The organism is Micromonospora sp. NPDC048868, assembly GCF_043198195.1.
Classification (GTDB): domain Bacteria; phylum Actinomycetota; class Actinomycetes; order Mycobacteriales; family Micromonosporaceae; genus Micromonospora; species Micromonospora reichwaldensis.
Map to the genome: position 1 here is coordinate 173,015 of NZ_JBICUN010000003.1, position 46,464 is coordinate 219,478.

43 protein-coding genes (1 of these 43 running past the window's edge) are annotated in these 46,464 nt (G+C 74.3%); 13 read left to right on the forward strand and 30 right to left on the reverse strand.

Annotated elements, in window-relative coordinates; translation table 11 throughout:
* Positions 1 to 194, forward strand: partial view of a spore photoproduct lyase family protein gene (locus ACGFNF_RS05795; protein ID WP_393166042.1) — the 3' portion only. It extends 997 nt beyond the left edge of the window; the window shows 194 of its 1,191 coding nt (coding positions 998–1,191); its start codon lies off the left edge, out of view; it ends in the stop codon at positions 192 to 194.
* Between the two features lie 22 nt (positions 195 to 216).
* Entirely contained in the window at positions 217 to 999 is a 783-nt protein-coding gene (locus ACGFNF_RS05800; protein WP_357579026.1) for an alpha/beta hydrolase family protein, read from the forward strand.
* 46 nt (positions 1,000 to 1,045) lie between these two features.
* Here the strand turns inward: ACGFNF_RS05800 and ACGFNF_RS05805 are convergent, their stop codons facing one another.
* Positions 1,046 to 1,552: a DinB family protein gene (locus ACGFNF_RS05805; protein WP_393166044.1), complete on the reverse strand. Its 507-nt coding sequence runs from the start codon at positions 1,550 to 1,552 to the stop codon at positions 1,046 to 1,048.
* 191 nt (positions 1,553 to 1,743) lie between these two features.
* On the opposite strand from ACGFNF_RS05805, the gene ACGFNF_RS05810 reads away from it, so the two are divergent.
* The gene (locus tag ACGFNF_RS05810) at positions 1,744 to 2,871 is read left to right on the forward strand and encodes an acyl-CoA dehydrogenase family protein (RefSeq protein ID WP_393166379.1); all 1,128 of its coding nucleotides are present in this window, start codon (positions 1,744 to 1,746) and stop codon (positions 2,869 to 2,871) included.
* A gap of 227 nt (positions 2,872 to 3,098) precedes the next feature.
* Here ACGFNF_RS05810 and ACGFNF_RS05815 read toward each other — a convergent pair whose 3' ends face one another.
* The 7 genes from ACGFNF_RS05815 to ACGFNF_RS05845 all read right to left on the reverse strand — a co-directional run bounded on the left by ACGFNF_RS05815 (position 3,099) and on the right by ACGFNF_RS05845 (position 11,230).
* Positions 3,099 to 3,713, reverse strand: a complete 615-nt coding sequence (locus ACGFNF_RS05815; RefSeq protein WP_393166046.1) for a hypothetical protein — start codon at positions 3,711 to 3,713, stop codon at positions 3,099 to 3,101.
* Between the two features lie 160 nt (positions 3,714 to 3,873).
* On the reverse strand, positions 3,874 to 4,704 hold the full coding sequence (locus tag ACGFNF_RS05820) for a M15 family metallopeptidase (protein ID WP_393166048.1): 831 nt from the start codon (positions 4,702 to 4,704) through the stop codon (positions 3,874 to 3,876).
* Between the two features lie 91 nt (positions 4,705 to 4,795).
* Positions 4,796 to 5,785: an acetylxylan esterase gene (locus ACGFNF_RS05825; protein WP_393166050.1), complete on the reverse strand. Its 990-nt coding sequence runs from the start codon at positions 5,783 to 5,785 to the stop codon at positions 4,796 to 4,798.
* Positions 5,786 to 5,788: 3 nt separating this feature from the next.
* Positions 5,789 to 8,167, reverse strand: a complete 2,379-nt coding sequence (locus tag ACGFNF_RS05830) for a beta-glucosidase (protein WP_393166052.1) — start codon at positions 8,165 to 8,167, stop codon at positions 5,789 to 5,791.
* On the reverse strand, positions 8,164 to 8,985 hold the full coding sequence (locus tag ACGFNF_RS05835) for a carbohydrate ABC transporter permease (protein ID WP_393166054.1): 822 nt from the start codon (positions 8,983 to 8,985) through the stop codon (positions 8,164 to 8,166). Before ACGFNF_RS05835 ends, ACGFNF_RS05830 begins: the two co-directional genes overlap by 4 nt.
* On the reverse strand, positions 8,982 to 9,923 hold the full coding sequence (locus ACGFNF_RS05840) for a carbohydrate ABC transporter permease (RefSeq protein ID WP_393166056.1): 942 nt from the start codon (positions 9,921 to 9,923) through the stop codon (positions 8,982 to 8,984). The genes ACGFNF_RS05835 and ACGFNF_RS05840 overlap by 4 nt, the downstream gene beginning before the upstream one ends.
* A gap of 8 nt (positions 9,924 to 9,931) precedes the next feature.
* Positions 9,932 to 11,230 (reverse strand): extracellular solute-binding protein, encoded by a 1,299-nt coding sequence (locus tag ACGFNF_RS05845; RefSeq protein ID WP_357579908.1) that lies wholly within the window; start codon positions 11,228 to 11,230, stop codon positions 9,932 to 9,934.
* Positions 11,231 to 11,466: 236 nt separating this feature from the next.
* Here ACGFNF_RS05845 and ACGFNF_RS05850 point away from each other — a divergent pair, with 236 nt between their 5' ends.
* Complete coding sequence (locus tag ACGFNF_RS05850; RefSeq protein ID WP_357579909.1) at positions 11,467 to 12,489, forward strand: LacI family DNA-binding transcriptional regulator; 1,023 nt, start codon at positions 11,467 to 11,469, stop codon at positions 12,487 to 12,489.
* A 300-nt stretch (positions 12,490 to 12,789) separates the two neighbouring features.
* Here the strand turns inward: ACGFNF_RS05850 and ACGFNF_RS05855 are convergent, their stop codons facing one another.
* Together ACGFNF_RS05855 and ACGFNF_RS05860 are read right to left on the reverse strand one after the other, a co-directional pair.
* Positions 12,790 to 13,608 carry a peptidylprolyl isomerase gene (locus ACGFNF_RS05855; RefSeq protein WP_393166058.1) on the reverse strand — a complete coding sequence of 273 codons (819 nt, stop codon included), beginning with the start codon at positions 13,606 to 13,608 and terminating at the stop codon, positions 12,790 to 12,792.
* A gap of 86 nt (positions 13,609 to 13,694) precedes the next feature.
* On the reverse strand, positions 13,695 to 15,026 hold the full coding sequence (locus ACGFNF_RS05860) for a D-alanyl-D-alanine carboxypeptidase family protein (RefSeq protein WP_393166060.1): 1,332 nt from the start codon (positions 15,024 to 15,026) through the stop codon (positions 13,695 to 13,697).
* 276 nt (positions 15,027 to 15,302) lie between these two features.
* On the opposite strand from ACGFNF_RS05860, the gene ACGFNF_RS05865 reads away from it, so the two are divergent.
* The 3 genes from ACGFNF_RS05865 to ACGFNF_RS05875 all read left to right on the forward strand — a co-directional run bounded on the left by ACGFNF_RS05865 (position 15,303) and on the right by ACGFNF_RS05875 (position 17,349).
* Positions 15,303 to 15,635, forward strand: a complete 333-nt coding sequence (locus tag ACGFNF_RS05865) for a cupin domain-containing protein (protein ID WP_311411144.1) — start codon at positions 15,303 to 15,305, stop codon at positions 15,633 to 15,635.
* Between the two features lie 92 nt (positions 15,636 to 15,727).
* Positions 15,728 to 16,420, forward strand: a complete 693-nt coding sequence (locus ACGFNF_RS05870; protein ID WP_393166062.1) for a YwiC-like family protein — start codon at positions 15,728 to 15,730, stop codon at positions 16,418 to 16,420.
* A gap of 200 nt (positions 16,421 to 16,620) precedes the next feature.
* Positions 16,621 to 17,349: a class I SAM-dependent methyltransferase gene (locus tag ACGFNF_RS05875; RefSeq protein WP_393166064.1), complete on the forward strand. Its 729-nt coding sequence runs from the start codon at positions 16,621 to 16,623 to the stop codon at positions 17,347 to 17,349.
* Between the two features lies 1 nt (position 17,350).
* Here the strand turns inward: ACGFNF_RS05875 and ACGFNF_RS05880 are convergent, their stop codons facing one another.
* Positions 17,351 to 18,091, reverse strand: coding sequence for a MerR family transcriptional regulator (locus ACGFNF_RS05880; protein ID WP_393166066.1), 741 nt, complete (start codon positions 18,089 to 18,091; stop codon positions 17,351 to 17,353).
* Between the two features lie 177 nt (positions 18,092 to 18,268).
* On the opposite strand from ACGFNF_RS05880, the gene ACGFNF_RS05885 reads away from it, so the two are divergent.
* Positions 18,269 to 20,542: an ATP-binding cassette domain-containing protein gene (locus ACGFNF_RS05885; protein WP_393166068.1), complete on the forward strand. Its 2,274-nt coding sequence runs from the start codon at positions 18,269 to 18,271 to the stop codon at positions 20,540 to 20,542.
* A gap of 166 nt (positions 20,543 to 20,708) precedes the next feature.
* On the opposite strand, the gene ACGFNF_RS05890 is transcribed toward ACGFNF_RS05885, so the two are convergent.
* The 3 genes from ACGFNF_RS05890 to ACGFNF_RS05900 all read right to left on the reverse strand — a co-directional run bounded on the left by ACGFNF_RS05890 (position 20,709) and on the right by ACGFNF_RS05900 (position 22,276).
* Positions 20,709 to 20,957, reverse strand: coding sequence for a hypothetical protein (locus tag ACGFNF_RS05890; protein ID WP_393166070.1), 249 nt, complete (start codon positions 20,955 to 20,957; stop codon positions 20,709 to 20,711).
* A gap of 136 nt (positions 20,958 to 21,093) precedes the next feature.
* A complete protein-coding gene (locus tag ACGFNF_RS05895) occupies positions 21,094 to 21,513 on the reverse strand; it encodes a protein-tyrosine phosphatase family protein (protein WP_393166073.1) in 420 nt (139 codons plus the stop codon).
* Between the two features lie 163 nt (positions 21,514 to 21,676).
* A complete protein-coding gene (locus ACGFNF_RS05900) occupies positions 21,677 to 22,276 on the reverse strand; it encodes a helix-turn-helix domain-containing protein (protein ID WP_393166075.1) in 600 nt (199 codons plus the stop codon).
* Positions 22,277 to 22,356: 80 nt separating this feature from the next.
* Here ACGFNF_RS05900 and ACGFNF_RS05905 point away from each other — a divergent pair, with 80 nt between their 5' ends.
* The gene (locus tag ACGFNF_RS05905; protein ID WP_393166077.1) at positions 22,357 to 23,373 is read left to right on the forward strand and encodes an NAD(P)/FAD-dependent oxidoreductase; all 1,017 of its coding nucleotides are present in this window, start codon (positions 22,357 to 22,359) and stop codon (positions 23,371 to 23,373) included.
* Between the two features lie 205 nt (positions 23,374 to 23,578).
* Here ACGFNF_RS05905 and ACGFNF_RS05910 read toward each other — a convergent pair whose 3' ends face one another.
* Positions 23,579 to 23,899, reverse strand: a complete 321-nt coding sequence (locus ACGFNF_RS05910; RefSeq protein WP_393166079.1) for a MazG-like family protein — start codon at positions 23,897 to 23,899, stop codon at positions 23,579 to 23,581.
* Between the two features lie 112 nt (positions 23,900 to 24,011).
* Here ACGFNF_RS05910 and gdhA point away from each other — a divergent pair, with 112 nt between their 5' ends.
* Positions 24,012 to 25,349: an NADP-specific glutamate dehydrogenase gene (gene gdhA / locus ACGFNF_RS05915; protein WP_357579920.1), complete on the forward strand. Its 1,338-nt coding sequence runs from the start codon at positions 24,012 to 24,014 to the stop codon at positions 25,347 to 25,349.
* Between the two features lie 73 nt (positions 25,350 to 25,422).
* Here the strand turns inward: gdhA and ACGFNF_RS05920 are convergent, their stop codons facing one another.
* From ACGFNF_RS05920 to ACGFNF_RS05940, 5 genes are all read right to left on the reverse strand, one after another.
* Positions 25,423 to 27,237: an extracellular solute-binding protein gene (locus tag ACGFNF_RS05920; protein ID WP_393166081.1), complete on the reverse strand. Its 1,815-nt coding sequence runs from the start codon at positions 27,235 to 27,237 to the stop codon at positions 25,423 to 25,425.
* Positions 27,238 to 27,329: 92 nt separating this feature from the next.
* Positions 27,330 to 28,568 carry a serine/threonine-protein kinase gene (locus ACGFNF_RS05925; protein WP_393166083.1) on the reverse strand — a complete coding sequence of 413 codons (1,239 nt, stop codon included), beginning with the start codon at positions 28,566 to 28,568 and terminating at the stop codon, positions 27,330 to 27,332.
* A gap of 236 nt (positions 28,569 to 28,804) precedes the next feature.
* The gene (locus tag ACGFNF_RS05930; RefSeq protein ID WP_311411156.1) at positions 28,805 to 29,452 is read right to left on the reverse strand and encodes a hypothetical protein; all 648 of its coding nucleotides are present in this window, start codon (positions 29,450 to 29,452) and stop codon (positions 28,805 to 28,807) included.
* 13 nt (positions 29,453 to 29,465) lie between these two features.
* Positions 29,466 to 31,244, reverse strand: a complete 1,779-nt coding sequence (locus ACGFNF_RS05935; protein ID WP_393166085.1) for a DUF4012 domain-containing protein — start codon at positions 31,242 to 31,244, stop codon at positions 29,466 to 29,468.
* Positions 31,245 to 31,364: 120 nt separating this feature from the next.
* Complete coding sequence (locus ACGFNF_RS05940) at positions 31,365 to 32,588, reverse strand: glycosyltransferase family 4 protein (protein WP_393166087.1); 1,224 nt, start codon at positions 32,586 to 32,588, stop codon at positions 31,365 to 31,367.
* A 162-nt stretch (positions 32,589 to 32,750) separates the two neighbouring features.
* Here ACGFNF_RS05940 and ACGFNF_RS05945 point away from each other — a divergent pair, with 162 nt between their 5' ends.
* Positions 32,751 to 33,305, forward strand: a complete 555-nt coding sequence (locus ACGFNF_RS05945; protein ID WP_311411159.1) for a low molecular weight phosphatase family protein — start codon at positions 32,751 to 32,753, stop codon at positions 33,303 to 33,305.
* Here ACGFNF_RS05945 and ACGFNF_RS05950 read toward each other — a convergent pair.
* Positions 33,286 to 34,746, reverse strand: coding sequence for a polysaccharide biosynthesis tyrosine autokinase (locus ACGFNF_RS05950; protein ID WP_393166089.1), 1,461 nt, complete (start codon positions 34,744 to 34,746; stop codon positions 33,286 to 33,288). The genes ACGFNF_RS05945 and ACGFNF_RS05950 overlap by 20 nt on opposite strands.
* Positions 34,747 to 35,077: 331 nt before the next feature.
* On the opposite strand from ACGFNF_RS05950, the gene nhaA reads away from it, so the two are divergent.
* Positions 35,078 to 36,400 (forward strand): Na+/H+ antiporter NhaA, encoded by a 1,323-nt coding sequence (nhaA, locus tag ACGFNF_RS05955; RefSeq protein WP_393166091.1) that lies wholly within the window; start codon positions 35,078 to 35,080, stop codon positions 36,398 to 36,400.
* Between the two features lie 176 nt (positions 36,401 to 36,576).
* Here the strand turns inward: nhaA and ACGFNF_RS05960 are convergent, their stop codons facing one another.
* The 9 genes from ACGFNF_RS05960 to ACGFNF_RS06000 form a co-directional block, all read right to left on the reverse strand.
* On the reverse strand, positions 36,577 to 36,891 hold the full coding sequence (locus ACGFNF_RS05960; protein WP_393166093.1) for a hypothetical protein: 315 nt from the start codon (positions 36,889 to 36,891) through the stop codon (positions 36,577 to 36,579).
* Complete coding sequence (locus ACGFNF_RS05965; RefSeq protein WP_132234546.1) at positions 36,888 to 37,250, reverse strand: DUF1622 domain-containing protein; 363 nt, start codon at positions 37,248 to 37,250, stop codon at positions 36,888 to 36,890. Before ACGFNF_RS05965 ends, ACGFNF_RS05960 begins: the two co-directional genes overlap by 4 nt.
* Positions 37,251 to 37,327: 77 nt before the next feature.
* The gene (locus tag ACGFNF_RS05970; RefSeq protein ID WP_151455156.1) at positions 37,328 to 37,915 is read right to left on the reverse strand and encodes a TMEM165/GDT1 family protein; all 588 of its coding nucleotides are present in this window, start codon (positions 37,913 to 37,915) and stop codon (positions 37,328 to 37,330) included.
* 248 nt (positions 37,916 to 38,163) lie between these two features.
* Positions 38,164 to 39,129: an L-histidine N(alpha)-methyltransferase gene (gene egtD, locus ACGFNF_RS05975; RefSeq protein WP_393166095.1), complete on the reverse strand. Its 966-nt coding sequence runs from the start codon at positions 39,127 to 39,129 to the stop codon at positions 38,164 to 38,166.
* 44 nt (positions 39,130 to 39,173) lie between these two features.
* Complete coding sequence (gene egtC / locus ACGFNF_RS05980) at positions 39,174 to 39,920, reverse strand: ergothioneine biosynthesis protein EgtC (protein WP_357580883.1); 747 nt, start codon at positions 39,918 to 39,920, stop codon at positions 39,174 to 39,176.
* 121 nt (positions 39,921 to 40,041) lie between these two features.
* Positions 40,042 to 41,379 carry an ergothioneine biosynthesis protein EgtB gene (gene egtB / locus ACGFNF_RS05985; RefSeq protein WP_393166097.1) on the reverse strand — a complete coding sequence of 446 codons (1,338 nt, stop codon included), beginning with the start codon at positions 41,377 to 41,379 and terminating at the stop codon, positions 40,042 to 40,044.
* A complete protein-coding gene (gene egtA, locus ACGFNF_RS05990) occupies positions 41,376 to 42,608 on the reverse strand; it encodes an ergothioneine biosynthesis glutamate--cysteine ligase EgtA (protein ID WP_393166099.1) in 1,233 nt (410 codons plus the stop codon). Before egtA ends, egtB begins: the two co-directional genes overlap by 4 nt.
* 206 nt (positions 42,609 to 42,814) lie before the next feature.
* Entirely contained in the window at positions 42,815 to 43,573 is a 759-nt protein-coding gene (locus tag ACGFNF_RS05995; RefSeq protein WP_393166101.1) for a hypothetical protein, read from the reverse strand.
* 16 nt (positions 43,574 to 43,589) lie between these two features.
* Complete coding sequence (locus ACGFNF_RS06000; protein ID WP_357580887.1) at positions 43,590 to 44,222, reverse strand: RNA polymerase sigma factor; 633 nt, start codon at positions 44,220 to 44,222, stop codon at positions 43,590 to 43,592.
* Between the two features lie 548 nt (positions 44,223 to 44,770).
* Between ACGFNF_RS06000 and ACGFNF_RS06005 the strand changes: the two genes are divergently transcribed.
* Positions 44,771 to 46,132, forward strand: a complete 1,362-nt coding sequence (locus ACGFNF_RS06005) for a protein kinase (protein WP_393166103.1) — start codon at positions 44,771 to 44,773, stop codon at positions 46,130 to 46,132.
* Positions 46,133 to 46,464: the final 332 nt, after the last annotated feature.

Sequence of the window (46,464 nt, forward strand, 5' to 3'; positions counted from 1 at the left end):
GCAAGGAGGTGCTGCTCGACTGGTACCCGCGTACGAGGCTGGAGATGGACGAGTCCGCCCGCAGCCGCAGGTACGGCAGGTTCGGCGCGGTGAAGTACGTCTACCCGCGCGACACGATGGCCGAGCTGCGCACCTGGTTCGACCGCGAGCTGGCCGCCCGGCTGCCGGCCTGCCGGGTCCTCTACTGGACGTGAGGATCGGCTACGGTCGACGACCGTGGCCCTGATGCGTGTCGACTTCCACTCCGAGGTGCTCGGTCTCGGCACCTCCATGACCGTGATCCTGCCGCAGCGCACCTCCTCGCAGGTCGGCATGTCCGGTGCCGCCCCGCAGGGCGATCCGCCGGTGCTCTACCTGCTGCACGGGTTGTCCGACGACGACACGATCTGGCTGCGCCGCACCTCGATCGAGCGGTACGTGGCGCCGCTCGGCCTGGCCGTGGTGATGCCCCAGGTCGGGCGCAGCTTCTACAGCGACGAGGAGCACGGCAACCGGTACTGGACCTTCCTCACCGACGAGCTGCCCCGGCTGTGTCACGGGTTCTTCCGGCTCTCGGCGCGGCGGGAGGACACCTTCGTCGCCGGGCTCTCGATGGGCGGATACGGGGCGCTGAAGTGGGCGCTGCGCGACCCGGGCCGGTTCGCGGCGGCGGCGAGCCTCTCCGGCGCGCTCGACGTGGCCGCCCGCCGCCACGCCACCACCGCGCCCCTCGACCCCGCCGTCTGGCACACCGCCTTCGGCGAGCGCACCGTCGGAGGCAGCGACGACGATCTCCTCGCCCTGCTCGGCAGGACCACGGGCGACGACCTGCCCGCACTGCGCGTCGCCTGCGGCACCGAGGACTTCCTGTACGAGGACAACCTGACCTTCGTCACGGCGGCCCGCGAGCGCGGCGTCCCGCTCACCGTGGACTTCTCCCCCGGCGCGCACGACTGGGCGTACTGGGACGCGAAGATCCAGGACGTGCTGGCCTGGTTGCCGCTGCGCACCGGCGCCTGACCCGGCGGCCGGCTGAGCGGTGCCGGTGCTCGAGGCGGCCCGGCGCTCAGGCCCCGACGGTGCCGTCGACGCCCTCGCGCAGGAGGTCGGCGTGGCCGTTGTGCCGGGCGTACTCGTGGATCAGGTGCAGCATCACCAGGCGCAGGGACACGTCCTCGCCGGATCTGGCGTGGCGGCCGGTCACGTCGAGCGACCCGGCCTCGCGCTCGATGCGACGCGAGTGCGCGACCTCCCGCTGCCAGGCGTCGAACGCCTCGGCGCGGGTGGCGCCGCTCGCGTCGTACGCCACCTGGAAGTCGCCGGAGTCCGACCAGACCAGCGGCACGTCCTCGCCGTCGATGGTCCGGCGGAACCAGGCCCGCTCCACCTCCGCCATGTGCCGGACCAGACCGAGCAGCGACAGCGTGGACGGGGGCATCGACTGCCGGCGCAGGTCCTCGTCGGACAGCCCGTCGCACTTAATCGCGAGGGTCGCCCGGTGGTAGTCGAGGAAGGCGCGCAGCATCTCGCGCTCGTTCCCGGTGACGGGCGGCCCGATCCGTTCGGTGGCCACGACCCACTCCCCTCCTCGTGTGACGGCACACCCGCCGTCCGACGGTCGCTCGTCTCCGAGCCGGAACGTCCGATCATGCCCGACGTCGCCGGCGCGCGTAGCGTGGGCACGCAGCCGCACGCCCCGGGAGGAAACCGACCGTGACCCTGTCCACCCCCGCGACCGCGCTCGCGTACTTCGGCGTCGACGCCCTGATCGACGACGACACCCGGGACCTCCGGGCCGCCGTGCGCGGCTTCGTCGACCGACGGATCCGCCCGGAGATCGCCACCTGGTACGAGCAGGGCCGCCTGCCCGTACGGGAACTCGCCCGCGAACTCGGTGAACTCGGCGTGCTCGGCATGCACCTGCAGGGCTACGGCTGCGCCGGCACCTCCGCCGTCGCGTACGGGCTGGCCTGCTTCGAACTGGAGGCGGGCGACTCGGGGCTGCGCTCCCTGGTGTCGGTGCAGGGATCGCTCGCCATGTACGCCATCTGGCGCTTCGGCTCCGAGGAGCAGAAGCAGCAGTGGCTGCCCCGGATGGCGGCCGGCGAGGCCATCGGCTGCTTCGGCCTGACCGAACCGGACTTCGGCTCCGACCCGGCCGGCATGCGGACCCGGGCCCGCCGCGACGGGGACGACTGGGTGCTCGACGGCACCAAGATGTGGATCACCAACGGCTCCGTCGCGGATGTCGCCGTGGTGTGGGCCCGCACCGACGAGGGCGTACGCGGCTTCCTCGTCCCCGCCGGCACCCCCGGTTTCACCGCCCCGGAGATCACCCGCAAGCTCTCCCTGCGCGCCTCAGTGACCTCGGAACTCGTCCTTGACGGCGTGCGGCTGCCCGCCGACGCGATGCTGCCGGAGGCCGCTGGCCTGTCCGGGCCGCTGACGTGTCTCAACGAGGCCCGCTTCGGCATCGTCTTCGGGGCGCTGGGCGCGGCCCACGACTGCCTGGAGACGACGATCGCATACGCCCGCAGCCGGCAGATCTTCGACAAGCCGCTCGCCGCGTACCAGGCGACCCAGCTCAAGCTCGCCGACATGGGGCTGGAGCTGGGCAAGGGGATGCTGCTGGCGTTGCAGATCGGCGCGCTGAAGGACGCCGGCACCCTCGACCACCGGCAGATCAGCCTGGGCAAGCTCAACAGCGTGCGGGAGGCCATCGCCATCGCCCGCGAGTGCCGCGCCATCCTGGGCGCGGCCGGGATCACCCTCGACTACCCGGTCATCCGGCACTCGGCCAACCTCGAATCGGTGCTCACCTACGAGGGCACGTCCGAGGTGCATCAGCTGATCATCGGGCAGGTGCTGACGGGTCACGCCGCCTTCAAGTGAGCGGGGCCGCGCGGGCACGTCCTGTCGCCTCGTCGGCGGCCAGGGGGCCACGAGGTCTCCGGTAACGGGCCCTTCCAGGAACCAGCTACCGGAGACCTCGCCGTCCGTCGATCAGCGGCACGCCGAGGCCGGATCAGGGACTGCCGCCGGCCGCCGAGAACCGGCGCGGCCAGTCACGATCCGTGAACAGACGTAGGCGGCGTGGTGCGGCGCAGCCACGGCAGCCGTCACGCCGGCACGCCCGCCACGGCGTCCGCGACGTTGCCCTGGTAGCAGGTGGTGGTGGAGATGCTGGGGGCGGTGACCACCGGGCCGTAGACCACGTATCGCTGGCCCGTCTGCGCGTTGCGGCACTGGATCTGGACCCGGTAGGTGCCGGTGTCGCACTGTGCGGTGCCGCGGCCGTAGTAGTGGCTGCTCCCCTGGTGGACCCACTCCGCCCAGGAGACGCAGCCGGTGACGCCGGCCGTGGGCAGTGGGTCCTCGACGGGGTAGACGCCCTCGGCGACGTTACCGCTGTAGCAGGTGGCAGTGGCCGTACCGGGCGCGTTCACCGCACTGCCACCGTAGACGACGTACCCCACGCCAGTCTGCTGGTTGCGGCACTGGAGTTTGACCTTGTAGCGGCCGGTGGCGCACTGCACGTTGCCGCGACCGTAGTAGTAGCTGTTGCCCTCCTGCACCCACTGCACCCACGTCGTGCAGCCGGTGGGGGCGACCTGGACGCCGAAGTCCGACTGCGCCACCGCGTGGGCCGACGCCGGGGCGGCCTGTGCGGGTGCGGCCACGGCGGTAAGGCCGAGGACGGCGGCTGCGACCACCGAAAACGGATGCCTGATCACGTCTGTCTCCTGCGTGGGGGGATGGGGAGGACTTGCCGGACGGCAGGGACCATACCAGGAAAGCTTCGAAGGACGTCTATACATTCGCACCGTGGTTCGTCGTCGCCCATCGATGGCGGATCGCGACCGGGGCCCCCGCCCCGCACTTCGAGGCGGGGCCCTAACCGCCCGCCGGCCCGGCCGAGGAGCGTGCCACCGGCACGTCGAAGTAGGTGTCCGGCCAGGGTTCGTCGCGGTAGCGGTAGTGCCACCACTCGCGGTCGTAGTTGACGAAGCCCTCGTCGGTCATGAGCTGCCGCAGCAGCCGCCGGTTGTCCCGGGCCACGCCGGTGACCTGCGGCGAGTCGGTGTGCGCGAGCGGGTCGAAGCAGTCGAAACCGGTGCCCATGTCGACGCCGTCGTCCGCGAACCGCTGCCCCTCGGGGGCGGTGCAGGAGACCAGGGGCTGGCCCGGGACGTACGAGGGCTGGGTCGGGGTCGGCACGTCGACCAGGGTCAGGTCGAGGGTGCTGCCCCGGCTGTGGGCGGTGGGGGCGCCGATGTAGCCCTCGTCGAACAGCTCGGACTTGGCCACCCGGGGATAGAACTCGGCCTTCATCCGCTGCTCCCCGGGCTGCCCGGCCCACTCGACGAAGTCGTCGGCGGCCCGCTGCGGGCGGTAGCAGTCGTACACCTTGAGGCTGCGGCCCCGGGCCAACGCGGCGTCCTGCACCCTGCGCAGCGCCTCGGCGGCCGGCCGGGTGAGCAGGCAGAGCGGTTCGGGATAGCCGGCGACCGGTCGCCCGACGAAGTTGTGGGCGGTGGCGTACCGGATGTCGGTCCGGATGCGCGGGTCGACGTCGGTGAGGACGACGAGGCCCGGCCCGGGCGACATCGCGGCGGGGGCGGACGCCGGGGACGTCGGCGCCGGGGACGACGGTGGCGGCGCGGCCGGTGGTGACGGCGCGGGTCGGGTGCAGCCGGGCGCGAGCGCCACGATCACGACGGCCACGGCCACGGCCACCGCCCGCCGACGGGCGGTCGCGGCGCGCGGGGCTCGCCGTCGGATCCGGACTGGCCTGGCCACACCCCTGTCTATCAGGCTACGGGCCGTCGGGCACCCGGTCCGGCGAGAGGTGTACGCGCAGGAAGCGCACCGCCGCCTCGTCGTCGTCGATCCCGCCGGCCTCGTGACCGTTGTAGCGCCAGACCGACAGCTCCGTCGGCCCCCGGCAGGCGTTGACGGCGGCGAAGACCGTCGACGGCGGCACGATCTCGTCCATCAGCGCGACGGAGAAGCGGGCCGGCAGGTGGCACCGGCGGGCGAAGTTCACCCCGTCGACGTAGGCCAGGGTGTCCAGCACCCGCTCCTCGGCGTGCCGGTGCACGGCCAGATAGTCGCGGATCTCCCGGTACGGCTGCGCGTCCGTGAGCACGATCGCGCGCGGGATGTCGCACAGGAAGGGCACGCCGGCCACGACGGCCCGCAGGTCGGGCGTCAACGCGGCGACGGCGAGCGCCGCCCCGCCGCCCTGGCTGTGCCCGAGGACCGCGACCCGCGCCGGATCGACCGCCGGCAGGGTCCGGGCGGCGTCCACCGCCCGCACCGCGTCGGTGAGGAACCGCCGGTAGTAGTACGTGCGGGGGTCCGTCACGCCACGGGTGGCCACCCCGGGCGCCTCGGGGCCGGCGGCGGCCGGATCCGGGGTGTCCCCCCGGGTCCAGCCCGTCCCCTGCCCCCGGGTGTCCATCTGCAGGTGCGCGAACCCGGCCGAGGCCCACAGCAGGTTCTCCAGCGGGTGGCCCCGGCCGCCGCCGTAGCCGGCGTACTGCACGACGGTGGGCAGGGGCGACCCGGCGCCGCGCGGCAGCCGCAGCCAGGCCCGCACCGGCTGCCCGGCGAAGCCGGGAAAGGTCACGTCGAGCACGTCGATCGTGGCCAGCCCGGTGGGCACCGGCTCGGCGCGCACCGGCCAGCCGCACTCCCGCGACTCGGCGAGCGTGTCCGCCCAGAACCGGTCGAAGTCCGCCGGCTCCCGCACCCCGCCGCGGTACGCCCGCAGCTGCTCCTCGGGCAGGTCGGTGAGGGCCACCGCTCAGCCGGCCGACGGCGTGACGGCGAACCGGGGGTGCAGCCGCCGGGTGTGGTCGACGTGCCGGGCGGGACCACGCAGCGCGACCGCCGCCACGAGCCGGTGGTCCGTGCTGGACGCCGCCAGCCGCAGCTCCAGCTCCCCCGGCTCCACGACGCGCCGCCCGTCGCGCCCCGTGAAGGCGAACAGGTCGGCCGGCACGGCCAGGTCGACCCGGCAGGCCGCGCCCGCCTCCAGCGGCACCCGCAGGTAACCGACCAGCCGCTGCACCGGCTGGACCACCGAGGCCACCGGGTCGTGGGCGTACACCTGCACCACCTCGCTGCCCCACCGGGAGCCGGTGTTGCGCACGGTGAAGTGCAGCCGCAGCTCGCCGTCGGTCGGCGCGAGCGGCTCGTCGACGACCAGGCCCGACCAGTCGAACGTGGTGTAGCCCAGGCCGTGCCCGAAGCCGAACGCCGGCGTCGGGTCGACGTTGGAGACGTCGCTGGCCTGGCCCAGCCGGGCCGACAGGTAGGTGGTCGGCTGCGCGCCCGGCCCCCGGGGCACGCTGACCGGCAGCCGCCCCTGCGGTGCGATCCGGCCGCTGAGCACGCCGGCGATGGCCGGGGTGCCCTCCTCGCCGGGGAAGAACGACTGCACGATCGCCGCCGCGTCGGTCACCGCCCGGCCCAGCGCGTAGGGCCGCCCGGCGAGCAGCGTCGCCACCACGGGCGTACCGGTGTCCAGCAGCGCGTCGAGCAGGTGCTGCTGCGCCCCGGGCAGGGCCAGCGACTCGGCGTCGCAGCCCTCGCCGCTGGTGCCCCGGCCGAACAGTCCCGCCCGGTCGCCGAGCGCGGCGACGACCACGTCCGCGTCCCGCGCCGCCGCGACGGCCGCCGGCACCCCGGAGGTGTCGTCGCCGTCGACGGAGACGCCGGCCACGGTGACCACGACGCTGCCGGGGAACTCGGCGCGCAGCGCCGCCGCCAGGGTGGGCAGCGCGATGCCGACGGGCACCTCGGGATGCCGGGAGCCGACGTGGGCGGGGAACGAGTAGCAGCCCAGCACCGCCGTGGGGCTCTCCGCCTGCGGACCGACCAGCGCGATGCGGGCCGGCCGGTCCAGCGGCAGGGTGCCGTCGTTGGCCAGCAGCACCACGGAGCGCTCGGCCACCTCGCGGGCCAGCGCCCGGTTGGCGGGCGGGTCCAGGTCGACGGTGCCGCGCAGCGCCTCCGGGTCGGACAGGTCGGCGCCCGCCAGCGCGGCCGGCACCGGGCTCCAGTCGGCGTCGAGGAGACCGAGCTGCGCCTTCTGCGTCAGCACCCGGCGCACCGCCCGGTCGATCAGTGCCTCCGACACCGCGCCGGCCGCGAGCGCCTCGCGCAGCGGCGCGCCGAACGTCTTCACCGTCGGCAGCTCGACGTCCACGCCCGCTGCCAGGGCCTCGGCCGCCGCCTCGGCCCAGCTGCCGGCCACGCCGTGCAGGGTGTGCAGGAAGGCGATGCCGAAGTAGTCGGCCACGACGGTGCCCGGGAAACCCCAGGCGTCGCGGAGCAGGCCGGTCAGCAGCTCCTCGTCGGCCGCCGAGGGCATCCCGTCGGTGTCGGTGTAGGCGTGCATCACCGACCGCGCGCCGCCCTCGCGTACCGCCATCTCGAACGGCGGGATGATCACGTCCGCGCGCTCGCGGGGGCCCATCGCCACCGGTGCCAGGTTGCGCCCGCCCCGGGAGGCGGAGTAGCCGGCGAAGTGCTTCAGCGTCGCCACCACGCCAGCGGACTCCAGGCCCCGCACGTACGCGGTGGCGACGGTGCCCACCAGGTAGGGGTCCTCGCCGATCGTCTCCTCCACCCGCCCCCAGCGCGCGTCGCGCACCACGTCGAGCACCGGGGCCAGCCCCTGGTGCACCCCGACGCGGCGCAGGTCCGCGCCGATGGCGGCGGCCATCCGCCCGATCAGCTCCGGATCGAAGGTGGCGCCCCAGGACAGCGGCACGGGGTACGCGGTGGCACCCCAGGCGGCGAAGCCGGCCAGGCACTCCTCGTGCGCCATCGCCGGAATGCCGAACCGGTTGGCGGCGGCGACGCGCTGCTGGGTCCGCAGCAGCGACAGCGCGCCGAGCGCGGGATCGACGGGCGCGGTCCCGAACGGCCGGGTGAGCTGGCCGAGGCCGACGTCCAGCAGGTCGTCCAGGTCGACCGGTTCCTCCATGTCGTGCTGGTACGGCGCGACCTCTCCCCCGTCGGCGGCGGCGCCGACCCAGACGCCGTAGAGCTGGGCCACCTTCTCCGGCAGGGTCATCGCGGCGACCAGGGCGTCCACCCGCGTCGCGAGGTCGAGGGTCGGGTCGGTCCAGATCGCGGTGCCGGGGGCGATGTCGAGGGTCACGTTGTCGGTCACTTTCCTCCGACGCCCATCAGCCCCTGCACCAGGGCCCGCCGGGCGAACAGATAGACGAGCAGGACGGGCACCATCGACAGCACGACCGCGGCGAGCAGGCCGGGAATGTTGATCCCGTACTGCGTCTGGAAGTTGTAGAGGCCGAGGGTGATCACCTTGGTGGAGTCGGACTGGGTGAGGATCAGCGGGAACAGGAAGCCGTTCCACGCCTGGAGGGCGGAGAAGACCGCGATCGTGGCGATCCCGCCGCGCGACAGCGGCAGCACCAGCTGGGCGAAGACCCGCGCCGGGCTGGCGCCGTCGATGGCCATCGCCTCGTACAGGTCGGGGGTGATGTCCCGCATGACGCCGCTGAGGATCAGCGCGCACACCGGCAGCGAGAACGCGGCGGTGGGCAGGATGACGCCGACGAGGTTGTCGTAGAGCCCCGCCTTGCTGATCAGGTAGAAGATCGGCACGATGACCGCCTGCGCCGGGATCGCCAGGCCCAGCAGGAACAGCCGGAACACGCCGGAGGTGAGCCGGCTGCGGCTGCGCACGATGGCGTACGCCAACGGCGGCACGAGCAGCAGCACGATGGCCACCACGCTCACCGTCACCACGACGGTGTTGAACAGGTAGCGGCCGAAGCCCTCGTCGAAGGCGCCGGTGTAGTTGTCGAGGGTGAAGGTGTCGGGCGGGGCGAGCGGGCCGTTGCGGCCGTAGCCCTCCCGAGTCTGCACGGTGGTCGCCAGCATGACGTAGATCGGCAGGCCGACCACGAGGAGCCAGGCCAGCGCGCCGATCCCGGCGAGCCAGTTGGGGCGGTGCCGCTTCACAGGCCCTCCATCGTGGAGCGCATCTTGTCGTAGCCGGAGACCCGGACCACGATCAGCGAGATGACGGTGGCGACGACGACGAGGAGCAGGGCGATGGCAGCGCCGGCGCCGAAGTCGAAGCTTTGGAACGCCTGCTCGTACATGTGGTAGGCGGTGATGGTGGTGTCGGTGCCCGGCCCGCCCTGGGTGAGGATCAGGACGGTGTCGAACGTGGTCAGCCCGCCGACGACCATGAGGACCACGGAGGTGATCATGGCGTTGCGCAGCTGCGGCAGGGTCACGTGGCGGAACTGCTCCCACCGGCCGGCGCCGTCGACCTCGGCGGCCTGGTAGAGCACCGCGGGCACGGCACGGGCCGCGCCCTGGTAGATCAGCGCGTGGAACGGGATGAACTGCCAACTGCCGACGAAGACCAGCACGGCGATCGCGCCCGTCCGGCTGCCGAAGAGGTTGCCGTCGCCGAACAGCCACGGAGCCTGACCGGGTATGCCGAAGTTCGGGTCGAGCAGCGCCCGCCACAGCACCGACACGGCGGTCGCCGACAGCAGCAGCGGCAGGAAGAAGATGGCGGACAGCACGGCCCGGTTGCGCTGCGGCCCGGCCGCCCACACGCCGATCAGCAGGCTCAGCGGCGTCTGCACCAGCACGCCGAGGGCGGTGAGCAGGACGCTCAGCCACAGGCTGTTGATCATCACCGGGTCGCGGGCGAGCCGCTGCCAGTTGTCCAGCCCGACGTACTCCGGCGAGCCGAGGCCCGCCCAGCTGGTGAAGCTGAGCACGACCACGAGGACCAGCGGGGCCAGCGCGAAGAGCCCGAAGAACAGGGTGGCGGGCAGCGCCCAGGCGAAGCCCGGGCGGCTGAGAGTGGGGCCGCCCGGGCGTCGTCGGGCCCGTCGCTGCTCCGTCGCGGTGGAGGCGGCGAGGGTGGTGGTGGACATGGTCGCGCTCAGCCCGCCTGGAGGGACTGCATCGCCTTGATGAAGCCGGCGGCGTCCAGCCGGCCGTTGCAGTACTGCTGCACGGCCTGGTGGATGGTCGTGGTCGCGGCCGGCGGGTACGCCTGGTCCCAGGAGAGCTGGAAGTTCGGGGCCTCCTTGACCAGGGTGAACTGGTACTTCAGGTAGTCCGGGTTGGTGGCGCCGTCGAGGAACTTCTCGGTGTTGGTGGTGGTGGGCAGGTTGCCGATGGCGAGCTGCGCCTGGACGAACTCGTCGGAGTACTGGAGCTTGAGGAACTCCGCCACCGCCTCCGGGTGCTTGGTCTTCTTCAGCACGGAGTAGAAGTTGTTGGTGTTGCCGACCACGTTGCGCGGGTCGCCCTTGCCGCCCGGGACGCTCGGGAAGGCGCTCCAGCCGAGGCCCTCGGCGGCGAAGGTCGGGTTGGCGTCGTGGTGGGTCGAGTAGTTCCAGGAGCCCATCAGCTCGAAGCCGGCCTTGCCGCTGGACAGCAGTGCGGGAGAGCCGCCGTCGGTGAACTTGACCGAGTCGAAGTTGGTGCCGAACGCGCCCGCGTCGGTCAGCTGCCGCAGCAGCTCCAGGGCGCGGCGGCTCTCCGGGCTCTCCCAGGCGCTCTTGTCGCCGCCGAGCGCCTTGGCGAACAGCTCGGGGCCGGCCACCCGGTCGTAGAGGTACTGGTACCACATCTGGGTCGGCCACTGGTCGCCGCCGCCGAGGGCGATCGGCGTGATCCCCTTGCCCTTGAGCGTCCGCACGGCCGCCAGCAGGTCGTCCCACGTCTTCGGCGGGGTGATGCCGGCATCGGCGAGGACCTTCTTGTTGTGGAACAGCAGCACCGGCTGGGTGCCGCGCATCGGCACCCCGTACGCCTTGCCGTCGACCATTGCGGTGTTGAAGACCGACGGCAGGAAGTTCGCCTTCAGCCCCGGGTCCTTGGCGATCATGTCGTCGAGCGGCAGCAACAGGTCGGCCTTGACGAACGGGGTGATGCTGCCGCCGCCCCAGTTGAAGAAGACGTCCGGTGCCTGCTTGGTGTTGATGATCGTCTGGAGCTTGGTCTGGTAGTCGGCGCCGGGGATCGTGTCCAGCACCGCCTTGACCTTCGACGTCTTGTTGAACGTGTCGACGAGCTGCTTCTCGACCTTGTTGGTGGCGTCTCCGTAGACCAGGATGCGGATCTCGTCCTGGCCGGCGGCCGAGTCACCGTCGCCGCAGGCGGTCAGTGGCAGCGCCAGCGCCAGGGCGGCGCCGAGCGCGACGACGCGGGCGAGCCGCGTACGTACAGTCATGATCGACCTCTCGTGGTGGGGGTGTGGTGGGGGACGTCGCCGCCGGCGCGACGACCGAAAGGTGTTCGACAAGTTTCCGGAATACTTCCGTAACTCGTCCGAACGCTAGAACCGACCTGCCGTGTCGTCAACCCCCGATCGTGGGGCAAGATGGCCCCTGGAGCGGCCCCGCCGTTCCGGACGTTTTTCGGTGGTCACGGGTACGGTCGGTCTTCCGACCGGTGAAGGAGACGCGGGTGGACGGCGACGACGGGCGCAGGATCACCATCACCGCCATCGCGCGGGAGGCCGGGGTCTCGGTGCCGACCGTGTCGCGGGTGCTCAACGGGCGCTCGGACGTGGCTCCCGGCACCCGCGAGCGGGTGGAGGAGCTGCTGCGCCAGCACGGCTACCAGCGCCGCGGCAGCCGCACGGTCAGCCGCGTCGGCCTGGTCGATCTGGTCTTCAACGACCTGGACAGCCCCTGGGCTGTCGAGATCATCCGGGGGGTCGAGGACGTCGGGCACGGCGCGGGCGTCGGCACGGTGGTCTCCGCGATCCACCGCCAGTCGACCGCCGCCCGGCAGTGGTTGCAGAACCTGCGGGCCCGCGCCACCGACGGCGTCATCTTCGTGACCTCGCACCTGAGCCCGCCGCTGCACGCACAGCTGCGCCGCCTCAACGTGCCTGTGGTCGTCATCGACCCGGCCGGCGTGCCCGCCACCGACGTGCCCACCGTCGGCGCCACCAACTGGGCCGGCGGGCTCGCCGCGACCGAGCACCTGCTGTCGCTCGGGCACCGGCGGATCGGCTTCGTCGCCGGGCCGACGCACCTGCTGTGCAGCCGGGCCCGCCTGGACGGCCACCGGGCCGGGCTGGAGGCGGCCGGGGTGCCGGTGGAGGACCGCCTGGTGCATCCCGGCGACTTCTACCACGCCTCGGGCTTCGCCGCCGGCACGGCGCTGCTCGACCTCGACGACCCGCCGACGGCCATCTTCGCGGCCAGCGACCAGATGGCCTTCGGCGTCTACGAGGCCGTCCGCCGCCGCGGGCTGCGGATCCCCGACGACGTCAGCGTCGTGGGCTTCGACGACCTGCCCGAGGCCCGCTGGGCCTCACCGCCGCTGACCACCGTCCGGCAACCGCTTGTGGAGATGGGTCGCCTGGCCGCCCGGACCGTGCTGCGGCTGGCGCAGGGCGAGGGCATCGACTCCCCCCGGGTGGAACTCGCCACCAACCTGGTCGTCCGGGACAGCACGGCGCCGCCGCGCCGGCCGTGAGCGCCGCCGCGCGGCTCACCGTCCGGCCGCGGCGCTCCCGACAGCGTTCCGGAAGTTCCGGGGGATCGCCACCGGCCTGACCGCCGGAAGTCACCGCGCGCGGGCCGTGCGGACGTTCGGGTCGGCGCAGCGGTCCCCCACCGCCCGGGTCAGCCGACCGCTCAGGAACGGCGCGCCGGTCCAGCGCCGTCCCGGTCCGGCCGGACGTAGCCGGACCGGCGCGCCGGCCCCCGCCGTCGCGGACCGGCCGGACGTACCGGAACGGGGCCGCGGCCGGCGGGGAGCACCGGGCCTTCGGGTTCAGTGGTGCGGGTGGTGGTGCTTGACCGCGCGCCGGATGTCCACCGGCAGGGCGGGCGCGCCGTCGACCGGCGCGGGGTCCTCGACGGTGGGGGCGATGCCGCCGGCGGCGATCCGGTCCAGGGTGGCCAGGCCGGCGGCGTCGATCGAGCCGAACACCGTGTAGTTGGGGCGCAGCGCCGAGTCCGACTGGACCAGGAAGAACTGGCTGCCGTTGGTGTCGGGGCCGGCGTTGGCCATGGCGAGGGTGCCCCGGGCGTAGAGCCGGCGTACGCCGGTCGGGTCGGTCGGCGCGGGCGGCAGGTCGGTGGGTAGCTCGTCGGCGTAGCGGTAGCCGGGGCCGCCGGAGCCGGTGCCGGACGGGTCACCGCACTGGAGCACCTTCAGCGTCGGGTACGCGGTGAGCCGGTGGCAGGAGGTCCGGTCGTAGAAGCGGTGGCGCACCAGATGCAGGAAGCTCTGCACGGTGCAGGGGGCCGCCTCCCGGTCGAGGGTCAGCCCGATCGGCCCCTGGTTGGTGCGCAGCGTGACGCGCACGCTGCCCCGGTCGGGGGTGCGCCTCGGGTCGGGCGGCAGCGGGACCGGCCTGGCGGCGGGGTCCTCGGGCGTCTCCGTGTAGGCGCACGGGCCGGGCGTGACCCGGGAAACGGCGGCGGCGGCCGGGGCTCCGCCGGGCGCGGCGACCGCTGCGGCGCCGCCACCGGTGACCAGCGCGCCCGCGACCAGGGCCACCCCGGCGAAGCGGGACAGCGTACGGGCCGGCCGGCGGAATGCCTCGATCGACGGCGGGACGGGGTGCGGTCGGGGTTCGCTCGACACGGGGATCCTCCTGGACTCGTGGCGCTGGAAAGACCGGAGTCTATGGATCCCGTCGTCGCTTGTCGATCCGCCCCGCCCGGTCGTGGTCAGGAAGGGGCCCTGCCGTACCGGCGCCGGGCCGCCCGGCGGCGCCAGAGCAGCGCCGCCCCCAGCAGCGCGACCGCCCCCGCCGCGAGCGCGGCGACGGGCCACCGGGCGATCAGCCCGTCCTCGAGCGGGCCGCTGGCCGCGGCCGGGCGTGGATCGACGGTGGCGGCGAGCGCGGGTGGCGAGGGGGTCGCCGAGGCGGTCAACTCCCCGGGCTCGACCAGCCGGCCGACGGCGGAGCCCCGCGGCAGCGTGAAGCCCCAGTCGAGCAGGGCGGCGCCCTGCTCCCAGCCCCGTGCGGGCTGCGGCTCGGCACCGAGCAGCGTGACCACCAGCCGCCGCCCGTTGCGCTGGGCCGCCCCGACGTAGGTGTGCCGGGCCAGGTCGGTGAAGCCGGTCTTGCCGCCGAGCGCGCCCGGGTAGCGGTAGACGAGCTGGTTCTCGTTCTGGATCTCGAAACCCTTGGTGCGCTGCGCGGGCTGGGCGGGGATGCGGTGCGTCTCGGTCAGCGCGTACCGGCGGAACGTCGGGTCGGCGAAGCAGGCCCGGGCGACCAGCGCCAGGTCGTACGCGCTGGTGAACTGGCCTCGTCCGTCGAGACCGGAGGGGGTCACCGCGTGGGTCTGGAGGGCGCCGAGGCGGTGCGCCTCCTCGTTCATCGCCCGCACGCCGCCGGCCATCCCGTCCGGCCCGCCGCCGAGGCGGGCCAGCACGTTGGCCGCCTCGTTGCCGGACTGGAGCAGCAGCCCGAGCCAGACGGTCTCGATCCGGTAGCGCCCGCCAGCGACCAGCCCGACGGCCGAGGAGCCGGGTTCGATGTCCATGTCCCCGTCGGTGACGGTGACGACCTGCTGCGGGTCGAGTCGGGGCAGCATGGTGGCCGCCAGCAGCAGCTTCTGCACGCTGGCCGGGGTGCCGTACTCGTGCGGGCCGCAGCCGCCCAGCACCTGGCCGGTGTCGAGGTCGGCGACCAGCCACGAGGTCGCGGTGACCGCCGGCGGGCGCGCGGCCCCCGCCGGGACGATCAGACCGGCGGTGTCGAGCGCCTGGCCGCCCACGGCCCGATCCTCCGGCACGGCCGGCGGCGGTGACGGACGCGGCGGCCGGGACACCCTGGGCGCGGGCGCCTTCGGGCAGGGCGCGGACCCGACGACACCGGGCGCGGACCCGACGGCCCCGGGCGCGGACGGCGCCACGCCGGGCGGGGACGCGACGACGCCGGGCGAAGTCACGGGAGCGACGGGACCGGCCGGGCCGGCCGCCGCGGGGACGGGAGCGCCGGTGCCGAGGAGGACGGCGGTCGCCGTGGCCGCCAGCAGCCGAACCTTCATGCACCGCACCCTAGTCGGCGGAGTTCGGGGCGCGGGCCGGGTTCTCCAGGCCCGGGGGCCCGGGACGGGTCGAAGGCGTGGCCGGCTCACCTTCCGCCCGACCGTTTCCCCGGCGCGGACTCACCGGTTCCGGGACCATCGGCCCTGCCACGGGGCCCGGCCGGGACGGAAGCTGGAGACTGAAAGCGGTACCCGATCTTCCGGTTTACGTGCCGGGCACCGCCGCAGGCGGCGTCCCCGCCCCGCGGGCCGCCCGACACCGACGAAGGGACGACCATGGAAGCCCTCTCGCTGACCCGCCTCGCCGACGAGCAGCTCGCCGCCGCGCGGGAGGCCGACAGCGGACGCAGCGCACGTTCCCTGCACGCGGGCCGGGACCGCCGCCTGCGGCAGACCCTGCTCGCCCTGCGCGGCGGCCGGTCCCTCGACGAGCACGACAGCCCGGGCGAGGCGACGCTGCAGGTGCTCGTGGGGCGGGTGCGCCTGGTGGCCGGGGACGAGTCCTGGGAGGGCGACGCCGGCGACCTCGTGGTCATTCCGCCGCTGCGGCACGCGCTGCACGCCGTCACGGACGCCGCCGTCCTGCTCACCGTGACGCCGCGGCCGTGAGCACCGTCCCGGCCCGTCGTCACCGCCCGGCCGGGAGCCCCGCCGTGGCCGCCCCCGGCCACGCTCGAGGCCGGGGGCGGTCGCCGGGCTGGGTGCCGCCGCAGCACGGCGCGTGGGCGATGCTGCTGCTGCCCTTCCTGGCGGCGCTGACCGTCACCGGCCCGCACCCGCTGCACCTTCCCCTGCTCGGGGCCGCGCTCGCCGGATACCCGCTGTCCTACTTCGGGTTGCAGGCGGTCAAGACCGGACGGATCCGCCGGGTGCGCCCGCACCTCGTCGGGTACGGGATCGCCACCGTCGCGCTCGGCACGCCGGTGCTGGTGGCCCGGCCCGCGACGCTCGCCTACGCCCCGCTCTTCGTGGCCCTCGCCGCCGTCAACGCCGGCTACGCGCGCCGGCGGCGCGACCGGGCGTTCGTCAACGACCTCGCCTTCGTGACGCAGTGCGGGCTGCTCGGTCTCGTCGTCGCCACGGTCGCCGGGGTGCCGTGGACCGGCGTGGTCGGGGTGACGGTCGTGGCGCTGGGCTACCTGGTCGGCACCGTCGTGCACGTCAAGACGATGATCCGGGAGCGGGACAGCGTCCGGTACCGGTGGGTGTCGTGGACGTACCACGCCGTCGTCGCGGTCGCCGCCGCGCTCTGGGCGCCGGTGCCGGTCGCCGTGGTCTTCGCGGTGCTGCTGGCCCGGGCGGTGCTGCTCGCCGGGCGCCGGGTCGCGCCGATGCGGGTGGGGCTGGTCGAGACGGCGTGCGCCCTGCTGGTGCTGGCGGCGGTGGCGCTCTGACCTCGGCGGCGGTGGCGCTCTGAGCCCGGCGGGGGCGGGGCGCTGCCGGGCCCCGTCGGCCCGCGTCGACGGGAGGACTCCCACGGGGCGGGACGCACCGCGTCGGTTGGCTCACAAGCCGTTGCCTCCGGCAGCGCTCACCGACTAGAACCGGGGAACGATCGCCCGGACCGCCCGGCGACGGTGGCGAGGTGATGGCCGTGGCTCTGATCTCCTACGACGACGCCGATGCGGCGGCCTTCGCCGCCACCCGGGAGCTGCCGCGCAGCGGCCTGGACCGGTGGCGGCACGCGGTGCAGCAACACCTTCGGCCGCGTACCGGCACCACGCTGCTCGACCTCGGGGCCGGCACCGGCGCCTGGGCCAGCGCCTTCACCGAGTGGTTCGGCGCCCGGGTGGTGGGGGTGGAACCCGCCGGGGCGATGCGCGCCCGCGCCAGCCACCGGCCGCTGCTCGCCGGCGACGCGGTCGCGCTGCCGCTGCGCGACTCCGTGGCGGACGCCGCGTGGCTGTCCACGATGGTGCACCACATCCCCGACCTCGACGCGGCGGCGCGGGAGCTGCGCCGGGTGCTCCGCCCGGGCGCGCCCGTGCTGATCCGCTCGCCGTTTCCCGGCCGGCACCAGCGGATCACGCTGTTCCGCTGGTTCCCGGAGGCGGTACGCGTCCTCGAGACCTATCCGGACCTGGTGCGGGTGCGCGCGGCGTTCGCCACGGCCGGGTTCACCGTCAGCACCGTCGAGCCCGTCGCGCAGACCACGGCGGCGTCGCTGGCCGAATTCGCCGAGCGCCTCGACCGCCGGGCCCACACCCCGCTCCAGTCGATCACCGACGAGGAGTACGCCGACGGCCTGGCCCGGCTGCGGGCCGCCGCCGACAGGGCGAGCGGCCCGGTCGTCGACCACCTCGACCTGCTGGTGCTGCGCTGAGTCACCCGGGCAGGGCCGGGTCGCGGTGGCGCAGGTAGTCGTACAGCGCGGCCGAGGCGTGCAGCCGCCGCAGGCTGCGCCGGTGCAGTTCCTGCTCCCGCTTGGCCAGCTCCGCGTGGACCCGCTGGGCACTGCCGGTGGTACGCATCTCGCCGAGCACCGCCGCGACGATGTCGAACGGGTACGCGCCCCGGCGCAGCAGCGCCACGACCTGCGCGGCGCGCAACTCGGCCGCGTCGTACACCCGGTAGCCGGTGCCGCGCTCGCGGACCGGCCGGAGCAGGCCGCGCTGCTCCCACAGCCGTAGCTGCGAGGTGCGGACGCCGACCAGGTCGGCGACCTCGCCGATGCGGGCCCCGCGCCGGGGCGCCGGCAGGACGGCGGCCGGGCTGGTCACCACGGTCTCGAACGCGCCGAGCACCCGCCGGATGTCGGCCCGCTCCCGGTCCAGCTCGGCGTGGCCGGCGTCGAGCGCCGCCAGCGCCGCCGCCAGGTCGCTCCGGTGCACCGCGGCCATGACCTCCCGGGTACGCGCCCAGCCGTGCCCCTCGGCCATCCGCCGGACCACCGCCAGCGCCCGCACGTGGTCGCCGGTGAAGACGCGGTAGCCGGCGGGCGTGCGCTCGACCGGCGGCAGCACGCCGAGGTCGACGTAGTTGCGCACCTGCTGGACGGAGATGCCCGCGGTCGCCGCGACCTCCGCCCCCCGCCACCGTCCGGCCCGTCCTCCCGCATCCACCACCTCGCCACCCTACCGGTCTACACGTGGTTTGAGACTTTCCCTCCCACTCCGGGCCATCGGTGCCGCAAGAGGAGGTGAAACCCTCCACGGGCGGTTGAATGAGACGATTGAAGGCGGCCTGGCCCCCGTAGATGTACCCCGGGCGGGACTCCGCCCACGATCTCGCGAAGGGTTCGCATGCAGCAGCCAGCACGGTCCGCCGCCGACAGTCACGACATGATCGAGGTACGCGGCGCCCGGGAGAACAACCTCGCCTCCGTCTCGGTGGACATCCCCAAGCGCCGGCTGACCGTCTTCACCGGGGTCTCCGGCTCCGGGAAGTCGTCCCTGGTCTTCGGGACCATCGCCGCCGAGTCGCAGCGCCTGATCAACGAGACCTACAGCGCCTTCCTCCAGTCGTTCATGCCGAACGTGAGCCGACCCGACGTCGACTCGCTGCGCAACCTCAGCGCGGCCATCGTCGTGGACCAGGAGCGGATGGGCGCGAACTCGCGCTCCACCGTCGGCACCGCCACCGACGCGTACGCGATGCTGCGCATCGTCTTCAGCCGGCTCGGCACCCCGCACGTGGGCGGGGCCGGCGCGTTCAGCTTCAACCTGGCCGAGGGCATGTGCCCGGTCTGCGAGGGCCTCGGGCGGGTCTCCGACCTCGACGTCGACGAACTCGTCGACGTGGAACGCTCGCTCAACGACGGCGCGATCAAGGTGCCCAACTTCGCCGTCGACTCGTGGTACTGGCAGACCATCGTCCACTCCGGGCTGTTCGACCCCGACACGAAGCTCCAGGACTACACGCCGCAGCAGTGGGAGGACTTCCTCCACAAGCCGTCCACGAAGATCAAGGTGGGCAGCAACAACTGGACGTACGAGGGCCTGGCGGTCAAGGTGCGCCGGCTCTACCTGAGCAAGGACCGCGAGTCGATGCAGGCGCACATCCGGGCGTTCGTCGACCGGGCGGTCACCTTCACCACCTGCGCCGACTGCGGCGGGACCCGGCTCAACGCGGCGGCGCTCTCGTCCCGGATCGCCGGGCGCAACATCGCCGAGTGCTCGGCGATGCAGATCAGCGACCTGGCCGGGTTCGTCCGCGCCATCGACGACCCGTCGGTCGCCCCGCTGACCGGCAACCTGCGCGACCTGCTCGACTCGCTGGTCGAGATCGGCCTGGGCTACCTCAGCCTGGACCGCGAGTCCGCCACCCTCTCCGGCGGCGAGGCGCAGCGGGTGAAGATGGTCCGGCACCTCGGCTCCAGCCTCTCCGACGTCACGTACGTCTTCGACGAACCGACGGTCGGCCTGCACCCGCACGACATCGCCCGGATGAACGACCTGCTGCTGCGCCTGCGCGACAAGGGCAACACGGTGCTGGTCGTCGAGCACAAGCCCGAGACGATCGCCATCGCCGACCACGTGGTCGATCTCGGGCCCGGGGCCGGCACGGCCGGCGGTCGGATCTGCTTCACCGGTGACGTCGCCGGCCTGCGCCGCTCCGACACCCTCACCGGCCGGCACCTCGACCACCGGGTACGCCTGCGCGAGCACGTACGCCGGCCGGCCGGCCAACTGTCGATCCGCAACGCCGACCTGCACAACCTGCGCGAGGTCGACGTCGACATCCCGCTCGGGGTGCTGACCGTGGTGACCGGGGTGGCCGGCTCCGGCAAGAGCTCACTGATCCACGGCTCGCTGCACCGCCGCGACGGCGTGGTGGTCGTCGACCAGTCGCCGATCCGGGGTTCCCGGCGCAGCAACCCGGCCACCTACACCGGCCTGCTGGACCCGATCCGCACCGCCTTCGCCAAGGCCAACGGGGTCAAGGCCGCGCTGTTCAGCGCCAACTCCGAAGGCGCCTGCCCCACCTGCAAGGGCATCGGCCTGGTCTACACCGACCTGGCGATGATGGCCGGCGTCGCCTCGGTCTGCGAGCGGTGCGAGGGGCGACGCTTCACCGACGAGGTGCTCACCTACCGCCTGCGCGGGAAGAACATCAGCGAGGTGCTCGCGATGCCGGCCACGGAGGCCCGGGACTTCTTCCCCGGCGGCCCCGCCCGGGCGATCCTCGACCGGCTGGTCGACGTCGGGCTCGGCTACCTCACCCTGGGCCAGCCGCTCAACACGCTCTCCGGCGGCGAGCGGCAGCGGCTCAAGCTGGCCATCCGCATGGCCGACAGCGGGAGCACGTACGTCCTGGACGAGCCGACCACCGGCCTGCACCTGGCCGACGTGGACCAACTGCTCGCCCTGCTGGACCGGCTGGTCGACGCCGGCAACACCGTCGTCGTCATCGAGCACCACCAGGCGGTCATGGCGCACGCCGACTGGCTGATCGACCTCGGCCCGGGGGCGGGACACGACGGTGGCCGGATCGTCTTCACCGGCACGCCGGCCGACCTGGTCGCCCACGGCGACACGCTGACCGCCCGTCACCTGCGCGAGTACGTGGGCCGCTGAGCCCTTGGCCGGACGGCGGCGACCCTCCGGACGCCACACCCCGGGCCGGTCGCGTCCGGCCCCGGACCGCATCGCCCTCCGGCCCGGATCGCATCGCCCTCGGCCGCCCGGGTCCACATCCCCGGTTGCCTGGCCGGGGCGGTGCCCGGGGTCGCCCGCCGGGCGGTCAGCGTCCCGACACGGGGACCGCCCGGGCGGACGGCGCCGCCAGCCGGCGCGCCCAACGCCGTAACGGCGACACCGACGCCGCGACCGGAGTGAGCAGCCCGACGATGATCAGCAGGGCGTCGAGGAAGAGCGTGGCGAGTACGACGAGAACGGCCAGCGACGCCACGGTGCGGGCGGTCACCGACGCCGGGCGGGCCGGCGCCCGGTGGGCGCCGTGCTGGCGGACGGGGATGCGGGGTGGAGCCATGGTGCCTGGTACCTGCCTCGGAGATTGGGGTGCGGCCGCTCCTACCCCCTGTGACCTGCCCAAACACGTCCGATGACAAGCACCACAACCCGCCGCGCCCGCCTGCCCCGGCGCAGGGAGTCACCGCTGCGGTGCGTCAGGTGAGGCGGCGCAGCCAGCGACGCTGCCAGGGCGTCTCCACGGCCCGCGGGCGGTAGGTGGCGCGTACCCAGTCCACCGCCTGCTCGGGCGGCAGCCCGTCGAGGATCGCCAGCGCCGCCAGCGCGGTGCCCGTACGCCCGGTGCCGCCCCGGCAGGCCACCTCGACGCGTTCGCCGTCGTGGGCGCGACGCAGGGCCTCGGTCAGCGCGTCGATCGCGTCCGCCCGGTCGACCGGCACCCAGAAGTCGGGCCACCGGATCCGCCGGTGCGGCCAGGCGGGTGTCGGCCCGGGCGCCAGCAGCAGGGCGAAGTCGGCGGGCGACGCCTCGTCCGCGATCCGTCGTCCCCGCACCCGCGCCCCACTCGGCAGTACGACGACCCCGGCCTGCTCGCCCCACACCCGTACGTCACTCATCCCCCCATCCTCACGTCCGCCCCGCTCCCCCGCCGCCCCGCCGCGCCCTCAATCCCCATGTTGATCATGAAGTTATCGACCGATTCGATCTCCAGAAGCGGCAACAACTTCATGATCAACAGGGGATGGCGGGGAGGGAGGGGCGCGGGGTGGGGGTTGAGGGTCAGGGTTGGGATTGGGGTTCGGTTTTCGGGCGGGCGCGGAGGTGGGCGCGTTCGCCCTGTCTGCCGAAGAGGCTGAGGAACTCGACCGGCTCGGCGTCGGCCGACCCGAACCAGTGCGGTACGCGGGTGTCGAACTCCGCCGCCTCCCCCGGCGTGAGCACGAGGTCCTGGTCGCCGAGGATGACCCGCAGCCGCCCGTTGAGGACGTAGAGCCACTCGTAGCCCTCATGGGTCTGCGGATCGGGCTCCGCCCTGCGACCGCCGCCCGGGATCACCAGCTTGTACGCCTGGATGCCGCCGGGCCGGCGGGTCAGGGGCAGCATGGTCATCCCGTGGCGGGTGACCGGGCGCAGGTGGACGCGCGGGTCGCCGGTGGACGGGGCGTCGACGAGTTCGTCGAGCGTGACGCCGTGCGCCCTGGCCAGCGGGAGGAGCAGTTCGAGGGTGGGCCGGCGGGAACCGGACTCCAGCCGGGAGAGCGTGCTCACCGAGATGCCGGTCGCCGCCGACAGGTCGGCCAGGGTGGTCTCCCGCTGCCGGCGCAGCGCGCGCAGCCGGGGACCGACCGCGCCGAGCGTCTGGTCCAGGTCGTCGTCCATGCCGCCATCTTGCCACTATGGCAACAATGTTTGCCACCGTGGTAGCGGCGACCGCATCGTGGTCGCGGGAGGTGGTCACGGTGACCGATCGGTTGGACGGCAGCTACGACGTGGTGGTGATCGGGGGTGGCGCCGCGGGGTTGAGCGGGGCGCTGACGCTGGCCCGGGTGCGACGGTCGGTGGTGGTGCTCGACTCGGGCGCGCCGCGCAACGCCCCGGCCGAGGGCGTGCACGGGTTGCTGGCCCGCGAGGGGATCCGGCCGGCCGAGCTGCTGGAACGCGGCCGGACGGAGGTACGCGGCTACGGTGGCCGGGTGGTCACCGGCGAGGTCGCCGCCGCGAAACGCGACGACGACGGCTTCACGGTGACGCTGGCCGACGGTCGGACGGTCCGCGCGCGCCGGCTGCTGGTGGCCACCGGGCTGGTGGACGAGCTGCCGGACGTCCCGGGACTGCGGGAGCGCTGGGGCAGGGACGTGCTGCACTGCCCGTACTGCCACGGCTGGGAGGTCCGCGACCGGGCCATCGGCGTGCTGGCCAGCGGGCCGTTCTCGGTGCACCAGGCGCTGCTGTTCCGGCAGTTGAGCGCCGACGTCACGTACTTCCAGCACACCATGGCGCTCTCCGACGAGCAGGCGGAGCAGCTGGCTGCCCGGAAGATCCGCGTGGTCGACGGCGAGGTCACGTCCCTGAAGGTCGCCGACGACCGCCTCGTGGGCGCACGGCTGGGCGACGGCACTCTCGTACGCCGGGAGGCGCTGGCCGTCTCGTCGCGGATGGTGGCGCGCGCCGGCTTCCTCGCGGCGCTCGGGCTGCGGCCCGCAGCACACCCGGCGGGGGTCGGCGAGCACGTCCCCTCCGACGCGACGGGCCGCACCGACGTGCCCGGGGTGTGGGTCGCCGGCAACGTCACCGATCCGGCGGCCCAGGTCGGTGCCGCCGCGGCGGCCGGTGTGGTCGTCGCGGCCCAGATCAACGCCGATCTGGTCGCCGAGGAGACCCGCCGGGCCGTGGCTGCCCGTCGCGCCCCGTTCTCCGCGCGCTCGGAGGCGGCGCTCTGCGAGCAGGTGGTGGGCGACCGTCGCCACGGCCTCTGACGTCCCGACAGGCGCCGGTGGGCCGCCGCGCCGGAAACGCGGCGACCCGGCGGGTGCACAGCGCCCCAGCCGGAAGTCGACATCACGCGGGCGCGGCGGCCCAGCCCGGGATGCGGCCCCGGCGGGCGGCGACTCAGCCCGGGAGGCGGGACCGACGCGGGTACGGCGGCTCAGGCGGGAGGCGGACCGACGCGGGCGCGGCGGTTCAGGTGGGAGGCGGACCGACGCGGGCGCGGGCCTTTCTGGCGCACGCGCCGAGCACGAGACGGGAGTCCAGCCCGAGGCTCTCGATGGCGACCAGCGCGGTGAACGCCGCGTCCGCCAGTTCCGCCGCCACGTCCTCGCGGCTGTGCGTGACGCCCTTGCGCGGGTTCTGGCCGAGCAGACCGATCCAGGCGCTCGCCGCCTCCCCCGCCTCCTCGGTCAGCTTGAGCATCCGGCAGGTCATTTCGGTCTGTCCGGTGCCGTTGGCGGCGTCCAACCAGCCGCGCGAGGCCCGAACCGCGTCCCAGATCGACTCGTCCACGCGACCAGTGAACCGGACGGAGGTCACGGTCCGTATCGCGGGACGGTTGGCGGGTAACCGGGTCCGGGTGGTAGCAACAGGGTCTACCAGCGCAAGTGAAGGGACGTGTCGTATGCCGGAGACCGTGGAGACGGTGTTCACCAGCGTGGTCGCCCGCAATCCGGGCGAGCCGGAATTCCACCAAGCGGTACGCGAGGTGCTGGAGAGCATCGGCCCGGCGCTGGCCAGACACCCCGAGTACGCCGAGGCGCGGATCATCGAACGGATCTGCGAGCCGGAGCGGCAGGTCATCTTCCGGGTGCCGTGGGAGGACGACCGCGGCCGGATCCAGGTCAACCGGGGCTTCCGGGTGGAGTTCAACAGCGCGCTCGGGCCGTACAAGGGCGGGCTGCGCTTCCACCCGTCGGTCTACCTCGGGATCGTGAAGTTCCTGGGCTTCGAGCAGATCTTCAAGAACGCGTTGACCGGGCTGTCGATCGGTGGCGGCAAGGGCGGCGCGGACTTCGACCCGAAGGGTCGCTCGGACCGGGAGGTGATGCGGTTCTGCCAGAGCTTCATGACCGAGCTGTACCGGCACATCGGCGCGGAGACCGACGTGCCGGCCGGGGACATCGGCGTGGGCGGCCGGGAGATCGGTTACCTGTTCGGCCAGTACAAGCGGATCACCAACCGGTACGAGTCGGGGGTGCTGACCGGCAAGGGCCTGGCGTACGGGGGCGCGCAGGTGCGCCGCGAGGCGACCGGCTACGGGGCGGTCTTCTTCGCCGACGAGATGCTCCGGCAGACCGGGGACAGCCTGGAGGGCAAGCGGGTCGTGGTCTCCGGCTCCGGCAACGTGGCGATCTACGCGATCGAGAAGGTGCACCAGCTCGGCGGGCGGGTGGTCGCCTGCTCCGACTCGTCCGGCTACGTCCTCGACGACAAGGGCATCGACCTGGAGCTGCTGCGGGAGCTGAAGGAGCAGCGCCGGGCCCGGCTCGACGACTACGCCCGGCACGTGCCGCACGCGGTGGCGGTCTCCGGCCGTACCGTCTGGGAGGTGCCCTGCGAGCTGGCACTGCCGTGCGCGACGCAGAACGAGATCGGCGGCGCGGAGGCCGCGGCGCTCGTGGCCGGCGGCTGCGTCGCGGTGGTGGAGGGCGCGAACATGCCCACCACGCCGGAGGCGGTACGCATCCTCGGCCGGGCCGGGGTGCGCTTCGCGCCGGGCAAGGCGGCCAACGCCGGCGGCGTGGCGGTCAGCGCGCTGGAGATGCAGCAGAACGCCAGCCGGGACTCGTGGACGTTCGCCGAGTCGGAGCAGCGGCTGCGTGACATCATGCGCAACATCCACGACCGCTGCTGGAGCACGGCCGAGGAGTACGGGCTGCCCGGCGACTACGTGGCCGGGGCCAACATCGACGGGTTCCGCCGGGTGGCGGAGGCGATGCTGGCCCACGGCCTGATCTGACGGGGCGGCCGGTCCGCCGTGCCAGCGCCGCCGCGGCCGACGCGCGTCGTCACGCCCCGGCGGCGCCGGCGGCTCAGAAGCTGCTGACCAGCTTCACGAACGCCTCGTCGATCATGGCGGGGTCGGTGGCGTCGAACGCCTTGCCCGACGACGCCTTGGCGATCCGGTCCAGCGTGGCGAAGTCCGAATCCCCGTCGAAGGCGATGCAGAAGACCTTCACCGGGCGCCGCGGGTCCAAGGCCACGTCGGCGAGCAGCCGGGCCAGGTCGTTGTCCCGGGCGTACTCGTTCTTGCCGTCGGTCAGCACGACGACGGCGTTGATCCGGTCCGGGTCGTACCGCTCGAGCACCTGCTCGTGGGCGGCCCGGACCGTCGCGTAGAGCGCCGTGTCCCCCGCGACGTGCAGGCCGGCGATCCGGCTGTTGATGCGCTTCTGGTCGAAGTCGCCGAGCCGGACCTCCTCCCGGTAGGGGCCGTCGGGCCGCTTCGAGGTCTCCGAGGAGAACGACCAGAGCCCGACCCGGTCCTCGGAGTTGAGCAGCGCGAGCCCCTTGGCCGCTGCCGCCGACGCGACCTGGAAGCGGGTGCGGTCGCCGACCCGTTCCTGCATCGACCCGGAGGTGTCCAGCGCGATCAGGATGTTGGCCTTCTTGCGCAGCGTGCTCCAGCCGGTCAGCATCGCCTCGACCACTCCCGGGTTCGGCGGCGCGAAGTAGGTCAGCCCGCCGGTGGGCTCGGCGCCGACGCTGGCGAGCAGCCCCGCCGAGGCGCGGCGCTCGTGGTCGCGGAAGCCGAGGCGGACGAAGCTTTCCTGCTGGTCGTCCGCGGTCAGGAACTTCAGGAAGTCGTCCGCCGCCGCGCGCTGCCGTTCGTCGGCGGAGGGGAGCACCACGAAGGGGTGGTCCAGGTTGAAGGTGCCTTCCTTCGGGTGTACGGCGACCAGCGGCACCTTCGGCCGGGGGCCGCGCTCCTGGCCCTCCTGCCGCGGGCTCAGCCCGCCCTCGTTGTAGAGGTGGACCAGCTCCTCCTGCATGACGATGGCGCTCATGTCGCCGGCGCCGGCGCCTGTACCAGCCAGGTCGGCCTCGGCGAGGTCGCGCAGCAGCTCCACCGAGTCGTCGCTGTAGTGCGACACGTTGGCCTCGATCTGCCGGACGAACCGGGTCACCTTCGGATCCGCCAGGTCCGACGTGGTGAGGTCGCTGGAGCGCTGCGCGGCGGCGTAGTAGGTGGCGATGGTCGCCGCCAGCCCCGAGGTCGAGAGGTTCGGGTTGTCCTTGCCGAAGGTGAACCGACCCCACTCCGGTTTGCCGAAGCCCGCCCAGCCCTGCCGCCCGGAGAGGCCGAGGATCTCCCCCCAGCCCAGCGGCCCGCGCTGGCGTACCAGCTCGCCCTTGGGCTGCGGCATCGCGATGACAAGCGGGCTGTTGGCGATCGACGGGTAGCGGCCCGGGGTCTGCGGCGCCCGCCCGGCGGCCTCGTCGAGCAGCCGCAGCTGGCCCGTCCAGAGGCTCGACGTCGGCAACCAGACCTGCGGCTGCGGCAGGCCGGTGCCGCTCCAGCCGGCGGCCAGCACCTCGGTGGCCTTGCCCGAGTTCAGGGCGCTGACGTGCACCTGGGCGCAGCCGCCGCCGTCGAGCGACCGGTCGCTGTCGTTGTACCGCTTCGCCAGCTCGACCAGCAGCGCCGCCTTCTCGGTCGAGGAGTTCACGTCCAGGCGGACGGCACAGTCGGCCCGGGGCCGGTCGGTGCCCGCGTCCCGCTGCCGGACGAGCACGAACGCCCCGACGATGACCAGCAGCCCAGCGGTGACGGCCGCGGTGTACGGCAACCACTGTCGTGCGCGCGGCGGGGCTGGGGCCATGGCGACGTCCTCCTCGGCGGTCAACTGGTGGCAGTCAACCTATCGGTGCGGTGCCACCGGCAGCGCCCGACCCGGCGTCCGGGACGAACCGCCCCCCGCCCACCCGCGCCCCTCGGTCAGGGGCGGTCGCCGAGCGCCGTCGCGACCAGCAGCCGAACCGCGTAGACCACGACGAAGGTGGCCGCCCCGGTCGCCGCGGCCGCCTCCACCGCGCTCGACGCGACGTAGCCGGCCGCGGCGCCGACCGAGCCGAGGAAGATCGCGGTCGAGATGCCCCAGGCGTCGGTCGACTCACGACGGAGCCGCCGCCCCCAGCCGCCGCCCGCCCGGTCGGCGGGCGGGGAGGCCGTGGACGGACTCTGCGACGTCCGTTCGAGGCGCGTCGGCGACGTCGATTCCGGCGTCGCCGTCGACGCGTCCGGCGCGACACGGGGCAACGGCAGCGGCTCATTCGGCGTCGGCGCGCCGGCGGTCTCGTTGCCGAGTTGGAGCACGGTCTCCCGGCGCAGCGGGCCCGCGTCCCGGACGTCCTGCCCGAGCAGCCGCATCAGCACCTCTTCGGCCTCCGGCCGCTCCGCCGGGTCCTTGGCCAGGCACTGCCTGATCAGCTCGTCGAGGCCCGGTGGCAGCGCGGGCAGGTCGGGCGGCTCGTTGAGCACCCGGTGCATCACCGCGAAGAGCGAGTCGGTGCCGAACGGCGGCCGGCCCCCGGCGGCGAAGGCGATGGTGGCGGCCCAGGCGAAGACGTCGCAGGGTGGCCCGATGGAGTCGTTGCGGAACCGCTCCGGGGCCATGTACGCGGTGGTCCCCAGCACCCGGCTGGTGACCGTCTCGGTGACGCCCAGGGCGCGGGCGATGCCGAAGTCGATCACGCGAGGGCCGTCCCGGCCGAGCACCACGTTGTCGGGCTTCAGGTCGCAGTGCACGACGTCGCAGCGGTGGATCGCGGCGAGCGCGGTGGCCGTACCGACGGCGAGGCGGTGCAGCGCGTTGCCGGCGACCGGGCCCTGCTCGCGGACGTGCCGGTAGAGGGTCGGGCCCTCGATGAACTCGCTGACCACGTAGGGGCGTTCGCCGTCGACCTCGGCGAAGAGCACCTGCGCGGTGCAGAACGGCACGACGCGGCGCGCCGCGGCGATCTCCTTCATGAACTGCGACCGCGCCCGCAGGTCACTCAGGTCGATGTTGATCATCTTTACGGCCACCTGGTGGCCCTGGTCGTCCTCGCCCAGGTAGACCACACCCTGGCCACCCGCGCCCAGCCGACCGACCAGCCGGTACGGGCCGGCGGTCACCGGGTCGTGCGTCCACAGTGGCGCCAGTCCCGGCACCGGCGCGCCGGCCACTCCTGTCATCCCGACTCCATCGCTGTCGTGTCCCCGGCCACGGAGGACACGGCCATGGTGCCATGCCGCCGCCTGCTGGCCGAGGGTGCCCGGCCGGCCTCCCCCAGGCGGGCCGCGGCGGATCGGGTGGGCCGGCGCGGCGGGGCGACCGAGGCGGTACGGGACGGGCTGGCGCCCGTCGGAGATCTCCGACGGGCGCCAGTCGTTCGCGATGTCCGGGCACTGCCCGAAGGGGAGCTTCACCGTCAGCGCGCGGCTCCCATGCCGAAGCGGTGGCGCTTGCGCCAGACCAGCGACAGCAGCAGGAGCACCGCGCCGGCGCCGACGAGGCCGCCGCCGAACTTCATCGGGGTGCTCAGGCTGTCGCCCGTGACGGGCAGCGGCGGCGTGTGCTTCTTGAGCACGGTCAGCGTCGCGGTCGCCACCCGGTGGTACGTCTGGCCTTCGGCCCGGAAGGTGTACGTGCCGTGGTGACGCGGCGTGTAGGTGGTGCGGAAGTAGCCGTCGTCGTCAGCCGTGACCTCCAGGGTCCTGGGGTTCGGCTGGGGTGCCTGCTGGAACGAGACCGGCGCCATGGCGACGATCTCGCCGTCGCTGCGGCGCGCCTGGTCGGCGCCCGGCACGGCGGCGGCGAGCGGCGACGTGCTGACGGTGATGATCACCGTCTCGCCCGGCCCCCAGCCCCGGCCGATCAGGGTGGCGGTCTGGCCGACCACGACGGTCGGCGGGGTGACCGTGAGTGTCGGTGTCGGGGTGCCGCCCGGCGGGTAGATCGGTGGTTGTGGCGTGCCGGTGCCCGGCGTCGGCTGCGGCTGCGCCGCCCCCGCTGCGGTCGGCACGGCCAGCACGGCCAGACCGACCGTGAGCGCCATGATGATGCGGGATAGCCGCATGATTGGTTCCCTCCTACTGATCACAGCTTGGTGCGGAAACAACTTGGGTGGTCCATGGGGTGGCGGTGGGGGTCAGCCACAGCTCGGCGGTACCGACGCCGGTGGTCGCGGTCAGGACGGTGACCTCCAACGTGCGGGAGCCCCCCGGGCCGACCTCGACGTTGGCGGTGCTCACCTGGCGGCGCCGTTCGGTGCCGCTGCCCACCGCCGTCTCGACGCCGTCCAGACGGGCGGCGAGCACAGCCCCGCCGGCGGGGCTGTGCACCGACACCAACGTGCGGACGGTGTACGGGTCACCGGCCAGACCGAGGCCGAGGACCGACTCGCTGAGGCCCGACTTCGGCGCCGACGAGCGCAGGGTGACCCGGAGTCGAAGTTCCCGGCGGCCGTCGGGCCGGCAGTCGCCGACCGCCAGGGTCGCCGACGGCCGGAGGTAGTAGCCGAGCTTCGCGCCGCTGCCGTCGTTGAGGAACACGCCGACCGTGGGCACGGTGTCCTTCTCCGGAAGCGCCCCGGCCAACCGGCTGTCGCCGATCTTCCGTTGCTCTTCATGTCGGGCACTCCAGAACAATATCCGGCGTTCAGTGACAGCACGGTCAAATGAGGACAATAACGCCTTCGGGTCTACATTCTTCGTGACCAGCGCGTCGAACACGGCGGCGGCGGAGGCGGCGAAGAAGGCGTCCTGTTCCTCGTTGTCCATCCGCTGGTAGCTGTCGCTGAGCACCGTCTGCACGACCTTCTCGGCGGCCAGCGGGACACCCCCCGGCACCATCACCGGCCCGGTGGCCCTGAGCAGGTACGACAGCACCACCGGGTCGACGGCGAGCACCCCGTCCACGGTCGTGCCCGTACGCCGGCGGAACATCTCCCGGTAGAGGGCGGCGGCAGTCGGGAAGTGCGGGGTGAGGTTCACGTCGGCCGGATAGATCCCGGGCAGGTCGGCCCAGAGGCTGCGCACCTCGGCGGGCACCTTCAGCGGCGGCTGGAACCGGCCCAGCGTGCTGCTGGTGCCCTGCCGTCCCATCCGGACCCGGCCGTCGGCCGCGTGGATGACCGCGTACGCGCCGATCATCCCGCCGGTGGCGCGCAGCTCGGCGGGGTTCTGGGAGACCACCAGGTAGGTGCGGGGACCGTCGGCGCCCAGCAGCCCCGGCAGCACCCGGGTGGCCTCGCTCGCGGCGGCGGTCAGGCCGGCCAGCCGGTCGATCTCGCCCCGCAGGTCGCCGAGCGCCTGCCGGACCTGTCCGACCAGGCCCTCGGTGGGCACCGTCGCGAGGCTGTCCCGGGCACCCTGCACCGTGGCGTTGACCCTGGCCAGCTCGGCCGACAGGGTCCGCAGCCGACCCACGTCCAGCCGCCCGCCCGCCGGCACCAGGCTGGTCAGGTCGGCGCGCAGCAGCGGCGGGAACGCCTGCCGGGCCAGGTCGTCGATGGCCACCGAGATCTGCCGGACGGCCGCCAGGTTGTCCCCCGCGTACGGGGTGTGCCGCCCGACCCACCAGCCGGGGTCACCGGTCGCCGCCCGGGCGCTGCCGGACTGCTCCTGCAGCGCCGCGAGGGTGCGCTGCGCCCGGGCGGTGTCGCCCCCGACCACCTGGGCGCTGAGCTCCCGGGCCAGGCCGGCGGCGTTGAGCAGGTGGGCGCGGGCCTGCCAGCCCCGGAAGCCCACCCAGCCACCGGTCAGCAGCAGCAGCGAACCCACCACGAGGGCGGCGAGCAGGGCCCGGCGCAGCTGCCGCCGCCGGCGGGAACGACCACGCCGTCGACGCGGTCTCGCGCTCTCCGTCACACCACACGTCCTTCCTGGGGAACGGCGGGCGGACCCCGGTCCGCTGCCGCTCCACACTGCTAACGATCGTTTTCGCCCGAAGATGACGCGGTTGACCGGTATGCGAGCCCCGCTCGCCGTTCACCGACCGTCGGGGCACCCGGCGGCCGCCTCGTACAGCAGCCGTTCGATCCGGTCCACACCCGCCGACATCGACATCTCCCGCAGGTACGCCTCCCGGCCGCGCCGGCCCATGTCCGCCCGGGCGGGCGGCGGGATGGTGGCGGCCAGCCAGAACCGGTCGGCGAGGCTCGCCCAGTCCCCCGGCGGGCAGGAGAGCCCCGCCCGGGCCCGTTCCACCAGGTCCGCGGTGTCGCCGCCGGCGGAGGCCACCACGGGCACGGCGCAGGAGAACGCCGCCTGGAGCTTCGCCGGCAGGGTGCTGCGCAGCTCGGGCAGGTCCCGCAGCATGACGAGCTGGTAGTCGGCGGCGGCGTACAGGTCCGGCATGTCCGGCGGAGACCGCCGCTCCACGAAGCGCACGTTCTCGGCCCGCAGGTCGGCGGCGAGCCCCCGCACCCGCCGCTCGTCCGCGCCCGAGCCCACCAGGACGAGGTCCACGGTGTGGTCCAGTGCCGCCGCCGCCCGTACCGCGGTCTCCAGGCCCTGCCGGGCGCCGATGGTGCCGGCGTGCATCACCACGCACCGCTCGTCGCGCCGGACCAGCCGGTGAGCCGCGCGGCTGGGCCGGGCGGGGTGGAAGATCCGCTCGTCGGTCCAGTTGAGCACCACCCGCACCCGGGCCGGGTCCACACCCGCCTCGACGACCCGGTCGCGCAGCGACGGCGCGGCGACCGCGATCCCGTCCGCGGCCCGGTAGACCCGCGCCATCGCGGCGGCGATCCGCCCGGCCCACCGCCCGTTCTCGGCCCCGACCGGCTCGTCCTCCGCCCAGACGTCCTGCACGTGCACGACGGTCGGCACCCGGCCCAGCAGGCGGAGCAGGCCCGCCGCGGCGAAGGCGTTCGCCGGCGGCAGGTGGACGTAGAGGGCGTCGACGTCGGCCAGGAACCACCGTCCGGTCACCGTCGCGCTGCCGGCGAACGACAGGTGGCCGGCCATCCGGCCGCGCAGCGACCCGTCCCCGGCGGAGTAGCGCGGGACCCGCCGGACCGTCAGCCGCTCGCTGTGGGTCTCGTACCGCCAGCGCTGCCGCCAGCCCGGGTAGACGTGGCCGCCGGGATAGTCGGGGAAGCCGGTCAGCACCTTCACCTCGTGCCCCCGGACGGCGAGTTCCTCGGCGAGACTGCCCGGGATGAACGCCGGCTCGGGCGGGAAGTGGTACGACAGGATCCCGATCCTCACCGACCCACCTCCGTCCGGCCGGGACTCCTCGGCGCGGCACCGTGCCGTGGAGTCGTCCGGCCCGCGTACGATGCCGACATCCCCTCCACGTCCGGCCGGCTCCGACGGCCGGCGGCCGGCGCGGCGCCACCGTCCGCGACGGCACCGACGAGAGGGGTCCGCATGGTCGACCGGGTGTTGTTCGTCTGCCACGCCAACCTGTGCCGGTCACCGATGGCCGAGTACATCGCCCGTCGCCTGCTGGCCGGGCGCGCGGTGACGGTCGCCAGCGCCGGCACGGACGCCGTCGACGACCTGCCGATGCACCCGCACGCGGCGGACCTGGCGGCCGAGACCGGCGGGGATCCCACCGACTTCCGCAGCCGCCGGCTGCGCCCGGAGCACCTGGCCGGGGCGACGCTGGTGCTCACGGCCACGCGCCGCCAGCGCTCGGTGTGCACCGCCCTCGCGCCGGCCGCGCTGCACCGGACGTTCACCCTCCGCCAGTTCGGCCGGCTGGCCTCGGCCGCCGACCCGACGACGGATCCGGCCGACGGTCCACTGCGGGCGGCGGTCGAGGCGGCCGCCCGCGCCCGGGGGCGGCTGCAACCCGCCACCGGGGACGCGGACGACCTGCGGGACCCGATCGGCGGCACCGCCGCCGACTTCCGACGCTGCGCGGAGGAGATCGAACGGTCGATGCGACCCCTCGCGGCGCTCATCGCGACAGCCGGGTGAGTTCCTGCGTACGGTCGCTGACGACGCCGTCGACCCGCTCCGCGTGCCGGGCGGACGGGGTCGCGTCGGCGGGCACCTCCGGCGTCGCGGCGGCGGAGACCACCCGGTAGGCCTCGTACTGGTACGCCTCCGCCTTGGCCACCTTCGCCATGTTCAGCACGCAGCCGAGCAGCCGGACGGAGACCGAGTTCAGGGCGCGGGCGGCCTGCGCCACCTGGCTGCGGGAGGTGCGGCCCTGCTGGGAGACCAGGAGCGCGCCGTCGGCCTGCACGGCCACCACCACGCCGTCCGTCACGGCCAGCAGCGGGGCGGTGTCGATGATGACGATGTCGGCGGACTCGCGCAGGGCGAGCAGCAGGTCCGCCATCGCCTTGGAGCCGAGCAGCTCACTGGGGTTGGGCGGCGCCGAGCCGCTCGGGAGCACCAGCAGGGACTTGTCGCCCCAGCGCTGGACCACGTCGCCGACCTGGACGTCGCCGACCAGCACGTCGGTCAGCCCGATGCCCGCGTCGAGCCCCAGGTAGTCGGCGACCTTCGGGCGGCGCAGGTCGGCGTCGACCAGCAGCACCCGCCAGCCGGCCTCGGCCAGGGCGATCGCCAGGTTGCAGGAGAGCGTGGTCTTGCCCTCGCCCTGCAGGGCGCTGGTGACCGCGATGACGCGGGCGGGCTCGTGCACGTCGACGAAGCGCAGGTTGGTGCGCAGCTTGCGCACCGCCTCGGCCCGGGCGGAGTTCGCCGCCGCGCCGACGATCAACGGCTCCGACTTCGCGGTGCTCTCGAAGGGGATCTCGCCGAGCAGCGGGCTGCCGGTGGTACGCCGGAGGCCGGCGGCGTCGCGCAGGCGGACGTCGGCGACCCCGCGCAGGATCGCCAGGCCCACGCCGGCGAGCAGGCCGAGCAGCGTACCGACGGCGAAGTTGCGGACCGGCTGCGGCGAGACGGGCGTCGGGGTGACCCGGGGCCCGCTGACCACCTCGATCCTGATCGGGCCGGCCTTGCCGTCCTGGGTCGTCTCCACCTTCTGCACCAGCTGGACGAACTGCGCGGAGAGCACCTCGGTGACCTTCAGAGCCCGGCTCTGGTCCGTGTCGGTCACCGACGCGCGCAGCAGCACGGTGCCGGTCTCGGTGGAGGTGCTGACCCGGCGCTGGACCTCCTCGGCGGTGAGCCCGACCGGAGCCTCGGCGACCACGCTCTGCGCGAGGCGGTCGCTGGTCAGCAGTTCCGCGTAGGACTTGACCCGCTGCTGGAGGAAGAGGCCGCCCTGGTAGGCGTCGGTGACGCCCTGGCTGGGCGTGGTGACGAAGAAGGTCACCGAGGCGACGTAGCGGGGCTGCGCCCGGACGGTGACGAGCGCGGTGACGCCGAGCGCGACCATGACGGTGAGGAGCACGATCCACCAGTGCCGACGCACGAGGCGGAGTTGGCGGTACAGGTCCATCAGGCGCGCCTCCGTACCAGGCCGGTAACGCCAAAGAACTTCACGAAAACCCCCAAGGTCGACTTAATCTCGTGAAACCATTAAAGCGACTCATACGCCTTATGTCCCGAGTTACGTATTTTCACCCCTTGACATCGGCGCCCGACCCACCACCGGACAAACGGGCGGACGGCGTCCCGGGTGGCGGGGAAAACCGAGCGGGCGTGACCTCGGCGGCAATGAGCCGCCCCGACTCGCCGGTCACGCCTGTGCTGGATAGGGTCGGCAATGGTGTGCCGGGAAGCCTGGTCGGCGTCGTCTGATGCTGCCCAAGACCGAGGTGGAACCGCGCATGACCGACCGCAAACCGCCAGCCGACCGCCCCCGCCCGAACCGGCGTTTCTTCTCGCGTACGTCCTGGCCGGAGGCCCGGTTCCTGGCCGACGTGCTGCGGACCGAGACCGTCGGCGGCGGGCTCCTGCTGCTCGGCGCGATGATCGCGCTCACCTGGGCGAACTCGCCCTGGGAATCCTCCTACGCCGCCCTCGGCGCCTGGGTGCCCTGGCCGGGCGGCGCGGCCCTGCACCTGGATCTGGACCTCGCCGCCTGGGCCGCCGACGGCCTCCTGGCGATCTTCTTCTTCGTCGTCGGGCTCGAACTCAAGCGCGAGTTCGTCGCGGGCGAACTGCGCGACCCTCGCCGGGCGGCGCTGCCCGTGATCGCGGCGGTCGGCGGCATGGCGGCGCCCGCCCTGATCTACCTCGCGGTCAACCTCGCCGCCGGCGGGGACGGGCTGCGGGGGTGGGCCATCCCCACCGCGACGGACATCGCCTTCGCCCTCGCCGTCCTCGCGGTCATCGGCTCGCACCTGCCGCAGGGCCTGCGCGCCTTCCTGCTGACCCTGGCGGTGGTCGACGACCTGCTCGCCATCACCATCATCGCGATCTTCTACACCGCCGACTTCAGCCCGCTGCCGCTGCTCGCCGCCCTGGTCCCCATCGCCCTCTTCGGCCTGCTCGTGCAGCGGCGCAGGACGTGGTGGTGGGCGCTGATCCCGTTGGCGGCCACCGCATGGGTCCTCATGCACGCCTCCGGGGTGCACGCCACCGTGGCGGGCGTCCTGCTGGGTTTCACCGTGCCCGTCCTGCGGGGCAAGGCCGGCGACGCGCACGGGCTCGCCGAACACCTGGAGCACCGCTGGCGCCCCGTCTCGGCCGGTTTCGCCGTGCCGATCTTCGCGTTCTTCGCGGCCGGGGTGTCGCTGCGGGGCGCCGGCCTGGGGGCCATCGTCACCGACCCGATCGTGATCGGCGTCGTCGCCGGTCTGGTGCTCGGCAAGGTCGTCGGGATCTTCGGCTCGACGTTCCTGCTCGCCCGGTTCACCCGCGCGCAGCTCGACGAGGACATCACCTGGACGGACCTGCTCGGCGTGGCGCTGCTCGCCGGGATCGGGTTCACCGTCTCCCTGCTGATCGGCGAACTCGCGTTCGGCCCCGACAGCGCCGCCGCCGGCAACGTCAAAGTGGCCGTGCTGACCGGCTCGGTGATCTCCGCGTTGCTCGCCACGGCCGTGCTGGTGCGGCGCAACGCCGCCTACCGGCGGATCGCGGCGGCGGAGCGGGTGGACGCCGACCGCGACGGCGTGCCGGACGTCTACCAGCGCGGGCAGGGCTGAACCGGCCGCCGCGCCCCCGGACGGGGCACCGCACCGGGCACGGCTCGCTCAGCGCCGGCCGCCGCGCCGGGCCAGGCCGCCGGGCCGGGCCGCCGGGCCGGGCCGCCGGGCCGGGCCGCCGGGCGCTCACGGCCAGCGGGCCGGCCGGGCCGCCGGGCCGGTCGCCCGGCCTGCCGTTACTGCTGGCGGTGCCGGCCCGGCGTCGGCCATCCGGCCGCGTCCGGCGCCGACGGACGTCGGACCCTCCCCGGCGGTCCGGCCGGCCCGCTGGCCGTGAGCGCGGCCCAGAGCAGCCGGCGCAGCAGGACGATCGCCGCCGCCGCGGCCAGGGCCGTCCAGCCCTGGCCGCCGGCCAGCCGCAGCAGCCCGGCGGCGGTCAGCAGGTCCAGCAGCACCCGCATCGCGCACCGCCAGGAACCCGTGCCGAGCAGCACCGCCAGCCCGGCCAGGGTGGCGAGGGCGGTGGTGACGGTGACCAGGGCACGGATCACCGGACGCGCTCCGACTCCCGGACCTGCTGCTGCTCCTGGCGGATCTCCCGGCCCAGGAAGTAGTTCAGCGCGGTCCGGATCGCGGCGATGGCCGCCAGCTGGCCGATCTGGGTGAAGGTCGGCGAGACCGCCGTACGCAGGATGTCCGCCGCGAGCTGGAACTCCAGCCCGAGGGTGAGGAACCGCCCCAGGGAGAGTCGGATCGGGGTGAACACGGCGGCGCTGCGGTGCCGCAGTCCCTCGACCACGAACCGCAGCGCCGCCCACGCCGCCCCGACGAAGATGACCACCGCCCCGGCGACCTCCACCGCCGTGACCAGGCCCTGGTAGCCGTGGCGCAGGATCTCCTCGACGCCCATCCGCTGGCGATACCCGGCCAGCGGGGCGGTAGTCGGCGTCGGGTGGGCCGCGTGCCGGCCGGGGCGGTGGCCGGGCGTCAGGTGAGCTGCGTGACGGCCTCCAGGATCAGCCAGAGTCCGCAGATCGCGAAGAGCACCGCGGCGCCGTACTTGATGGTCTTCTCGGGCAGCCGCTTGCCGAGCATCCGCCCGACGAGGATGGCGAGCGCGTCCGCCGCCACCATGCCGATCGTCGAGCCGAGCCAGGTGCCGAACCAGCCGTACTGGGTGGCGAGGGTGATGGTGGCGAGCATGGTCTTGTCGCCCAGCTCGGCCAGGAAGAACGCGACCGACACCGCGACGATGGCGGACTTGCTGCTCTTCTCGGCCTTGCGCTTCTCCTCCTCGGTGAGCGAGTCACCGCGCAGGGTCCACGCGCCGAAACCGAGGAACGCCAGGCCCGCGACGAGCGAGATCCACTCCGTCGGCAGCGCGGCGCCGAGCCCGTAGCCGATCGCCACCGAGGCCAGGTGCACCACGGCGGTGGCGATGGTGATCCCGATCAGGACCGGCACGGTCTTGAAGCGGGTGGCGAAGGTCAGGGCCATCAGCTGGGACTTGTCCCCCAGCTCGGCGACGAAGATGACGCCGAAGCTGACGACCAGCGCGACGAGGAAACCTTCCATGACATCCTTCCGGATCATGCCGGGAGGAGGTACGGGGCGCCCTCGACCCGGCTGCAACAGCCTGGGTCGAAGGTCTCGCCCGCCTCGGATGACGAGGCCGCGTGGCCGGATGCGGAACGCACCAGTGTGTCGACCACGACATTGGGGGCTACTCCCCTTCGCGTCGCCCAGCCTAACCGATCACCGATCGGGCCGGCTCCGGCGGGTGAAGATGCTCACCCGCCGGTCACCTGGCGCGGCCGCACCCGTCACTCGGCACGGGCCAGGGTGACGCCGAAGAGGCCGGCCGGATCGGTCCAGAAGTCCTGGGCCGCGAAGCGGGCCGAGCCCAGCTCGGCCGCGATCCCCTCGGGCCGGAACTTCGCCGACACCTCCGTGCGCAGCTCCTCGCCCTCGGCGAAGGTGACCGTCAGGTCCAGCACCCGTACGCGCATCGGCCGCCGCGCCCGCAGCCGCATCTCGATCCACTCCCGCTCGGCGTCCCAGAGCGCGACGTGGGCGAACCCCGCGGGATCGAAGTCGGCGCCCAGCTCCCGGTTGACCACCCGCAGCACGTTGCGGTTGAACTCGGCGGTGACCCCGGCCGCGTCGTCGTACGCCGGCACGACCACCGCCGGGTCCTTGACCAGGTCGGTGCCGATCAGCAGCCAGTCCCCCGGCTCCAGCGCGGCCCGCATCGCGGCGAGGAACCGCGCCCGCTCGGCCGGCAGGAGGTTGCCGATCGTGCCGCCCAGGAAGAGCACCAGCCGGCGCCCACCGGTCGGCAGGCGGTCCAGGTGGCGGGTGAAGTCCCCCACGATGCCGCGCACCCGCAGCCCGGGGTAGTCGGCGGCGATCTCGGCGGTGGACTGCCGCAGCGCGCTGACCGACACGTCCAGCGGCACGAACGTGCCGAGCCCGCCCCGGCGGGTGAACGCGTCCAGCAGCAGCCGGGTCTTCTCCGACGAGCCCGAACCGAGCTCGATCAGCGTCTTCGCCCCGGTCAGCTCGGCGATCGTGGCAGCCCGCTCGGCCAGCACCGCGCGCTCGGCGCGGGTCGGGTAGTACTCCGGCAGGCGGGTGATCTCCTCGAACAGCTCGCTGCCGCGGGCGTCGTAGAACCACTTGGGGGGCAGCCACTTCTCCTCGGCCGTCAGGCCGGTGCGGACGTCCTCCCGCAGGCTGCGGCCCAGGTCCTGCTCCTCCAGGTGGATCTCCAGCGGCTCCGCGCTCATGTCATCCCCTTCGTCGTCGGGTGGAACGTCCTGTCGGCCGGCGGTCAGACCTCGGCGAGGGCGCGGACGCGTACCCCCGTCGCCGTGGCCTCCACCAGTTGCCCCTCCGGCACCGCCTGCCAGCCGGGGTCGTCGTCGTGCGGTTCGGACGCCAGCAGCACCGAGGCCGGCGTCGCGCGGATCGACAGCGCGTGCCCGGCCACGCTGGCCACCACGGTGCGCCCGTCGGTGAGCAGCAGGTTGAGCCGGGACCCGGGCGCGGCCCCGGCCACCGCCGTCACGGTCTCGGCGACCGCCCGCGCCGGCTTCACCCCGGCCCGCAGCCGGTGCCGCACCAGCGCCCACACCAGCGCCGAGTCGGTGGCCGCGTCGAGGGTGAGCAGGTCGCGTACGGGCAGGGTGGCGGCGAGCGGAACCATCGAGTCGGGCCAACCCCGCACGACCCCGTTGTGGCTGAACAGCCACCGCCCCTCGGCGAACGGGGCGGCGGCCCCGTCGAGGACCGCCATGCCCACCGTGGCGGAGCGGACGGCGGCCAGCACCGCGCCGGCCGAGGTGACCTGCGCGAGCTGGGCGATTGTCGGGTCGCTCCAGATCGGCTGCGACCGTCGGTAGCGCACCGGCTCACCGTCGCCCGGGTACCAGCCGACGCCGAAGCCGTCGGCGTTGATCGTCCCGCCGCCGCGCATGTCGCGGGGCGCCCAGGACTGCCGCACGAGCGAGTACGGCGGGTCGAACAGCAGCTCCCGCAGGGTGACCGGCGGCCCCAGGTAGGCCAGGTGGCGACACATCAGGCGACACCGTCCCGCCCGGCGGGGCGGCCCGGACGCCGGCCGCCGATGTCGCCCCGCCCCGGGGGCCGGCCCCGGAACAGGGTGCCTGCTCCGGCCCAACCGTCCGGCCGCCCCGTCCTCACGGCTGCGACTCCTCCGGCCGGGCGTCCCGCGCGCAGCGGAAACCGCTGAAGATCTGCCGCCGGATCGGGAAGTCCCAGTTGCGGAAGGTGCCCCGGCAGGCGGCCCGGTCCGTGCCGAACGACCCGCCGCGCAGCACCCGGTGCTCGTCGCCGAAGAAGACCTCCGAGTATTCGCGGTAGGGGAACGCGGTGAAGCCCGGGTGCCCCCGGAACGGCGTGGAGGTCCACTCCCACACGTCGCCGATGAGCTGGTGCACTCCCAGCGGCGAGGCGCCGGCCGGGAAGGCGCCCACCGGGGCGGGCCACAGGTGCCGCTGGCCCAGGTTGGCGTGCTCGGCGGTGGGGTCGTCGTCGCCCCACGGGTAGCGGCGGGAGCGGCCGGAGGCCGGATCCCAGCGGGCCGCCTTCTCCCACTCCGCCTCGGTCGGCAGCCGCTTGCCGGCCCAGGCCGCGTAGGCCCGCGCCTCGTGGTAGCAGACGTGCACCACGGGCTCGTCGTCGCGGACCGGCGCCCACCGCCCGAACCGCCGGTAGGCCCAGCCGTCGCCGTCGCGTCGCCAGTGCATCGGCGCGACCAGCTCCGCCTCCCGGCGGTGTCGCCAGCCGGCCGGGCTCCACCAGCGCGGGTCGTCGTAGCCGCCGTCGGCGATGAACTCGCGGTAGCGCCCGTTGGTCACCGGCGCGGCGTCGATGGCGTACGCCGGCAGGTGGACCCGGTGGGCGGGGCGCTCGTTGTCCAGCGCCCACGGGTCGGTGTCGGTGCCCATGGTGAACTCGCCGGCCGGCACCAGCACCTCGCCGTCGACCCTGGCCGTCGGTTCCGGCGGCGGCGGGGCGTGCAGCACCGCCGGGCCGGCGCGCAGCTGGTGGGTGGCGAGCATCGTCTCGTCGTGCTGCTGCTCGTGCTGCACGATCATGCCGAAGGCGAAGCCGTCGGCGACCAGCGGCCGCTCGGTGAACGCGACCCGGTCCAGCAGGTCGAGCACCTTGTCCCGGACGGTGAGCAGGTAGGCGCGGGCCTCCCGCGGGGGCAGCAGCGGCAGCGTCGGGCGGTCCCGGCGGGGCTGCTTGAACGCGTCGTACAGGTCGTCGATGTCCCGCCGGACGGGCTCCCGCCCGCCCACGTCCCGGACCAGCCAGAGTTCCTCCTGGTTGCCCACGTGGGCGAGGTCCCAGACCAGCGGGGACATCAGCGGCGAGTGCTGCCGCGTCAGGTCGGCCTCGTCGACCGCCTCGGTCAGCAGGGCGGTGCGGGCGCGGGCGCGTTCGAGTTCCACCGCGATCCGGCTGCGCAACTGCTCCGGGCCCGCCGGGCGCGTGGTCGTTCCGGTCACCGGTGACTCCTCCCCGCGGCGTCGCGTCGCCGCCGTACGCCTCGGTCGATGTCGTCGTGCAGGGCCGCCGGCAGGTCGAGCCGGGGCAGGGCCGCGAGGGCCAGGTCGAACAGGTCCGCCGCCGCGGCGGCCAGCGCCGGGTCGCGCAGGCCGTGGCGGGCGGCGGCGTGCCAGCGGTGCGCCACCGGCCCGGCGACGGCGCGGGCCGCGCGGACCGTGCCCGGGTCGGCGAGCAGGACGGCCAGCACCGCGAGCGGGAGCAGCCAGCCCCGGCCGGGCTGCGTGTCGAGGTAGCGCAGCTCCAGGTAGCCCCGGGGTCGCACCGGCGGGAAGAGGGTGCTCACGTGGTAGTCGAGGTCGTCGGTGGTGGGCGGCCGGGGCAGCGCCCCGTCGATCCAGTCGGCGAACGTGATCCCCGGCGGCGGCGTCCAGTCCGGGCCGTCGCCGCGCACGCAGAGCAGTGGCGCGGCGAGGACGTAGCTGGTCCAGGCCGTGACCGGGTCGGTGTCGGTCTCCGGCGTCCACACGGGACGGGTGCGGGCCGGGTCGATGCCGTACCAGGCGGCCATCCGGGCGGACGCCCAGCCGGTGCTGCGCCCGGCGTGCCGGTCGGCCGTGGCGAACGCGGCCAGCAGGGGCGGCCCGAGCGCGTGCACCGCCGCCCAGCGCTCCGGCAGGTGGTCCGGCTCCCCGGCGTCGAGGCAGACCTGGAGACCGGCCGTGCTGTACATCATCGTCCGGCCGGCCGGGCCGCGCCGGTCGAAGACGTGGCGCATGGCGCGGTAGCGGGGGCCCTCGACCACCGGGCGGGGTGGCCGGTGCGGGTCTATGCCGGTGCGCCCGAGGACCAGCCCGGCGGCGTCGAGCAGGCCGTTCAGCACGGCGATGTCGCCGTCGGTGGCGTGGATGAGGGTGGCGAGCGAGGAGCGTGGCGCGGTGGAGATCTCCAACTGCCCGCCGGGCTCCACGGTCACGGTGCCACCGTGCGGGAGCGGTTCGGCGGGGCTCGCGCGGTCGAGGGTGCGGGGGCTGTGCCGCCCCAGTGCCGCCCGGAGCCGCTCGCCGTCGACCGGGCGGGCGGGGTCGGCGGCGTCGTGCACGGTCCATTCGAGTTCGACGCCGGTGTGGGTCGGTGGACCGGTCTTGAAGCAGATGCGCGCGAGGTGGCCCTCGGCGGCGGCGGACTCCCGCAGGACGGTGGTCCGGTCGAGCTCCGGCGACGTCACCACGGCATGGGCCCCCTTCCCGGCCGACTTCCGTTCGGTGTCACCGTAACGCCACCCACCGTCATCGGCGCGGGCGTCGGTGGCCCCACGCACTCCTGTCTAGCAGACGAATTCCGCGCGGCCGGCCGGAACGTGCAGCGCAAACGGCCTCTCCCGGCCCGTCACGAGGGGCCGGGAAAATCAGCGGCGGGGACCGACCGCGAGGGGCGTCAGTCGGTCGCGGTCGCAGTCGGGGTCGGGCTCGGCCCCTTCTTCGGCGGCTTGTCGGGCGACTCCTTCGCCGCCGCGTCGGGCAGCAGTTGCCCGCAGAAGCCTTCGACCTGCTCCCGGCCGCCCGCCGCGGTCACCAGGTGCGCGAACGAGGGGGTGTCCAGGGCCTTCTCCCGCTGCGCCGGCTTCTTGGCCAGGTACGCCCGGCAGAGTCCGCGCAGTTGTTCGGCGTTCCCCTGCGCTCCCGGCGCGTCGCCGGCGGTTCTGCCGGGGGCGGGTGCGCCCGAGGTCGGGGCGGCGGAGGGGCGGGGCGGGGTCCCGGTGGGGCGGCCACCGGGGTCGCCGGTCGATCCGTCCCGGTGCGGGCCGGTGGTAGCCGGCGCCGGGGTCGGGGTGGCGGGGCGGGGCGGCGGGGCCGGGTCGTCGGCCCGATCCAGCGTGACGGCGGCGAAGGCGGCGCCCGCGGTCGCGGTGACCGCGATCCCCGCGGCCCAGGCCATGGCGCCGGCGGTGAACCGGCGCCGGCGTGGCGACGGCACGGCTCCGGCGGCGGGGCCGGCCGCACGCGCCGCCCGGAAGGCCGCCAGGGCGTCCTCCTCCCCGGCCAGTTCGCCGGGGCGGGCGGGGGCGGCGGCGGCGGAGAGCAGCCGGGCGAGCGGCTCGGCGTCCGGCGTACGGGAGGCATCCGCGCGGGCGGCGTCGAGCAGCCGGTCGGACGCGCCGCGGGCGGCGGGCCGCTCGGTCCGGCGAAAGAACATCCTGGATCCCCTCACGTCAACCGTCCGCCGGTTCGGCGTGCGACGCCTGCCGCCGGCCGGTGCGCGGTCGGGGCGCCGCGGCGGCCTCGGGGGCGGCCGGCGATCGGCTCGGGTCGTAGCGTTGCTCCATCAGGACGGCGAGCCGGCGCAGCCCCCGGTGGGCGGCGGTGCGCACGGCACCGGCCCGGCGGCCGAGTACCCGCCCGGCGGTCTCGGCGTCCAGCCCGACGACGGCGCGCAGCAGGACGGCCTCGGCCTCGCGGGGCGGCAGGGTGGCGATCAGCGCGAGCGCCGCCTCGGTGCCGATCGTCTCGCCGGCCCGTTCGGCCGTGTCGGCGTCGCCGGCCAGTTCGGCGAGCGCCTGCACCGGCACGGGCAGCGCGGGACGGCGGCGCTGCCGGCGCAGGTGGTCCATGGCCCGGTTGCGGGCGATGGTGACCGTCCAGGCCCGGAACTCGCCGCCGGTGAAGCTGGGCAGGTCGCGGGAGACCTGCAACCAGGTCTCCGAGGCGACGTCCTCGGCGTCCGCGCCGACCAGGGCGGTCAGGTACCGGAGCAGGCCGGGCTGGAGGCTGCGGTAGAGGAAGCGGAAGGCGTCCTCGTCGCCGGCCTGCGCCGCCACGACGGCCTCGTTCAGCTCACCGGCCATGTGGTCGCCGCTTCCGTCCCGTGGACACGCGCAGGCGGCGCACGCCCACGTGGGCGTGCGCGAGGCAAGCACGGTCCGGCAAACGGACCTGATCCCGCACCCTCAGCCCCCCGCTGACCTGATCACGCCCGGGACCGCGTCGCCCGGACCGTACGTCTGGACTCCTGCCGTGGCGGCACGGCCGATGGCGCAGGTGCCGCGGCGACGCCGTGGGGCGGGCCCGAGTCGGGCTAACGCTAGGAGCGCCGGGTCGATCGGGCAAGCCCGCCCCGGTGGGCAGAAGAGTGAGAATTATCTAGCCGTTCGGCCGGCCCGTCGCCGTAACGGCACGGCGGCCCGGGACGCTGCACGCCATCTGCGGGCGCGGGCGGCGGCGCATTCGACCAGCCCACGACGGACATGAGGGGAATGTCGTCACACACGGTCCACGGACGCTCACAGCCTATCCGAGGCGGGTCCGGTCCCGCCGCCCCCACCACGCGGGCGGCGCGGGCCGGCCCGACGGCACGCGGCGCGCCGATCCCCGCCGGCCTGGGTACGGTAATGCTGTGTTGTCATCGGAGGTCGTACTCAGCGGTCGCTACCGCCTGGACGAGCGTGTCGCCACGGGCGGCATGGGCGACGTCTGGCGGGGCAAGGACCTCGTCCTCGGCCGGCAGGTCGCGGTCAAGGTCCTGCTGCCGGCGCTGGTCTCCGACCCCGACTTCATCGCCCGCTTCCGTGCCGAGGCCCGGATCATGGCCGCCCTGCGCCACCCTGGCATCGTCCAGGTCTTCGACAGCGGCGAGGACGACCTGCCCGACGGCGGGCGGGCCGACTACCTGGTCATGGAGTTCGTGACCGGCCAGCCGCTGTCCAAGCGGATCGAGGCCGTCGGGCGTCTCGACGTGGCCGAGACGATGGCGATCGTCGCGCAGGTCGCGCAGGCGCTGCACGCCGCGCACCTCGGCGGGATCGTGCACCGCGACGTCAAGCCGAGCAACCTGCTGGTGCAGGAGGACGGCAGTGTCGTGCTTGTCGACTTCGGCGTCGCCCGGTCGACAAACATCACCAGCATCACCAGCACGAACGCCGTGCCGGGCACCGCGCTCTACATGGCGCCGGAGCAGGCCGCCGGCCGGCCGGTGTCCGGCGCGACCGACATCTACGCCCTCGGCGCGGTGACCTACTGCTGCCTGAGCGGCAGCCCGCCGTTCACCGGCGACAACCCGCTGCAGGTCGCCGTGCGCCACCTCGACGACGAGCCGCCGGAGTTGCCGCACGACGTGCCGGAGGCGGTCCGCGCGCTGGTCTCCCGCGCCCTGGCCAAGGACCCGGCCGACCGGTTCAGCAGCGCGGCGGCGATGGCCGAGGCCGCCCGCGCCGCCGTGTCCGACCCCTCCGCGCCGACCGCCATGGTGCCCGCCGCCGCGGCGGCGGGCGGCGTCGACCCGGGCACCCGCACCGACGTGCCGGTCGCCGCGAGCGTGGCCCGCCGGAGGCGACGCGGCACCCTGGTCGGCGCGGCCACGGCGGTGCTGGTGGCGCTGGCCGGCCTCGGCGCGGCGCTCGGCGCGTCGCGCGAGGCCGACGCGCCGGCGGTCAAGGTCCCGCAGGCGACCACCCCGGCCGCGGAGCCGAGCGGCGGCGCCGAGGCGCCGGTGAAGCAGGAGGACGCCCCGGTCGACCCCGGCCGGCCGTTCCGGCCCACCGGCTCCACCGCCAGCCCCTCGCCGTCGGCCACCGCGCCGCCGGTCTCGCCCCAGCCGAGCGGGTCGGCGGCTCCGGAGTCGCCCGATCCCACGAAGACCGACGATCCGCCGGTGGCGACGCCAAGCACCAGCACCGCCCCGACGCAGACCACGCCGCCGACGGAGCCGACCCCGACCCAGACCACCCCGGTCGAGCCGGCCAATCCGCCGGTGGTCTGAGCCCCGGCCCTTCCGCGACGCCCAGTCCCACTGGCACCGATAACCCCAAACCGGACGTACGGGCACAGAAATCACTCTAGGCTCCTGAGCAGGCACTTTCCGCCCTCTGCCTCAGGAGCCCGGGTGAGCGTTGAGAAGTTGGTCGTCATCGGCCAGGGATACGTCGGCCTGCCGCTGGCCATGCGAGCCGTCGAGGCCGGCCTGGACGTGGGGGGGGGGGGGGGGGGCCCCCCCCCCCGCCCCCCCCCCCCCGGCGCGGGGGGGGGGGGGGGGGGCCGGCCCCCCCCCCCCCGCGGGGGCGCCCGGGGGGGGGCGGGGGGCCCGGCCCCCCC

What these genes read in the sequence shown, in the direction of transcription:
- ACGFNF_RS05840 (WP_393166056.1), bottom strand. Translation starts at nt 9,923, where the DNA reads ATGTCCACCACCACCCTCGCCGCCTCCACCGCGACGGAGCAGCGACGG.
- ACGFNF_RS05845 (WP_357579908.1), bottom strand. Translation starts at nt 11,230, where the DNA reads ATGACTGTACGTACGCGGCTCGCCCGCGTCGTCGCGCTCGGCGCCGCC.
- ACGFNF_RS05860 (WP_393166060.1), bottom strand. Translation starts at nt 15,026, where the DNA reads ATGAAGGTTCGGCTGCTGGCGGCCACGGCGACCGCCGTCCTCCTCGGC.
- ACGFNF_RS05865 (WP_311411144.1), top strand. Translation starts at nt 15,303, where the DNA reads ATGGAAGCCCTCTCGCTGACCCGCCTCGCCGACGAGCAGCTCGCCGCC.
- ACGFNF_RS05885 (WP_393166068.1), top strand. Translation starts at nt 18,269, where the DNA reads ATGCAGCAGCCAGCACGGTCCGCCGCCGACAGTCACGACATGATCGAG.
- ACGFNF_RS05890 (WP_393166070.1), bottom strand. Translation starts at nt 20,957, where the DNA reads ATGGCTCCACCCCGCATCCCCGTCCGCCAGCACGGCGCCCACCGGGCG.
- ACGFNF_RS05895 (WP_393166073.1), bottom strand. Translation starts at nt 21,513, where the DNA reads ATGAGTGACGTACGGGTGTGGGGCGAGCAGGCCGGGGTCGTCGTACTG.
- ACGFNF_RS05900 (WP_393166075.1), bottom strand. Translation starts at nt 22,276, where the DNA reads ATGGACGACGACCTGGACCAGACGCTCGGCGCGGTCGGTCCCCGGCTG.
- gdhA (WP_357579920.1), top strand. Translation starts at nt 24,012, where the DNA reads ATGCCGGAGACCGTGGAGACGGTGTTCACCAGCGTGGTCGCCCGCAAT.
- ACGFNF_RS05925 (WP_393166083.1), bottom strand. Translation starts at nt 28,568, where the DNA reads ATGACAGGAGTGGCCGGCGCGCCGGTGCCGGGACTGGCGCCACTGTGG.
- ACGFNF_RS05930 (WP_311411156.1), bottom strand. Translation starts at nt 29,452, where the DNA reads ATGCGGCTATCCCGCATCATCATGGCGCTCACGGTCGGTCTGGCCGTG.
- ACGFNF_RS05945 (WP_311411159.1), top strand. Translation starts at nt 32,751, where the DNA reads ATGGTCGACCGGGTGTTGTTCGTCTGCCACGCCAACCTGTGCCGGTCA.
- ACGFNF_RS05950 (WP_393166089.1), bottom strand. Translation starts at nt 34,746, where the DNA reads ATGGACCTGTACCGCCAACTCCGCCTCGTGCGTCGGCACTGGTGGATC.
- nhaA (WP_393166091.1), top strand. Translation starts at nt 35,078, where the DNA reads ATGACCGACCGCAAACCGCCAGCCGACCGCCCCCGCCCGAACCGGCGT.
- ACGFNF_RS05965 (WP_132234546.1), bottom strand. Translation starts at nt 37,250, where the DNA reads ATGGGCGTCGAGGAGATCCTGCGCCACGGCTACCAGGGCCTGGTCACG.
- ACGFNF_RS05970 (WP_151455156.1), bottom strand. Translation starts at nt 37,915, where the DNA reads ATGGAAGGTTTCCTCGTCGCGCTGGTCGTCAGCTTCGGCGTCATCTTC.
- egtD (WP_393166095.1), bottom strand. Translation starts at nt 39,129, where the DNA reads ATGAGCGCGGAGCCGCTGGAGATCCACCTGGAGGAGCAGGACCTGGGC.
- egtC (WP_357580883.1), bottom strand. Translation starts at nt 39,920, where the DNA reads ATGTGTCGCCACCTGGCCTACCTGGGGCCGCCGGTCACCCTGCGGGAG.
- ACGFNF_RS05995 (WP_393166101.1), bottom strand. Translation starts at nt 43,573, where the DNA reads ATGTTCTTTCGCCGGACCGAGCGGCCCGCCGCCCGCGGCGCGTCCGAC.
- ACGFNF_RS06000 (WP_357580887.1), bottom strand. Translation starts at nt 44,222, where the DNA reads ATGGCCGGTGAGCTGAACGAGGCCGTCGTGGCGGCGCAGGCCGGCGAC.